This is a genomic window from Erwinia artemisiae (assembly GCF_051400835.1).
Classification (GTDB): domain Bacteria; phylum Pseudomonadota; class Gammaproteobacteria; order Enterobacterales; family Enterobacteriaceae; genus Erwinia; species Erwinia aeris.
Genome location: NZ_JBLFFM010000001.1, coordinates 786,544 through 843,369 on the forward strand (window position 1 = coordinate 786,544; position 56,826 = coordinate 843,369).

The window sequence follows — 56,826 nt, forward strand, 5'->3', positions numbered from 1 at the left end:
GCGTTCTTAGCTCAGTTGGTTAGAGCACCACCTTGACATGGTGGGGGTCGGAGGTTCGAGTCCTCTAGAACGCACCATCTTCTGCTTTCTCCCGTCACGTCTTTCCACGCCGCTGTTTTGTGTAATCACTTGTTTCAACGTGCTATTTATCTTCCATAATGTTTCGCTTCGGTCTGCTGCTTTTTCCCGTAACGCTTTACTTCACCGCGCTGCCCTTTCTCGCGCCCGAATGGCTCTTTCTGCGCCCGGCCACCGCCTTTTTTTGCGCAACAATCTGATCTGGTGCAAGCTTTCCCCCGTTCCGGCCTACTTTTTAATTGGTTTTCAATGGGCTGAGTAGCTATAATACGAAACGTTGTTTCACTTGAATGGTTTCAGCGTATGGTTGGCCCTTTAGCAAAAACGATAGCTGGTTGCGCAACCGATCTTTGCGCCTGCGCCAAAACCGCGTTTAAACTTCCTCTGCACGCTTTTTTTCTGTCACCTATCCTTAAGCTGTATCGCAGTTCGCCGCTCGGGCGGTCGCACCCCCAATCACCGGGATTACGCTTTATTTCATCCATCACAACTTAACAGATGACTCGTCATGAAAAAGACCAAGATTGTTTGTACTATCGGTCCAAAAACCGAATCGGAAGAAATGTTGACCAACCTGCTGGACGCGGGCATGAACGTTATGCGTCTGAATTTCTCTCACGGCGATTACGATGAGCACGGTAAGCGTATCGCTAACCTGCGCGCGGTGATGAGCAAAACCGGCAAGCAGGCCGCTATTCTGCTGGACACCAAAGGGCCAGAAATTCGTACCATGAAGCTGGAAGGCGGCGCGGACGTGTCGTTGAAAGCCGGTCAGACCTTTACCTTCACCACCGACCAGTCCGTTATCGGCAACAGCGAGCGCGTGGCGGTGACCTATTCCGGCTTCACTTCCGATCTCTCTATCGGCAACACCGTCCTGGTGGACGATGGCCTGATCGGCATGGAAGTCACCGAAGTGACCGAAAACCACGTGGTTTGTAAGGTACTGAACAACGGCGATCTGGGCGAAAACAAAGGCGTTAACCTGCCTGGCGTTTCTATCCAGCTGCCAGCGCTGGCCGAAAAAGACAAGCGTGACCTGATTTTTGGTTGCGAACAGGGCGTGGATTTTGTTGCCGCTTCCTTTATCCGCAAGCGTTCTGACGTGCTGGAAATTCGCGAGCACCTGAAGCAGAACGGCGGCGAGCATATTCAGATCATCTCTAAAATTGAAAATCAGGAAGGCCTGAACAATTTTGATGAGATCCTGGACGCTTCCGACGGCATCATGGTAGCGCGCGGCGACCTGGGTGTGGAAATCCCGGTTGAAGAGGTGATTTTCGCGCAGAAGATGATGATCAAGAAATGTAACCGCGCACGCAAAGTGGTGATTACCGCTACGCAGATGCTGGACTCAATGATCAAAAACCCACGCCCTACCCGTGCAGAAGCGGGCGACGTGGCTAACGCCATCCTCGACGGCACCGATGCGGTTATGCTCTCTGGCGAAAGCGCCAAGGGTAAATACCCGCTGGAATCCGTCACCATTATGGCTACCATCTGCGAACGTACCGATCGCGTGATGAAAAGCCGTATCGACTCTCAGCATGACAGCCGCAAAATGCGCATCACGGAAGCCGTGTGCCGTGGCGCAGTAGAAACTGCCGAGAAGCTGGAAGCGCCGCTGATCGTGGTGGCAACCGAAGGCGGTAAGTCAGCCAAGTCCGTACGCAAATATTTCCCGAACGCGACTATCCTGGCGTTAACCACCAACGAACAGACCGCGCGTCAGCTGATCCTGAGCAAAGGCATTGTGGCGTCCGTGGTGAAAGAAATTGCTTCTACCGATGATTTTTACCGTATCGGTAAAGAAGCGGCCATCGCCAGCGGCTACGGTCGTAAAGGCGATGTCGTGGTGATGGTTTCTGGCGCGCTGGTGCCGAGCGGAACCACGAATACCGCGTCTGTGCACGTTCTGTAATCAAAGATTACGCCTTGTAGTGAAAAAGCGCCCTGAGTGGCGCTTTTTTTACAGCTTAGCTCAAAGTTTTTTCTAAAAATTCCAATCGAGATTAACTATTCAATTGCGCTGTAAGGCGAGATAAGTCCGATTGAAATCGTCTGTTTTCGCTAAATTTTTTGGGCTTTTTCGTAAAGACGGTGCTTCTTTGAGCGAACGATCAAATTTAAGCACGTTCTAACCAAAAATTTATTCTCATTGGAAAAAACTTTGTGTAATACTTGTAACGCTACATGGAGATTAACTCAATCTAGAGGGTATAAATAATGAATCGTACTAAACTGGTACTGGGCGCGGTAATCCTGGGTTCTACTCTGCTGGCCGGTTGCTCAAGCAACGCTAAAATCGACCAGCTGTCTACCGACGTTCAGACTCTGAACGCTAAAGTTGACCAGCTGAGCAACGACGTGAACGCAATCCGTTCTGACGTTCAGGCTGCTAAAGACGACGCAGCACGCGCTAACCAGCGTCTGGACAACCAGGCTCACTCTTACCGTAAGTAAGAGTTCTGGTTTAAAAATGGCGCACATTGTGCGCCATTTTTTTTGCCTGTCGCCTTCACGGCTGCAGAAAGCGTTCCGGGCCGTTTATAACTGTTCCCCGTCCAGCCTCGCTTCGCGGCTGCAGAACACGTTCCCGCCCATTTTTAACTGCCCCCCATTCCAGCCCCGCTTTGCGGCTGCAGAGTGCGTTACGGGCCCTGCCCCCAGCTCTGGCCATCGCTTTGCGTTAGCGCTGAAAGCGCGAAGGCTTCAGAAAGCGTTCCAGCCCTTTTATGGCTTTCTGCCCACTTCCGCCCTCGCTTCACAAAGATAATCGCTTAAAGCGCTTCTGGGACGCTCTCAGACGCCGACGTTTCGCCCTTATTCACCAGCACCGGCAATCCCGCACGTCTTTTTAATGCTTCCTTAATAACCTGACTATCGCTCAGCGCGCTGCCTACAAATTTTTTGGTTTGCGCGGTCAGCGCAATCGGCATCGTTTGTGGATCGTCCTTCTCGCTGTGGGACAGCGGCTGATGGACTTCGATATAGCGCTTGCCGTCCGGCTCTGTGGCGTACTTAACGGGCTGATTGATAATCTGCACGCGGGTGCCTTCAGGCACGCTGTTAAACAGGTTTTCGATATCGTCAGGCCGCAGGCGGATACAGCCGGAGCTGACCCGCATCCCAATGCCGAAATCCGCGTTGGTGCCGTGGATCAGATAGTGGCCTTTGCCGTAAGCCAGGCGCAGCGCATACAGCCCCATTGGGTTATCCGGCCCGGCGGGTATGGTCGTTGGCAAGGTTTTGCCTTCCGCCGCGTAGCGCTTGCGGATATTCGGCGTGGGCGTCCAGCTGGGGTTAGGGATCTTCTGACTGATGCGCGTCACCATCGCAGGCGTGTTGGCGCCAAGCTGGCCAATGCCTATCGGGTAAACGACCACCTTATTTTCATCTTTTGGATAATAGTAGAGCCGTAGCTCGGCCACGTTGACCACGATCCCTTCCCTTTTGGTATCGGGCAGCAGCATCTGCGTAGGGATAACCAGTTTCGATCCCGCTTTCGGCAGCCAGGGATCGGTGCCGGGGTTGGCTTCCAGCATCCCTAACAGGCCCGTCTGAAAGTGCGCGGCAATGCTTTCCAGCGAGCGCCCGTCATCCGGCACGGTATAAAGCTGGTTTTCGCCAATTAAACGGCTGTCGGCGGCGGGAAGCGGATAATCGGCCGCACGCGCCAGAGAGAAGAAAAAAAATAACGAAGAGAGGAGTAGAGTTTTCATTTTTATTTCTCGCCAGGTAAACAACACTTCCCGTCATCATGACGGGAAGCCTGTCGAGAAGTGTAGCAACTTAGCGGCTAATACTGTCCTGCGCTTTCTGGCGAATAGCACGGATCATCGCTTCCAGACCCTGCGAGCGCGACGGCGTCAGGTGCTGGGTAAGCGCCAGCTCGCTGAACCATGGCCGCACGTCAAAATCGAGAATTTCCGCCGGGGTCATCTGCTGGTAAAGCACAAACACCAGGGCAATCAACCCTTTAACGATAGCGGCGTCGCTGTCGCCCTGCAGCAGCACGCGGCCCTGCTCGTCCAGTTCCATCACGATCCAGACCTGGCTCTGGCAGCCGGAAATGGTATTCTCCGGCTGGTGCAGCGAGTCCGGCAGCGCAGGCAGTTTCGCGCCCAGTTCAATCACATAGAGATACTTCTCTTCCCAGTTGGCGCAGCGGGAAAAGTTGCGAACCAGTCTCTCTTTATCGGGCAGTGTTGCCATGCAGTTCTCCTTTGCCTGGGCGGTTTAACCGCCCAGCAGCATATGTATACGTGTCAGGCCTGCCGCCAGGCGGTCGACCTCTTCCTCGCTATTATACAAAACAAAGGAAGCACGACACATCGCCGGGACGTCGTAGTGATGCATCAGCGGCATGGCGCAGTGGTGACCGGTACGAATGGCAATACCGTAGCGATCCAGAAAGCTGCCCACGTCATAGGCGTGATGCTTGCCCAGATTAAAGGCGATCACGCCTGCGCGATGCTGCGGGCCGTAAATGACCAGATCCGGCACGGAGGCCAGCTTGTCCATCGCGTAGCGCATCAGCGCCTGCTCGCGCTGCGCAATGTTATCCAGCCCCAGCGCTTCCACCCATTTCAGCGCCGCGCCAAGGCCCATGATGCCGCCGGTATTCGGCGAGCCTGCCTCAAAGCGCCACGGCGCGGCGGCGTAGGTGGTGCCGGCAGTCAGGCTGACGGTGGCGATCATCGATCCGCCCCCTTCCCACGGCGGCATTTGATCCAGCATGGCTTTACGCCCGTACAGGATGCCGATGCCGGAAGGCCCGTATATTTTATGGCCGGAGAACAGATAAAAGTCGCAGTCCAGATCCTGCACGTCGACTTTTGCATGCATCACGGCCTGTGCGCCGTCAATCAGCGTAGCGACGCCTGCGGCTTTCGCCTGCACCACCAGTTCTTTGACCGGATTGATGGTGCCCAGCACGTTGGAAACGTGCGTAACGGCCAGCATACGGGTGCGGCTATCCATCAGTTTTGGCAGCGCGGCCAGATCCAGCTCGCCGTCGGCCGTCAGAGGGATAAAGCGCACTTCCGCGCCGGTGCGCTCGGCCACCATCTGCCACGGCACGATATTGGCGTGGTGTTCCATCTCGGTAATGATGATGTTGTCGCCGGGCTGCAGCTGGCTGCCGCCCCAGCTGCTGGCAACGAGGTTAATCCCCTCGGTTGTGCCCTTAACAAACACGATTTCCTCTGGCGAAGCGGCGTTAAGGAAACGCGCGGCGTGCGCGCGAACCTCTTCCATCTCCGTGGTCGCTTCGGCGCTCAGGGTGTGAATACCCCGATGCACCGCCGCATAGCCGTGCTCGTAGAAATGGCTTTCCGCATCGATCACCGCCTGCGGTTTCTGCGCGCTGGCGGCGCTGTCAAGGTAGGCCAGCGGCTGGCCATTCACTTCTCGCGCCAGAACAGGAAAATCGGCCCTGACGCGCGTCAGGTCAAAACTCATTTGATGCCTCCGGGGAAGCGCTGTGCGATACGCTGCATCACCGCCTCCTTGAGTACCTCGTCCGTGATGGCTTCGGTAAGCTCGGCGGCAAAGGCGTAGATAATCATGCGCTGAGCAGATTCTTCGCTGATGCCGCGAGCGCGCAGATAGAACATCTGTTCGTCGTCGATACGGCCAATGGTCGCGCCGTGGCTGCACTTCACGTCGTCAGCATAGATTTCCAGCTGCGGCTTGGTGTCTACTTCCGCCAGGCGTCCCAACAGCAGGTTGTTGTTGGTCATCTGGCCATCGGTTTTCAGCGCGTGCTTCGCCACTTCGATCTTGCCATTGAACACCGCACGGGCTTTGTCACGCACGATGGTTTTATGCAGCTGACGGCTCTGGCAGTAGCCTTTGTTGTGCTCCAGATAGGTTCGGCTGTCGCACACTTCTTTCTCTACCGGCAGCATCAGGCTATTGATCGACAGCTCGGTACCCTCGCCGTTCAGCTGCGTGCTGGTATTGTGGCGGGCCAGCCCGCTGCCCAGCAGGAAGCTGTGGCTCTGCACGCGCGCATCACGTTCGATCAGCAGATCGTTATGCGCAAAATGGTTGGTGCTTGCGTGCTCGAAAGCCAGCTTGTAGTGCGTCAGTCGCGCATTATTGCCTACGGTCGCGGTAAAGCGAGCGCCGGTAAAGTGCGTGCTTTCATTCAGGCTGACGTAATGCTCGATAATCGTCGCCTCTGCGCCGTCGTCCAGCTGCAGATGGTGACGATAATGCGAGGTGTTCATCTCGTCCTGCGCGCTGCCGCTGCTGATATGCAGCAGGTAAACGGCACGTTCGGCCGATTTGCCGCGCGGCAGATGGATAGTGGTCACCTCTTCCGCCAGGCTTTCCGTCAGGTGCAGGAAAACTTCAGGCTGGATCGGTGCGCTCAGCTCGCGGCGGCCTGCGGCAATCTGAATATCAAACTGATCCCAGCTGCTGTCGCTCAGCTGCGCGTTGAACCGGCCATCGACGAAAACCAGTTTAATCGCGTCGATATTCAGCGCCAGCGCGGCAACGTCCGCTGCGCTCAGCTCGGCGGCCGTCGGCAGCACGAAGTTGTGCGCCAGCAGGCCATCCAGCGGCGTATATTTCCAGTTCTCATGCTTGCGCGTCGGCAGTCCTAAACGCAGCACCTGCTGCCAGTGCTGTTGAGCCTGCAAAGAACGCTGCTCGCCCTGGGTCTCGAACAGGTGATGCCACTGCTGCAGGGCGTTTTCACTATTCCTGTTCGGTAAGCCAGCCATAGCCTTGCTCCTCCAGTTGTTTCACCAGCGAGAAATCGCCTGATTTCACGATTTTTCCCTGATAGAGCACGTGCACAAAGTCAGGCTTGATGTAGTCCAGGATACGCTGGTAGTGCGTGACGATAATAAAAGCGCGCTTGCCGTCACGCAGCGTGTTCACGCCGTTTGAAACGATTTTCAGCGCATCGATATCCAGACCGGAGTCGGTTTCGTCAAGGATGCAAAGCTCCGGCTCCAGCGCCGCCATTTGCAAAATGTCGTTGCGTTTTTTCTCGCCGCCGGAGAAGCCGACGTTGACTGAACGGGTCAGCAGATCTTCCGGCATTTTCAGCAGGTGAATTTTGTCTTCGATAAAGTCCTGGAAGTCGAAACGATCCAGCGATTCCTGGTCGCGATATTTACGCACGGCGTTGACTGCCGTTTGCAGGAAAAACTGGTTGCTGACGCCAGGGATTTCCACAGGGTACTGGAAAGCCATAAAGATGCCTTCGCCCGCGCGATCTTCCGGCGACAGCTCCAGCAGATCTTTGCCTTTGAACTCAATGGAGCCGCCGGTGATTTCATACTCTTCGCGGCCCGCCAGCGTCGCGGAAAGCGTACTTTTCCCTGAGCCGTTCGGCCCCATAATCGCGTGGACTTCGCCCGGCTTCACCTCAAGGTTCAGGCCGCGCAGGATCTCTTTGTCTTCGATACTTACCTGTAAATCTTTAATGCTTAACATAATCTTTCCTGGGCAATACCTCTCGGCATTGCGCAAAATGAATAAGCAGCGGGGATCAGCCCACGCTGTGTTCGAGGCTGATCGCCAGCAGTTTTTGCGCTTCCACCGCAAATTCCAGCGGCAGCTCGGAGAAAACGTCCTTGCAGAAGCCGTTGACGATCATGGAGATCGCATCGTCTTCGCTGATGCCGCGCTGCAGGCAGTAGAACAGCTGATCTTCGCCAATGCGCGAGGTCGTCGCCTCGTGTTCCAGCTGCGCGGTGTTGTTGCGCGCTTCCACATATGGGAAGGTGTGCGCGCCACACTCGGCGCCAATCAGCATGGAGTCGCACTGCGTAAAGTTACGGGCATTGGTCGCCGTCGGCATAATTTTTACCAGGCCACGATAGGTGTTCTGGCTTTTACCCGCCGAAATCCCCTTGGAGATAATGGTGGATTTGGTGTTTTTGCCGATATGGATCATCTTGGTGCCGGTATCGGCCTGCTGATGTCCGCTGGTCAGCGCCACCGAGAAGAACTCGCCCACGGAGTTATCGCCGCGCAGGATCACGCTTGGATATTTCCAGGTGATCGCCGAGCCGGTTTCCGACTGCGTCCAGGACATCTTGCTGTTTTCGCCTTCGCACAGCGCGCGCTTGGTCACGAAGTTCAGGATGCCGCCTTCCGCTTCGCCGCCGGCGAACCAGTTCTGCACGGTAGAATATTTTACTTCCGCATCTTTATGGATGATGACTTCCACCACCGCCGCGTGCAGCTGATAGCTGTCGCGCACCGGCGCGGAGCAGCCTTCGATATAGCTGACGTAGCTGCCTTCATCGGCAATCAGAATGGTGCGCTCGAACTGGCCGGTTTTCGCCGCGTTGATGCGGAAATAGGTGGACAGCTCCATTGGGCAGCGCACCCCTTTCGGGATGTAAACGAAGGTGCCGTCTGACGCTACCGCCGAGTTCAGCGCCGCGAAGAAGTTATCGTTGGCCGGCACCACGGTGCCCAGATACTGTTTTACCAGCTCAGGGTGATCGTGGATCGCTTCGCCAAAGGAACAGAAAATAATGCCCTGCTCCGCCAGCTTGCCGCGATAGGTGGTTGACACCGACACGGAGTCGAAAATGGCGTCTACGGCCACTTCCTGCCCTTCGCGTACCGGCACGCCCAGCTGTTTAAAGGCGTTTTCCACTTCTTCCGTCAGGTAGTTCGGCGCCGCGGCGCCGGAAGTCTGCTGTGCGCCAGGCTCTGAGGCGCAGCTGTCATCGCAGCTGCCGCAGGACGGTGCGGAATAGTAGCTGTAATCCTGATAGTTCAGTGACTTATAGTTAGCTTTCAGCCAGTGTGGCTCTTCCATCTCCAGCCAGGCCGCGTAGGCTTTCAGGCGGAAATCAAGCATCCACTCCGGCTCATTGCGTTTAGCAGAGATCGCACGCACCACATCCTCATTGATGCCGTTGGCGAACTCCTCGGTTTGCAGCTGAGTGAAGAATCCTTCCTTGTACTTCTGGCGGCTTCCTTCCCAGACCTGCACGTCGTCTGATGTATCAGTATTTCGGGACATAAAATTTACTCAACGCCAAAGCTCTCACCACAGCCACAGGCGTGTTGAGCTTTAGGATTATTAAATTTGAAAATCTGGTTCAGGCCTTCACGAACGAAATCGACTTCGGTTCCGTCGATAAAAGGCATAGCCTGCAGCGGCACATAAAGATTCGCGCCGTTATGGGTAAACACTAAATCATCTGACGCAGGCTCTTTAATCAAATCCATGGTGTAGCCGAATCCGGCGCAGCCGGACGTCTTAACGCCCAGCTTTAAACCCTTAACGTGCGGGTCGCTGGCGGACAGCGCGATGATTTGCTGTGCGGCGCTGTCGGTAAGCGTCAGTCCTTTCCAGACGAAATCGTCCGGCGAAAAAGAAGCGGTCGTTGCTGATGGCATAACATTACCTCGCGAGTCGGTAGCCCTGCGGGCTGATACCCCTATGTTAGTGATAATGATTGTCTCTTCAACCTCTTGTTTTGCAGGGATTAAGGCCAACCGGGCTTTTTTGGGCCTCTTTATTCAGTTTAGACCCTGTGAAGAGGTTTGCGATGTGTGTCACGCAGTGATTTAACGAAATGGTAACACATTGAAAAGCAGCCAGTAAATATCAGCCGCGCTGCGCTAAGCAGGAATAATAGTTATTTTACCCCTTTCATCCTTAACGCGTATTGTTATTACCAATTTATCTGAGAGGCAGCATAAATCGATAAAAATTTTTTGCGCCAGCGTTGAATAATGCGCCAGTTATAATATGATAATGATTATCATTAGCGTGAATGGGTCCCGGAATGAATCTGACGATGAGTGCCTGGCTGCAACATAAAATTGATGAATACAAGTTTTCCATCCGGGATATCACCGTTGATTACACTATGGCGCAGGCCAAAGTGAATCGGCCTGAATGCACCCTGGAACAGCTGCGTAAGTTTAACGATACCTGTCTTGATATGGCCGAGCTCTGCCAGCTAAACGGCGATGACCAGAGCTATCTGCACGCGCTCGGCAGGCTGCATCAACGTCTGTTGCAGGAATTGGGCAATCCCGAGCGGGAACGCCTCTTCCGTATGCAAGCCTGGCAGCTGGCGCGCCACTCGCTTACCCGTCTGTGCCATCAGCTCGCGCTGAGCGGCGAATGGGATAAGGCGACCGCGCTGCAAAATGAGTTTGTGCGCAAAGCCTCGCGAATTATGTAGCTCGCCGCCAGAACAGACCATTATACCCTGGCGGCGTGAAGATATCTGCTCTGGCATTACCGAACGCTGCTTAAAGCAGCTCCAGCAGCGCCTGTAAAGGATGCCGCATGCCGTTACCCTCGAGGCGTTTCACCTGGCTGCGGCACGAATAGCCGGTCGCCAGGCAGCGCTGGCGCGGCAGTTTTTGCAGCGCCTGATGCCATGACAGCTCATAAATACCCAGCGAGTTAGCCAGATTTTTTGTTTCATGCCCGTACGTGCCCGCCATACCGCAGCAGCCTACGCTGACGCTTTCCAGTTTTGCGCCAAAGCGCGCGAATATTCCTGCCCACTGCTGGCTGGATGCGGGTAGCGCAGTGACTTCCGTACAGTGGCCGAACAAGTACCAGGCTTCGCCGCTTTGCGGGACGGGCTGGCGCGCCGGCAGCGCATTTTGCAGCCATTCATGCACCAGCTGCACGTGGAAGTCGCCGCGTTTTTCGCCAAGGATCTCTTTGTATTCGTCACGGTAGCAAAGCACCAGCGCCGGATCGACGCCGACCATCGGCAGCTGGAGTTTCGCCACGCGATTAAGAAAATCCGCCGTTTTCTGCGCGGTTCTGGCGAAGCGCTGTAAAAAGCCTTTGATATGTTGCGCCTTGCCGTTGGGCGAGAAAGGCAGCACCACCGGCCGATAGCCAAGCTTCTCCACCAGCGTCACAAAATCGCTGACCAGCCTGGCTTCGTAATAGCTGGTAAACGGATCCTGCACGATCAGCACATGCTGCGCGCGCTGCGTTTCGCTCATTGCCTCAAGCTGCTCCAGGGTGGTGGTCACCGCCCGCTGCCCGGCCAGCTGCTGCTTCAGATTGGGCGAGGAAAGCAGCGGCAGATCGACCATGCCGATATGATCCTTACTCAGCTTGCGCACCAGCGGCTGGCGTAAAAAGAAGTTAAAGAACGTGGGCGCTTTTGCCATCAGCGGCGCGTAGCTTTCCACGCCGGCGACCAGGTGATCGCTGACCGGACGCAGATAGCGGGTGTGGTAAAGCTGCAGGAAACGGGAACGGAAGCCGGGCACGTCGATTTTTATCGGACACTGGGTGGAACAGGCTTTACAGGCCAGACAGCCCGACATCGCCTCTTTCACCTCGTGCGAGAAATCATATTCGCCGCGCTTCGCGTGCCAGCTGTTGCGGGTGCGCTCGATCATGCCGCGCAGGCTGACTTTCGCCTGGGGCAGCGAGCGTTCCAGCGCCAGCGGATCGACGCCCTGCTCCGCCAGCAGCCGCAGCCATTCGCGGGTCAGCGTGGCGCGGCCTTTCGGCGAGTGAATACGATTGCCGGTGATTTTCATCGACGGACACATCGGGCTGCGCACGTCAAAATTAAAACACAGACCGTTGCCGTTGCACTCCATCGCGCCGCGCCAGTCGCTGCGCACGTTGACCGGAATTTGACGATCGAAGGTGCCGCGCTTTACCGCATCCACTTTCATCATCGGCTCGTCAACGCCCAAGGGCGCACAAATTTTCCCCGGATTAAGCCGGTTATCGGCATCGAAGGCCGCCTTGATGCGGCGCAGGTCGTTGTATAACGCTTCGCCAAAAAACGCCGGGCTGTATTCGGCACGGAAGCCTTTGCCGTGTTCACCCCACAGCAGGCCGCCGTAGCGCGCCGTCAGCGCCACCACCTCGTCGGAGATTTGCTTCATCAGCATTTCCTGCTGTGGATCGCACATATCCAGCGCGGGGCGCACGTGCAGCACGCCCGCATCGACATGGCCAAACATGCCGTAGCTCAGGTTGTGGCTGTCCAGCAGCTGGCGGAACTCGACGATATAGTCCGCCAGATGCTGCGGCGGCACACAGGTATCTTCGACGAAAGGGATCGGTTTGGCGCGGCCTTTGGCGTTGCCGAGCAGCCCGACCGCTTTTTTACGCATGGCGTAAATGCGCTCAATACCGCCAATATCGTTGCACAGCTGATAGCCGATAATGCCCGCCTCGCCGGCCGCCATCAGGCTTTCCAGCCGCTGGCAAAGTGAGGCGACCTGACCGTCGATCAGCGCCTTATCGTCTCCGGCGAACTCAACAATATTCAGCCCCAGCATTTCCTGGTCCGGCACGTTGGCGATCAGCTCGCTGACCGAATGCCAGACGATATCTTCCCGTGCCAGGTTCAGCACCTTTGAATCAACTGTTTCTACCGACAGCGCCTGCGCCTCCACCATAAAAGGTGCGCTGCGCAGCGCCGAGTCGAAGGAATCATATTTGATATTGACCAGCCGTCGCACTTTGGGGATCGGCATGATGTTCAGGCGGGCTTCGGTAATAAAAGCCAGCGTGCCTTCTGCGCCGCATAGCAGACGGGTTAAATCCACCTGCTGCAAATCGTCGCTGATGGCGTGGCGCAGATCGTAGCCGGTCAAAAAGCGGTTGAGCTTTGGAAACTTCTCAACAATAAGGTCACGGCGATCGCGGCAGCATTCCAGTACCGTGCGATAGATTTCGCCCTCGCGCGTTTGCTCCGCCGCCAGCTGCTCCGCCACGCCTGTCGGGATCGCCCGCGTATCCAGCAAGTCGCCGCCCAGCAGCACCGCGCGCAGCCCTAAAACGTGATCGGAGGTTTTGCCATAAACCAGCGAGCCTTGCCCTGACGCATCGGTATTGATCATGCCGCCAAGCGTGGCGCGGTTGCTGGTGGAGAGTTCCGGCGAGAAGAAGTAGCCCAGCGGTTTCAGGGCGGCGTTGAGCTGGTCTTTGATCACCCCCGCCTCTACTTTTACCCATCCCTGCTCCACATTAATGTCCAGAATGCGGTTCATATAGCGGGACATATCGACCACGATGCCCTGATTCAGCGCCTGGCCGTTGGTGCCGGTGCCGCCGCCGCGCGGCGTAAAGACCAGGCTTCGATAGCGCTCTTCGCCCGCCAGACGAGCAATCAGCGCAACATCAGCTGTGGATCGGGGGAACAGCGCCGCATCGGGCAACAGCTGATAGATGCTGTTATCGGTGGACAGGGTAAGACGGTCGGCATAGCTGGTAGCGGTATCACCGGTAAAACCCTGCTGCTCTAACGCCTGCAAAAAATTCAGCACCAGTTGAACGAGGCCCGGCGCCTGAGAAATCTGTGGGATCATTATCGTGTGACCAGGTTGTGTTTGAGGTGTAACGTTTGCTCTTTCTTATGGTTTTATCACATTTTTTTATGACCTGTCGCCCTTTCAAAACCCCAGCGAAAAGAATAACGTGCCGTTTGTGTGGAAAATGCGTTTAATACATCAGGAGCGGAATGTCCGCTCCTGCTTTCCGGCCTTTCTGACGACTTTATTACTTGAGGTTAATGGTCATACATGAAGAACACGCAAAACGGATGGGATATGCTGCAAATCATCTTCTCCATCCTGTTTATTACGCTGCTGATCGTCGCCTGTCTGTGGGTGGTTCAACCCTTTGTGCTGGGATTCGCCTGGGCGAGCATGGTGGTGATCGCCACCTGGCCTTTGATGCTAAAAATCCAGGGCTGGCTGTGGGGGCGCCGTTCACTGGCGGTGATCGCCATGACGCTGCTGCTGGTGCTGCTGTTTGTTATCCCCGTCGCGCTGCTGGTTAACAGCCTGATTGAGAACAGCGGGCCGGTAATCGCCTGGGCGACCTCGGGGCATGTGATGCTGCCGCAGATGCTGTGGCTACACGACATTCCGCTGGTGGGCAAAAAGCTCTATTCCGCCTGGCGTCATCTGGTGGCGGGCGGCGGCACGGCGATGGTGGCCAGCGTTCAGCCCTATATCGGGCGCACCAGCATCTTTTTATTCGCGCAGGCCGGACACTTTGGTCGCTTTATGCTGCATCTGGGACTGATGCTGCTGTTCAGCGTGCTGCTTTACTGGCGCGGTGAGCAGGTGGGTAACGGCATTCGCCACTTTGCCTATCGGCTGGCCCATCGTCGCGGCGACGCGGCGGTGCTGCTTGCCGGTCAGGCCATCCGCGCCGTGGCGCTTGGCGTGGTGGTTACCGCGCTGGTGCAGGGCGTATTAGGCGGTATCGGCCTGGCCATTTCCGGCATTCCTTACGCTACGGTACTGACGGTAGTGATGATCCTCTCCTGCCTGGTGCAGCTGGGGCCGTTGGTCGTGCTGATCCCCGCTATCATCTGGCTCTACTGGAGCGGCGACACCACCTGGGGCACCGTCCTGCTGATCTGGAGCTGCGTGGTGGGCACGCTGGATAACGTGCTGCGGCCAGTGCTTATCAGAATGGGTGCCGATTTGCCGATGATTTTGATCCTTTCCGGCGTGATCGGCGGGCTGGTGGCGTTCGGCATGATCGGCCTCTTTATTGGCCCGGTAGTGCTGGCAGTCTCTTATCGACTGGTATCGGTCTGGATGCATGAAGAACCCGCGCCCAGAGACGATCCTGAAGAGGTCGTTGAAGAACTTGCTGAAATAGAACAGGAAAATTCAGTTAAGCAATAACTTTAAGGCGGTTAGCATGCCTGACCGCCTTAATGCTTTAAAACCACCTATTACTTTAAAAGGCGCATTTGTTAAGCAACTTTTACCATTATCCGCCGGTTTTTCGCCCTTCCCGTCTCACTTACCGGCAATTGATTAATATAAGTACACATATCGCCCCTTACGCCTGCAATTTCAGTGATTAAATATTATCGTCTTTAAACTAATAAGAGGATTCTTAAAGACTCACTTCAGCGGGGGGAATAGTATATCGGTTATGTTTAGCAGCAACGCGCTGATTTATAAACAACCTTTTTCCCCAAACACCCTAAAGAATTGCTGTGTGTAGTCTTTGCCCATCCCATGTGATGGGCTTTTTTTTATCCATAGCAAAGCAAAAAGGCCGAACAAGTCGGCCTTTCACTGCATCTGGTAATGAATCGCTACGCTTTAGGCAGTTCTGCCAGGCTTAACCAGGTCTGAACTACCGTGTCCGGATTGAGCGACAGGCTGTCGATGCCCTCTGCCATCAGCCAGGCGGCAAAATCTTCGTGATCGGATGGCCCCTGGCCGCAAATGCCCACGTATTTTCCGGCTTTTTTCGCCGAACGGATCGCCATCGACAGCAGCGCCTTCACCGCATCGTTACGCTCATCGAACAGTTCTGATACCACGCCGGAATCCCTGTCCAGCCCCAGCGTCAGCTGCGTCATATCATTTGAGCCGATGGAAAACCCGTCGAAGTATTGCAGGAACTCGTCCGCCAGCAGCGCGTTAGAAGGGATTTCGCACATCATAATGATTTTTAATCCGTTCTCGCCACGCTTCAGGCCCTGACGCCCCAGCTCTTCCACCACCGCTTTCGCCTGCGCGACAGTACGCACGAACGGCACCATCACTTCGACGTTGGTCAGCCCCATTTCGTTGCGAACGCGCTTGACGGCCTCGCACTCAAGCGCAAAGCAGTCGCGGAAGCTGTCGGCCACGTAGCGGCCAGCGCCACGGAAGCCCAGCATCGGGTTTTCCTCTTCCGGCTCATAGTGCTCGCCGCCGACCAGGTTAGCGTACTCATTGGTTTTAAAATCCGACAGGCGCACAATCACCCTTTTCGGCGAGAAAGCGGCGCCCAGCGTGGCGATGCCTTCCGTCAGGCGGGCAATATAGAACTCTACCGGATCGTCAAAGCCTTTCATCATGCTGCGGATCTGCTGCTGCAATTCCGGCGTCTGACGGTCGAATTCAAGCAGCGCCTTAGGATGCACGCCGATCATGCGGTTAATGATAAATTCCAGTCTCGCCAGCCCCACGCCCTCATTAGGCAGGCAGGCGAAGTCGAAGGCGCGATCGGGATTGCCGACGTTCATCATGATTTTCAGCGGCAGCGCGGGCATTTCATCAACCTGTGAGCTTTTTACCTCAAAGTCGAGCAGATCGTCGTAAACATAGCCGGTATCGCCTTCTGCGCAGGAGACGGTGACCTTATGGCCATCCTTCAGAAGCTCGGTAGCGTTACCGCAGCCGACCACGGCAGGAATACCCAGCTCGCGGGCGATAATGGCGGCATGACAGGTACGCCCGCCACGGTTGGTAACGATGGCCGACGCTTTCTTCATAATCGGCTCCCAGTCGGGATCGGTCATATCAGTGACCAGCACGTCGCCTTTTTCGATGCGGTTCATCTCGCTGATATCGTGGATCACTTTGACCTCGCCCGCACCGATACGATGGCCGATAGCGCGCCCCTCCACCACTACGGCACCTTTCCCCTGTAGCGTATAACGCTCCATCACCTGGCCATTGGAGCGCACGGTTTCCGGACGCGCCTGCACGATAAACAGCTTGCCGGTATGGCCATCCTTCGCCCATTCAATATCCATTGGCCGCTGATAATGTTTTTCAATCTGCACCGCCTGTGCCGCCAGCGCTTCCACTTCTTCGCTGCTGAGGCTGAAACGGTCACGCTCCGCTTCCGGCACGTCTTCGATTTTGACCTGCTCGCCGTGCGCCTGCGAATCGGCGTAGACCATACGGATTTTTTTCGAGCCCATGTTGCGACGCACGATAGCGGGACGACCCGCCGCCAGCGTCGGCTTATGCACATAAAATTCGTCCGGGTTAACCGCGCCCTGAACCACCATCTCGCCTAAACCATAAGCAGAGGTAATAAACACCACCTGATCGAAGCCCGATTCGGTATCAATGGTAAACATTACGCCAGCGGCGCCGGCATCGGAGCGTACCATCCGCTGTACGCCAGCCGACAGGGCGACGCCGCGATGATCGTAGCCCTGATGCACGCGATAAGAGATCGCCCTGTCGTTAAACAGCGAGGCGTAAACATGCTTCACCGCCACCAGCACGGCGTCGAAGCCCTGTACGTTCAGGAAAGTTTCCTGCTGGCCGGCGAAAGAGGCATCCGGCATATCTTCGGCCGTAGCGGACGAGCGCACGGCGAACGAAGCCTCGGCGTCGTCAGCGGAAAGCTGCTGGTAGGCTTCACGGATAGCCTGTTCCAGCTCTGGCTGAAAAGGCGTCTCTACAATCCACTCGCGGATCTGTTTACCCGCTTTTGCCAGTTCGTCCACGTCATCAATATCGGTTTTGTCCAACAGCGTATGGATGCGCTCACTGACGCCGCTCTGATCGAGGAACTGATTGAATGCATCGGCCGTAGTGGCAAAACCGTTGGGAACGGAAACGCCAAGCGATGACAAATTAGTGATCATTTCACCCAGAGAGGCATTTTTGCCGCCCACCCGATCAACATCGTTCATGCCAAGCTGGTTATACCAGAGCACAAACGGCAGTGCGCCTTGATTGGACATTGAAGCAATCCTTTTATGAATGAATTAATGGAAATAGCATCGTGCGTTTTTGAGCCTGGCACATTCCGTGTATGGAAAGAAACTGTTGAATCGTTCAAGCTGACTAAAAGGAAAACTTTAAGACTATTCCGCGAACAGCAATCTTATTTCGGGCGATAAAAATATGTTTAAAATTATGATATATAAGATTATTTTAATTAAAATGGCTATTTAGAAAAGGAAGAGATGTGGCGAGCTATTTTGATTCCCTTTTAGCATGCTTTTCCGGAAAATAGCGCTTTTTACGCATGACAAACAGGAACGTTATTTCATTAATCCCCTTTTTCAGCCCCGTCTTTCTTTTTATAAAAACAAAAAGTTCATTACAATGAGAAGTGAAATTTTAATTTAATTTCGTCAGCTGGCGCTAATTGCTATAAGACTGTAGTTTAATTTACTCTGCCACTCAGTTTCTTAGGGATCGAAAAATGGACAGCAACGAACGCAGCGTATTTTATATTTCTGACGGAACGGCCATTACCGCTGAAGTGCTCGGCCACGCGGTGCTTTCGCAGTTTCCTGTCAACATTAACAGCGTGACGCTGCCCTTTGTGGAAAACGTGCAGCGGGCGCAGGCGGTCAAAGCGCAGATTAACGCTATCTGGCAGAAAAGCGGCCTGCGCCCGCTGGTGTTTATTTCTGTGGTTACGCCGGAAATCCGGGAAATTATTCTGCAAAGCGAAGGCTTTTGTCAGGACATCGTCCAGTCGCTGGTGGCGCCGCTTCAGCAGGAGCTGGGCATAGCGCCCGCACCGGTCGCCAACCGCACGCACGGTCTGACGGCCAACAACCTGGGCAAGTACGATGCGCGCATCGCCGCCATCGACTACACCCTGGCACACGACGACGGTATCTCGCTGCGCGGGCTGGAGGAGGCGCAGGTGATCCTGCTGGGCGTTTCGCGCTGCGGCAAGACGCCGACCAGCCTCTATCTGGCCATGCAGTTTGGCATTCGCGCCGCCAATTATCCTTTTATCGCCGACGATATGGATAACCTGAAGCTGCCGCCCGCGCTGCGGCCTTTCCAGAACAAGCTGTTTGGCTTAACTATCGATCCCGAGCGGCTGGCCGCGATCCGCCAGGAGCGGGCGGAAAATACCCGCTACGCGTCCATGCGGCAATGTCGGCTGGAAGTCGGCGAGGTGGAAGCCCTGTTTCGTACCCATCAGATCCGTTACCTCAACAGTACCAATTACTCCGTTGAGGAAATCGCCACGAAAATTTTAGATATCATGGGCCTGACGCGTCGAATGTACTGAGGCGCAGCCGTTTTTTGATTCCGCGCCAGAAAAAGTGATATTTATCCCGTTGCGCCGTTCTGTCCGGCGTTTCGGGTTGAAATCCACGCCGTGTCGGGTTTATTGTGATCGCCATCACTTCCCGGTATTTCCGCCGCTGCGAAGAAAAAAATTTTTGGACAACTATGAACAAGACAGATGAACTGCGGACCGCGCGCATCGAGAGCCTGATTACGCCTGACGAACTGGCGCAGCGTTTCCCGATCACGCCTGATATCGCCGCGAACGTGACCGCTTCCCGCCAGCGTATTGCCCGGATTTTGTCCGGCGAAGATCGCCGCCTGCTGGTGGTGATCGGCCCCTGCTCGCTCCACGATCCCGACGCCGCGCTGGCCTATGCGGCGAAGCTTAACGCGCTGCGCCAGCGCCATGCCGCCGAGCTGGAAATCGTGATGCGCGCCTATTTTGAGAAACCGCGCACCGTGGTGGGCTGGAAAGGGCTGATTTCCGATCCCGATCTTGACGGCAGTTTCCGGGTGAATCACGGCCTGGCCGTAGCGCGCGAGCTGCTGCTGGAGATCAACCGGTTGGGCATGCCTACGGCCACCGAATTCCTGGATATGGTGGTGGGTCAGTTCCTGGCAGATCTCATCAGCTGGGGAGCCATCGGCGCCCGTACCACAGAAAGCCAAATCCACCGCGAAATGGCTTCCGCGCTTTCCTGTCCCGTTGGCTTTAAAAACGGCACGGACGGTAATATTCAGATTGCGGTCGATGCGATACGCGCTGCCCGCGCCAGCCACATGTTCCTGTCGCCGGACAAGCATGGACAGATGACCATTTATCAGACCAGCGGCAACCCGTCCGGCCACATCATTATGCGCGGCGGCAAGCGGCCAAACTATCATGCGGAAGACGTCGCCGCCGCTGCCGCCAGCCTGCGCGAACACAGGCTGCCGGAACGGCTGGTTATTGATTTCAGCCACGGCAACTGTCTGAAACAGCACCGCCTGCAAAAAGAGGTCGCCGCGTCCGTAGCGCAGCAGATCCGTGACGGTTCGTCGTCGATTGCCGGCGTAATGATTGAAAGTTTCCTGAAGGAAGGCACCCAGAAAGTGCAGGCCGGTACGCCGCTGGTATACGGCCAGTCGATTACCGACCCCTGCCTGGGCTGGGATGACAGCGAAGAGGTGTTAGCGCAGCTGGCCGAGGCGATTAAAGCGAGGCGCTAAGACAGGCCTGAAAGCAGGCAGGACACCGTGCGCATGGACGCGCTGGCGTACCCTGCCTGCCGCTTTATCATCTTTGTTGAAGCCTGCATCGCGCCCGCTTTAGCTCGAACAGCTGACCTCCAGCTTTTTACCCCAGTCTGGCGGACGCCGCATCAAATCGGCAAACTCCGGCGCGTCATCAAAAGGCCTGATCAGCGCCTGGTGTAGCCTGGCCAGCACGCTGACGTCATCCTGCTCGGCCTGTTCAATCGCCTGCTGGGCCAGATAGTTCCTTAACACCACGGCCGGATTGACCTGCTTCATCTTTTGCTGACGCGTAGCGTCGTCGCTCTCTTCCTGCAGTAACCGCTGACGGTAAATGTTGTACCAGCTGTCAAAGGCTTCACGATCGATAAACTCATCCCGCAGCGGCGAACGCGACTGCTGCTGCTCGGTATCGCACAGCATGCGGAAAGTCAGCGTATAGTCGCTGCCCTCTTTAGTCATCAGCGACAACAGCCCGGTCAGAATGTTGTTATCGTCTTTATCCTGCGTCAGCAGCCCCAGCTTCGCGCGCATCCTGTCGCCCCAACACTGCATCAGCTCCGGCTCGTATTCCGCCAGCGCCTGCTTCAGCTGGGCGGTATCCAGCAGCCCGGAAAGCGCGTGCGCCAGCCTGTTCAGGTTCCACAGCCCCACCACCGGTTGATTATCGAAGCTGTAGCGCCCCTGATAGTCAGAATGATTGCAGATAAAATCCGGTTTGTAGTCGTCCAGGAAACCGTACGGGCCGTAATCCAGCGTTATCCCTAATACCGACATATTATCGGTATTCATTACGCCATGCGCAAAACCGACGCTCTGCCACTGGGCGATTAGCCTGGCCGTGCGCCTGACCACATCACGGAACCAGAGCAGATAGCGATCCTGCTCCTCCTGCAAATGCGGCCAGTGATGACGGATTAAATAGTCAGCCAGCTGGCGGACTTTTTCCGGCTGCTGCGCGTAAAAGAAATGCTCGAAGTGGCCGAAACGGGCGTGGCTTTCCGCAACGCGCAACAGCATGGCGCCGCGCTCGGTGGTCTCCCGCTGCACAGGCTCGTCGCTGGTGACAACCGTCAGCGCGCGGGATGTGGGAATACCGAGGTGATGCATCGCTTCGGAGGCAAGAAATTCGCGCAGTGAAGAGCGCAGCACGGCGCGTCCGTCGCCCATACGTGAATAGGGCGTCAGGCCCGCGCCTTTCAGGTGCCAGTCAATTTTACGGCCGTCGTCCAGCTGCTGTTCGCCCAGCAGGATGCCGCGCCCGTCGCCCAGCTGTCCCGCCCAGACGCCAAACTGATGTCCGCTGTACACCTGCGCCAGCGGCTGCATGCCCGGTAGCAGCTGCGCGCCGCTCCAGATAGCGGTTTTATCGGCGGTGAACCAGCTTTCGTCCAGCCCCAGCTCCCGCGCAAGCGGCGCGCTATGATAAAGCAGACGTGGGTTTTTCAGCGGCGTAGGATTGAGGGCGGTATAAAATCCCGCCAGCTCGTCATGCCAGCTATTGTTAAAATGCATACGCTCCCCTTACTGTTTACCGACGCCCTGATGCGCTTTCGGTACCGGCTTTAAGTGTAAACCTCATACGCTGCGGTAAACACAGAGAGAGTAAAGGGATATTACATCGCTTCGCCTGTCAGCTCTTTCGGCGGCACAATCAGCGAGGAAAGCGACTCTCCCGTTACCGGAGAAAACAGCGCGCTTTGAATACCGTCGAACTGATAGCGGCTGACTTTTTCCAGGCCGGTAATATCGTCCACGCCCTGGACAATAACCTGCTGGCAATGGGGCTTAATATGCTCCAGCAGCGTACTGATAAACGGCTGAAAAGAGATCCGATTAATATTATGCTGAATAAAGCCTTTATCGAGCTTAATACGGGAAAAGAGATTGTCGTATACTGCTTTTGACGGCGCTTTTCCTGCGCCGTAATTCGCCAGGCTTAAATCAAACCTTTCACTGAGCGCCATCAGGCCGGGGTGATCTTTCCCCAACTTTAAGTCGGTGAAACTTTCGCTAATTTCCAGCTCCAGCCACGCCAGCGCGTCCAGTTTGCGGCTCAGAAACTCGCTATCAAGGATGGTTTGTGCCAGCAGTTCGTCTATTTTCAGCGTGACCTTCACTCTTTCCTGACTAAAAAAATCGGCGTGTCGTTCAATGCAGTTGATCTGATTCTGTAATAAAAGAATACGCTGATCTGTATTGAGCTGTGGTAGAAAAAGTTCCTGAGGGATGGCGACGTTAGCGGTACTGTGGGAAAAATGCGTGAGCAATTCGACGGCGATAAGCTGCCCGCCGAAACGGTAGATCGGGTTAAAAGCTGTGTGACTTTTATAATCCGCTTCCAGATGGATATTCATTTTTATTCAGCCATGATGCAGCCGCCGTACGGCGCATTAATACGCCTGTTGTACACCGACCAGGATAAAAACCCATAGCGGGTTAAGCTATCACATATTCAGCAAGAAAAAATGCTTTACTATTAAAGCATAGTTTCGTGCTGAGATATCCCCGTGGCGCATTTCTTTAAACTATCTTTACAAAATCCGACGCGGGAAATCACTTTTAACGGGCTGGTTAAAGCCTGATGCAATAAGCTGCTAAACCGACCCGCCGGGTTTATTATAGCCACAAAAGTTAACCGGCGGATAGATAAGCCTTTTCTGAAATTCGTTAGCAGGCTATATTAATTAAATACGCCTCGCCTGCCAGAAAACTTTTTTCCAGTATACGTTATTCAGCGACGATCGGATTACGCCCTGGCTGGTAGAAGCATGGATAAACTGGTCGTCAGTATCATAAATGCCGACGTGCAAACCGTTTTCTCCCTCGCCGGTTTTAAAAAACAGTAAATCGCCAGGCAACAGATCCTTTTTACCGATGCGCGTTCCCGTTTTCGTTTGCGCAAGCGTCGTACGCGGCAGCTGCAAATCAAAGCGATCGCGAAAGGTCAGATAAACGAACCCGGAGCAGTCAACGCCTCTGCGTCCCATGCCGCCGTAGCGATAGGGCGTGCCGCGCCACTCGCTGAGCTGTTCGTTCAGCCGGGCGATAACCATAATGGAATCGGAAAGATGGCCGTTCGGCGGCGCATGGCTGCTACAGCCCGCCAGCAGGATAGCCAGTAATAAGACCAGGTAGCGCATAACAGATTCCCTTTATTCTTTGCCGCTGGTTTAAAACAGCGTGGTCAACAGCGATTGTCCTTCTACATCTATTTTTCTGAAAGGCACGTGATACACCGCCGACAGCGTTTCCGGCCGTAACACCTCTTCCGTGGCGCCCTGCCTCACTAAAACCCCCTCTTGCAGCAGCCAGATGCGCCGGGCGTGATGCAATGAATGATTGATGTCGTGTCCGCTCATGATAATCGTCAGGCCTTCTGCGACCCTGGCGGCCACACAGCGATCGAACGCGGCCTGCTGTGCCAGATCCAAACCGGTTAACGGCTCATCCAGCAGCAGCAGCTGCCCTTCCGGCTGCGCAGTCTGACAGAGCACCGCCACCAGACGCACCCGCTGCCATTCCCCGCCGGAGAGGCGGTTAAGCGAGCGAGCCAGTTTATCCGCCAGCTGAAAAGTTTCGCAAAGGGTTATCAGTATCCGATCGCCCTCGTCCACCAGCTGATGCTGCTTAAGGTAATGCCAGACCGGCATACTGCCAGGTGGTCGCTGCTGCTGGGCCAGATAAGCGCGATGGCGGGCCAGCGCATAGCCGTTCCAGGCCGACAGCGGCGTGCCGTTGAAAACGATACGCCCTTCCGCCGGCAACAATCCCGCCAGCGCCGCCAGTAAGGCGCTTTTACCTGCCCCGTTAGGGCCAAGCAAATGGATCAGCTCGCCCTTATCAACGCTGGCGGTAAAGGGCGCGAGGCGCTGCGCGACCGCAACGCCCTCACACTGCAACAGCATCTATTTTGCCAGCGCCGCTTTGATACTTTCCATCACAATAGGATCTTCCGGCGTCATATCTGGCGAGAAGCGCTGTACCACCGTGCCGTCGCGACCAACCAGGAACTTTTCGAAGTTCCATAAAATGTCGCCCGGCTCTTTTGGCGCGCGTCCTTTACTGCTCATACGCGCCAGGAAACCGCTATTTTCCGGCGCTACCGCTTCCGGTCTTGCCGCAATCAGCTGGCGATAGAGCGGATGCCGATGCGGGCCGTTGACCTCGATTTTACTGAACATCGGGAAGGTTACGCCATAGGTGGTGCTGCAAAACGTTTTAATCTCTTCGTTGCTGCCCGGCTCCTGCTCCAGAAACGCGTTGCAGGGGAAGCCAAGCACGGCAAAACCCCGATCCTGCCAGGCTTTGTGAATATTTTCCAACTGCTCATACTGCGGCGTCAGGCCGCACTTAGAGGCGACATTAACGATCAGCAGTACGTTGCCCTGCCACTGCGCCAGCGTCGTCGGTTCGCCATCCAGCGTCACCAGTTCTGTATCGTAAATACTCATTGGTTTTTCCTGTTTCAGTAGAGAAAAAAGCGGGCCGCAGGTCAGGCCCGGTTACGTAACAACAGCCAGATAAAAACCGGCGCGCCCAGCGTGGCCGTCACCACGCCGATCGGCAGCTCCGCCGAAGCGATGGCGATACGGGCCAGGATATCGGCCGCCAGCAGTACGCCGCCGCCCGCCAGCGCGCAGGCCGGCAACAGCATACGATGATCGCTCAGGTTGTTCAGCCGCAAAATATGCGGAATGACCAGGCCGACAAAGCCGATCGCCCCGGCCAGCGCCACGCTGACGCCAATCAGCCAGCCTGTCGCCAGCACCAGCAAATTGCGCCACAGCAGCAGCGGCAGGCCGAGCTGGCGGGCGGAAACCTCGCCCAGCGCCAGCAAATTCAGCACGCGCCACTGGCGGCATAGCCACAGCAGCACCGGCAGCAGCGCCAGCATCAGCCCGCCGTAGCGCCAGTCCACGCCGCTAAAGCCGCCCATCATCCAGTACATTAGCTGGCGCAGATCCAGGCTGGCGCTGAAATAGACCAGCCACGTCATGCCCGCGCTACAGATAATGCCTAAGGCCACGCCCGCCAGCAACAGGCGGCTGGTGGAAAGCGAGCGGCGGGAAAAACGCAGCAGGATAAAGGTAATCAACAGCGCGCCTGCAATGGCGAAAAAGCTTAGCGGCCACAGCCCGGTTACGCCGCTAAAAATCCCCAGCACCAGCCCAAGGCCTGAGCCGTTGGCGACGCCAAGCAGGCCCGGCTCCGCCAGCGGATTTTCAAACAGCGCCTGCATCACCGCGCCGGACACGGCCAGCGCCGCGCCGACAAGCAGCACCGCCAGCGAACGCGGCAGCCGCAGCTGCCAGACAAACAGTCGGTTTTCACCGCTGAACCAGCTTTGCGGAAAAAGCCAGCGGTCGCCGGCGCAGAGGCTAAGCAGAAAAACCAACACGCAGAAAATGCTCAGGATGCAGAGCCAGCGTCGCTGATGCCGACGGGCCAGCGCGATCCGTTGAGAAAGCAGAGTCATAAATCCAGGCCTGGCTAATGGAAACGGGCAGGGTTAGCGGAAATTCAGCGATAAAAAAGGCCGCGTAAGCGGCCTTTTGCAGAGCACTGGTCAGTCTTCTTTCGGCGTAGCGTTCTCAACCCGGCTTTTGAGCTTCTGCCCCGGCCGGAAAGTCACCACGCGACGCGCCGTAATCGGAATATCCTCGCCCGTTTTAGGATTACGTCCCGGACGTTGATTTTTGTCGCGAAGGTCGAAGTTACCAAATCCTGACAGTTTTACCTGCTCGCCGTTTTCTAAAGCGCGACGTACCTCTTCAAAAAACAGCTCTACCAGCTCTTTGGCATCCCGTTTGCTAAGCCCCAGCTTTTCAAACAGGTATTCAGACATCTCAGCTTTTGTAAGCGCCATAGGTTCAATCCCTCAAGGTTGCCTGGAATCGCTCTTTTAACGCCGCAACACATTTGGCGACGGTTGCAGCGATCTCCTCTTCTTCGAGTGTCCGGCCGGTATCTTGCAAAATCAGGCTGATAGCAAGGCTCTTAAAACCTTCATTAACACCCTTACCGCGGTACACATCAAACAAGTTTACGCCAACTACCTGATTTACGCCAACTTTCTTACATTCGGCGATAATATCTGCTGCGGGCACGTTTTCCGCCACCAGAACGGCGATATCACGACGGTTTGCCGGGAAACGTGAAATCTCGCTCGCCTCAGGCAGGACGCGGTCTGACACCTTATCCCACTCCAGTTCGAAGACCACGGTACGGCCGTTAAGATCCAGTTTCCGCTCAAGTTCCGGATGAACCACGCCCAGATAACCGATGCGCTGTTCCTGCAAATAAATGCCGGCGCTCTGTCCCGGGTGCAGGGCCGGATGCGCTTCGGCCCGGAACTGGATGTCGGCCAGTTTACCGGTCAAATCGAGGACGGACTCCAAATCACCTTTTAAATCATAGAAGTCAACTGCCTGACGCGCCAGATCCCAGTGTTCTTCATAACGCGCGCCGCTGATAACGCCCGCCAGCATAACGTCCTGCCGGATCCCCAGGTTTGCCTGTGTATCAGGCACAAAGCGCAGGCCGCTTTCAAACAGGCGTACGCGGCTCTGCTGGCGATTCTGGTTGTAGACCACGGCAGAGAGCAGGCCCGTCCACAGCGAGAGCCGCATTGCCGACATCTCAACTGAAATCGGGCTTGGCAGTACCAGGTTTTCCTCGCCCGGATGCAGCAACGCCTGCACTTTAGGATCGACAAAGCTGTAGGTAATCGCTTCCTGATAGCCTTTATCCACCAGCATCGCTTTTACCCGCTTCAGCGACAGGTTCGCTTCACGGTGCGAGGTCATTACCAGACCCGCCTGCACCGGCACGTCAGGAATATTGTTGTAGCCGTAAACGCGCGCCACTTCTTCGACCAGATCTTCCTCAATCTGCATATCGAAACGCCAGCCCGGCGCCACGGCCTGCCAGACGCCTTCGCCTTCCGTGACGTCACAGCCTAAACGACGCAGAATATCGCTGACCTCGTTGTCGGCAATCACGTGACCAATCAGGCGATCCAGCTTTTCACGGCGCAGCGTGATAGTCGCGCGCGCAGGCAGCGTCGCCTCGTTGGTTTGATCGATAACCGGCCCGGCCTCGCCGCCGCAAATATCGAGCAGCAGACGCGTTGCGCGCTCCAGCGCTTTATATTGCAACTGCGGATCGACGCCGCGCTCGTAGCGATGGGAAGCATCGGTGTGCAGTCCATGACGACGCGCACGGCCGGTGACAGAAAGCGGGCTGAAGAAAGCGCACTCGAACAGAACGTTAGTGGTTTCTTCGTTCACGCCGGAGTGTTCGCCGCCAAAGATACCGCCCATCGCCAGCGCTTTGTGGTGATCGGCAATAACTAACGTATCCGCGCTTAGCTTCACTTCCGCGCCGTCCAGCAGCGTCAGCGCTTCGCCCTCTTCCGCCATGCGCACCACAATCCCGCCGTCTACGCGGTCAAGATCGAAAGCGTGCATCGGCTGGCCCAGCTCAAGCAGCACATAGTTGGTGATATCCACCACCGGATCGATAGAGCGAATGCCGCAGCGACGCAGCTTTTCTTTCATCCATAGCGGCGTGGCGGCCTTGACGTTGATGCCCTTGATCACGCGTCCCAGATAGCGCGGACAGGCGTCAACCGCATCCACGCGGATCGGGAAGGTTTCTGCAATCGTAGCGGCAACCGGCTCAATAGCTGGCTCGTTTAACGGCAGCTTGTTCAGCACGGCAACGTCGCGCGCAATGCCGATAATGCCCAGGCAGTCCGCACGGTTTGGCGTCACGCTGATTTCAATGGTGTTGTCGTCAAGCTTGAGGTAGTCACGAATATCGGTGCCGACGGTCGCGTCCAGCGGCAGTTCGATAATGCCGTTGTGATCGTCGGAAATTCCCAGTTCGGAATAAGAGCAGAGCATCCCTTCCGACGGCTCGCCGCGCAGTTTGGCCGCTTTGATTTTAAAATCGCCCGGCAGCACCGCGCCCACCGTTGCCACAGCCACCTTCAGACCCTGACGGCAGTTTGGCGCGCCGCAGACGATATCCAGCAGGCGGTCGCCGCCCACATTAATTTTGGTAACGCGCAGTTTGTCGGCGTTCGGGTGCTGTCCGCACTCTACTACTTCGCCCACCACCACGCCGTGAAAAGCACCGGCTACCGCTTCCACGCCGTCCACTTCCAGACCGGCCATGGTGATCTGTTCGCTGAGCGCTGCGCTGTCGATGGCTGGGTTAACCCACTCACGTAACCAGAGTTCGCTGAATTTCATAGGTTTTACCCGCTCTTATTTAAACTGTTTGAGGAAACGTAAATCATTTTCGAAGAAGGCACGCAGATCGGTCACGCCATAGCGCAACATGGTCAGACGCTCCATACCCATCCCGAAGGCGAAGCCGGAATAGACTTCCGGATCGATGCCAACGTTGCGCAATACGTTCGGATGCACCATGCCGCAGCCCAGCACTTCCAGCCACTTGCCGTTTTTGCCCATTACGTCCACTTCCGCAGAAGGCTCGGTAAACGGGAAGTAGGAAGGACGGAAGCGGATCTGGAGATCTTCTTCAAAGAAGTTGCGCAGGAAATCGTGCAGCGTGCCTTTCAGGTTGGTAAAGCTGATGTTTTTATCCACGATCAGGCCTTCCATCTGGTGGAACATCGGCGTATGGGTCTGATCGTAATCGTTACGGTAGACGCGGCCCGGTGCGATAACGCGGATCGGTGGCTGCTGGTTTTTCATGGTGCGGATCTGCACGCCGGAAGTCTGGGTACGCAGCAGGCGCGTGGCGTCGAACCAGAAGGTGTCGTGATCGGCGCGCGCCGGGTGGTGTCCCGGAATATTCAGCGCGTCAAAGTTATGGTAGTCATCTTCGATCTCCGGGCCGGTTTCCACGGCAAAACCCAGCTCGCCAAAGAATGTCTCGATACGATCGATCGTGCGGGTCACCGGATGCAGACCGCCGTTTTCGATGCGGCGTCCCGGCAGCGAAACATCAATGGTCTCCTGCGCCAGGCGAGCGTTCAGCTCTGCCGACTCCAGCTCGTTTTTACGCGCGGTCAGCGCTTCCTGCACCTGCTGTTTGGCCTCGTTGATCACCGCGCCCGCTGCCGGACGATCTTCGGCAGGCAGGTCGCGCAGCGTGGTCATCTGCAGCGTCAGCTGCCCTTTTTTGCCCAGATATTCAACGCGTACCGTATCTAACGCGGCAACATCGTGTGCATTCTTAATGGCCGCTTGCGCGTTCGCCACCAGTTCTGCGAGATGTGACATGCTTTCCTCTTCTTCCAGCCGCCGTGGCCGGTCTGTTTTTTTATGGGGACGACAAGGCGCCCTGGATCTGCCGCGCCAGAAACAAAAAAGCCTCCACGAGGGAGGCTTTCAGCGCGATTTTTCGTTTCTTTTCTTTGCGCACAAGCCCCCGATGTTCAGGTGCTAAAGTAAAAAAAGAAACGGAAATTCGCGGTCATAATGCGTTGCCTGGTCGTCAAAAGAGGCTCTATTGAAAAACGCATGGACAAAAATGTCAATCTTTTGCTGCGGTTACAAAATAAAAGAGGGAGCAAGCTCCCTCTTTCACCTGACTTACGCCAGAGCTGATTTCGCTTTTTCGACCAGGGCAGTAAATGCCACTTTGTCGAATACGGCGATGTCAGCCAGGATCTTACGGTCGATTTCAATCGAAGCCTTTTTCAGGCCATTGATGAAACGGCTGTAAGAAATACCGTTAGTGCGTGCCGCTGCGTTGATACGCGCGATCCACAGCTGACGGAACTGACGCTTACGCTGACGACGGTCACGGTAAGCATACTGACCAGCTTTGATAACAGCCTGGAAAGCAACGCGGTAAACACGTGAACGTGCACCGTAGTAGCCTTTAGCTTGTTTTAAGATTTTTTTGTGACGTGCGCGAGCAACTACACCACGTTTTACACGAGCCATTTAGCTCTCCTGTTTAATATTCTGAATTAAAAAAAATAGACTTATGCGTACGGCAGGCAGGCAATAACCAGACCCAGATCGCCTTTAGACACCAGGCCTTTCGGACGCAGGTGACGCTTACGCTTAGTAGATTTTTTGGTCAGAATATGACGCAGGTTTGCGTGCTTACGCTTGAAGCCGCCAGAGGCGGTCTTCTTGAAGCGCTTAGCCGCGCCACGTACAGTTTTAATCTTTGGCATTTAAAAACATCCACTTCGCATTGTTAATAAAATAAAACAGGCAGGCGAACAGCGATCGGCGGCGAACCGCCGAACCGCTGCTACTTTATGGCCTACTGTTTCTTCTTAGGAGCGAGCACCATGATCATCTGACGACCTTCGATCTTCGAAGGGAAGGATTCGACAATCGCCAGATCCATGTCTTCACACAGATCTTTACGGACGCGGTTAAGCATTTCCATACCGATCTGCTGGTGCGCCATCTCACGACCGCGGAAACGCAGCGTGATTTTAGCTTTATCACCCTCTTCCAGAAAGCGAATCAGGTTGCGTAGTTTTACCTGATAGTCGCCATCATCGGTGCCAGGACGGAATTTAATTTCCTTAACCTGGATAATCTTTTGCTTTTTCTTCTGTTCTTTAGAAGATTTGCTTTTCTCGTAAAGGAATTTGCCGTAATCCATGATACGGCAAACGGGCGGCTCGGCGTTAGGGCTGATTTCTACTAAATCAACGCCTGCTTCCTCTGCTTTTTCTAAAGCCTCATTCAGACTGACAATACCAATCTGCTCGCCATCGACGCCAGTCAGACGAACCTCGGTGGCGCGGATTTCTTTGTTAATGCGATTAGGACGCGCCGGTTGAACTCGTTTTCCGCCTTTAATACCTTATTCCTCCAGTTGATGAAGATTGCGACTGCGGATTTCATCCTGCAGCTTCGCGATCGCTTCGTTTACGTCCATGCTGCCCAGGTCTTTACCACGGCGGGTGCGAACGGCAACCTTGCCTGCTTCCACCTCTTTATCACCACAGACCAACATATAGGGGACACGACGTAACGTGTGCTCGCGGATTTTAAAGCCAATCTTCTCGTTTCTCAAGTCCGCTTTTACACGAATGCCCGCATTCTGAAGTTTTTGGGTCAATTCTGCAACATATTCGGACTGGCCATCGGTGATATTCATCACCACTACTTGTACAGGAGCCAGCCAGGTCGGGAAGAAACCGGCGTACTCTTCGGTCAAAATACCGATAAAGCGCTCCACAGAACCCAGGATAGCGCGGTGGATCATCACCGGCACCTGACGTTCATTATTTTCACCCACGTAGGAGGCGCTCAGGCGGCCCGGCAGCGAGAAGTCCAGCTGAACGGTGCCACACTGCCATGCGCGATCCAGACAGTCATGCAGGGTGAACTCAATTTTAGGGCCGTAAAATGCGCCCTCGCCCGGCTGATACTCGAACGGAATAGCGTTCTCTTTCAGCGCGGCAGCCAGATCGGCCTCTGCACGATCCCACTGTTCGTCACTACCGATGCGCTTAACCGGACGGGTTGACAGTTTCACCACGATTTTTTCAAAACCGAAGGTGCTGTACATGTCGTACACCATACGGATGCAGCTATTCACTTCAGCGCGCACCTGCTCTTCCGTACAGAAGATATGGGCGTCGTCCTGAGTGAAGCCGCGTACGCGCATCAGGCCATGCAGCGCGCCAGACGGCTCGTTGCGATGGCAGCTACCAAATTCCGCCATACGTAGCGGCAGGTCGCGGTAAGATTTTAGACCCTGATTGAAAATTTGCACGTGACCAGGGCAATTCATTGGCTTGATGCAGTATTCACGGTTCTCCGAAGAGGTCGTGAACATCGCTTCTTTATAGTTTTCCCAGTGGCCGGTTTTCTCCCACAGCACGCGGTCCATCATCAGCGGACCTTTCACTTCCTGATAGTCATACTCAGTTAGTTTGCTGCGGACAAAAACTTCCAGCTCGCGGAAAATTGTCCAGCCGTCATTGTGCCAGAACACCATGCCCGGCGCTTCTTCCTGCATATGATACAGGTCAAGCTGTTTACCGATTTTACGGTGGTCACGCTTGGCCGCTTCTTCCAGGCGTTGCAGATAGGCAGACAGCTGCTTTTTATCCGCCCAGGCGGTACCGTAGATACGCTGCAGCATTTTGTTGTTGCTGTCGCCGCGCCAGTAAGCGCCGGAAATTTTCTGCAGCTTAAAGTGATGGCAGAAGCGCATGTTAGGCACGTGCGGGCCACGGCACATATCCACGTACTCTTCGTGATGATAGAGGCCCGGACGGTCGTCGTGACTGATATTTTCGTCAAGAATAGTCATTTTATAGGTTTCGCCACGGGCAGCAAAAGCGTCACGCGCCTCCTGCCAGCTTACCTTTTTCTTGACGACGTCATAATTCGTTTCGGCCAGCTGGTGCATACGCTTTTCCAGCAGCTCGATATCTTCCTGGGTCAGGGTATGATCCATATCGACATCGTAGTAAAAACCGTTGTCGATAACCGGGCCGATTGCCATTTTGGTATCTGGCCACAGCTGCTTGATCGCGTGTCCCAACAGGTGCGCGCAGGAGTGGCGAATAATTTCCAGTCCGGCTTCATCTTTAGCGGTAATGATGGCGACGTTCGCGTCTTCCGCGATCGGATCGACCGCATCCACCAGCTCGCCGTTTACGCGGCCTGCGATACAGGCTTTCGCCAGGCCCGGACCGATGTCCTGGGCAATCTCCATCACGCTAACGGCGTGATCGAAGGTACGCTGACTTCCATCAGGAAGTGTAATTACGGGCATGATACATCCTTAGCTGCAGTGGTAACCCATACGCAAGGCTACATACAAAATTCAGGTTTAGTATATATATCAGGCTGGTGTCTCTTAAAATCAACTCACAGTTGTCAATTTGGAACAGCGCCTGATACACAGAGTCAAAAGCCTGCCGTCGGCAAAAACCTTTGAAGGAGTAATATCTTACACGTCATAGCGCCGAAATGCACGGCGGGATGCAGAATCAGGAATCCGCGCCGCAAAATCCGCTGCCGATGGCTTTACGTTAAACGGGATATCTGACCGCAAGCTGTAAGGTGGTTTTCCCCTATAGCCACAGCGCCGCTGAGGAGCGCCATAAGCTTGTGGCGAGAGTATCGTGCCGGGGCGGCTTTAAAAATGGTGAAAAGCAAGCATGAAGCGCTGGACGGAACAACCAGGCGGGCCACAGAAACGTGGCCCGGCAGGCTTTTTACATGGCGTAAGAAAGCTGAATAGTGGTTTTGGTATCGGTTTTATCCGGTGCGGATGACGGTGGATTCTGGTTCCAGGTCACGTTATAGGCCATCTTCAGCGAGAAGTGGGCGTTAATCGCCACCTGTAAACCGGTTTCGGAGTTCACCGTGGTGTCATCGCTACCCAGCACGGAAACGCCCTGGACAAATTTAGTGGTGTCAGTCAGCTGCCACTGATAGCTGGCCGCGCCGTAAGCCAGCGCCTGCGTCTCATGACCGCCATCGTGGTAATCGTCATAGCGTACGCCAGGACCGGCTTCCAGACGCAGCGAGTGCACCGGACCGTTCAGGATCTGGCGACCGTAACCGGCAGCCAGAATAGAGCGGCCGTCGTAGCCGTTGAAACGATCGCTTAACCAGCTGGCCTGACCAAACAGGTAATCGGAAGGGTTCAGGTTATAACGTGAACGGCCGCCAACCTGATAGGTTTCAGAAGAACGCTCATCGTTGGAAGAAGTGTTGCTGGCGTTGCCCCACAGGCTGTAGGCCATCTGGTTCTGATACCAGGTCATGTTGGTGCTGGCCGTCAGCGAGGAGCTGGTGGTGTTGCCGGTCTGAGCCAGGTAACCCGCCGCCGCATTGCCTTCAAAGTTCTTTTTGGCCGTAGAAGGATCGTCCATGACGGTAAAGACATTATTGTCCGCCAGTGCCTGGTGACAAAAAACTCCGCCGGAAAGTAAAAGAACTGCCGACAACTTGTTAAGCGCTTTCATTAAATAAGATCCATACCACTGAGAATTGAAAAGAGGTGAGTCTGAAGAGTTTTACCGGGCGTTCAATCTCTTTTATTGAAAGAATAGTAACATTTTGTTAAATGCTTCCGGATGCTTATGAATCAGGCTCACCCTACTCTAAATGGGACTATTCTTATCAGCGCGACCCGGCGCAGCCTGCTTTTCCTCGTATGTTCTTCGGCAATCTGGCTTTCGGCAGACATAAATATGTCAAAGCATTGCCTGTTACGTAATAATGTAACTTCACTGATTTACTTCTGAATATAAAATTCTGTCGGGATTTTTCGACCGCCTGAAGCTTTGCCCCCTTGCTATAACGGCTTCCACAGGCGTTAAGCCCGATAGCTGGCTGATAAAAGGCGATGATGAACTATGCTAAAAAAAGAAGAAGGTAAACAAAGGAGTTCATCATGGTTTCGTCTGATATTGAGCAATTTGTCGTCACTTTCCGTTTTAAAGATGAAGGGCTTAGCGATGTCCTTGAGCTGAACAGCACCCTGACCAACGGCGGATTTACCACCTCGCTGCACGACAAGGAAGGCCACCCGCACGAGCTGGGCACAAACAGTTTCGGCATCGTCAGCGCGCTGAGCGCAGAGCAGATACGCGAACAGGCAATCAACCTGGGTGAAATCGTGCTGGGCGAAAAGCCGGAGGTGGAGGTGGAGCGCTGGCAAGCATTTCAGCAGAAAAGCGAAAACTGACGTTTTGTAAAAATGTGTTGTTCACTACGTAAACACTGGTTTTGTCTATTATTTAAGCGTTAGTATCAGCATGTCCCGCAGCAAGTCACAGCGAAAAAGAGGAAACCGCTATGTGGTCAGCCATTGGTCGTCTGTTGAGTGAGCAGTCAGGTGATGCTGAAATCAGCCAGCGTACAGCGTTGCCAGGAGGCGATGTGCATCCGGCGTGGCGCCTCCGCTACGGCGATCGCGACGTTTTTGTTAAATGTAACGGCCGTGAAATGCTCGATCTTTTTACCTGGGAAGCCGATCAGCTGCAGCTTTTGAAGCGCACCGGCACCATCCGCGTGCCGGATGTCTACGGAGTAGGTTACGATCGGGACGTCAGCTTTTTACTGCTGGAGTATCTTCCCCTTTCGCCGCTCCATGCGCAAAGCGCCCATCAGCTTGGCCAACAGCTGGCGCGCCTTCACCAGTGGAGCGATCAGCCGCAGTTCGGCCTGGATTTCGATAACAATATCAAAACGTCGCCGCAGCCTAACAGCTGGCTCAAGCGCTGGTCGGTCTTTTTTGCCGAGCAGCGTATCGGCTGGCAGCTTCAGCTCGCGGCGGAAAAAGGCGTGCAGTATGGCGATATCGATCTGATTGTGCGCTGCGCCAGGGAGCTGCTCGACTCGCATCACCCTCAGCCTTCGCTGCTGCACGGCGATCTCTGGCCGGCAAACTGCGCGACGGCGGCTGAAGGGCCCTGCGTGTTTGATCCGGCCTGTTACTGGGGCGACAGAGAGTGCGATCTGGCGATGCTTCCGTGGTTTCCGGCGCTGCCGCAGGAGATTATGGAAGGCTATGAGTCGGTATGGCCGCTGCCTCGCGATTACCAGCAGCGCCAGCCGGTTTATCAGCTCTACTATCTGCTTAATCGGGCAAACGTCTTCGGCGGCGAATGGCTGAAGGAAGCCCAGCGGGCGGTCGGCGCCCTGCTGGACCAGGCGGAGGCGGGCAAACAATTTGCCCGTCCGGCGTAGGGCCGTCAGCTGATAAAGCCTGCCAGCTTAAGCACAAAATAGCCCGCAACGGCTATCAGGATGGGCAACACGTACAGCGGAAAAAACTGCAGAAAAATGGTGTGGCGCGGCACCACGATTTTTTCTTCCAGCTGCTGGCGGCTGCGCCCTTCTTCACCTTTCGCTTTTTCCAGGATCATCTGATCCTCAATGCCTTCACGCAGATGCCGGGACTGTCGCCACATTCTGGCGCCGGAGGCCTGTAGCGCCAGCCCGACGAAAATCAGTATATAGATTAGCCAGAACAGCCAGTTGCCGCCCTGGTTAAAATCCGGCACCGGTGAATTATGCCAAAAGGCGTTTAAAAAGCCGGTATTGAAGCGGATCATATCGATCATCACGTGAGAAAAATCCTGCATTACCGCATTGATCCCTTCGCGCTTTTCACGACTCACTTCCAAAAAACGCATCAGTGAAACCAGCGTGGAAATCAGCGCCGGAATAAAGATAATCCAGCCGGCGATCCGCTTTAGTATCGCGACTCTTCCAGCCTGTTGATAAGTCATGCTTTCTCCTGTCCTTATGCTGTGAGGGCTGTAAGTTTACCCTCGCCCGGCAAAATGTGCCTGAAAAAAGTGTGCCCGTAAGCGGAAAGGCAAATTAACGCGCGCAATGCTCTGGCTGTTAACTTCATGTTAAGGTGTCAGAAAACTGCTAACGGAGCCGCATTATGTCTTATTCACGTCCAGTGCTAGCCGCAATTTTTGATATGGATGGATTACTAATTGATTCCGAGCCGCTATGGGAACGCGCGGAGCTGGACGTTTTCGCTACGCTGGATGTCGATCTTTCCCGCAGAAGCGAGATGCCGGATACGGTAGGCCTGCGCATCGATCAGGTTGTGCGCATGTGGTATGAAACGCTGCCCTGGATCGGGCCATCGCAGGAGGAAGTAACGCAGCGTATACTTACCCGCGCGCTGACGTTAATCGAGGAGACGCGGCCGCTGCTGCCCGGCGTGGAGCTGGCGCTGAAACTGTGCCAGGCGGAAGGGCTGAAAATTGGGCTGGCTTCCGCCTCGCCGCTTTTTATGCAGGAAAAGGTGCTGGCGATGTTCGGCCTGCGTCACTATTTTGAAGTGCTGGCCTCGGCAGAATCGCTGCCGTACAGCAAACCGCATCCGCAGGTCTATCTGGACGCGGCCACCCGTCTCGGCATCGATCCGCTTAACTGCGTTACGCTGGAAGACTCCGTTAACGGTATGATTGCGACCAAAGCCGCAAGGATGCGCTCAATCGTGGTGCCTGCGGCCGTTTATGCCGACGATGCGCGCTGGGCGCTGGCCGACGTCAAACTGGCCTCGCTCACCGAGCTGGGCAGCAGGCATCTGCTTGGCAAGTAACATCAGTGTCCGCTTTCCGCCCTGCCGTAAACTGGCCGGGCGGTACGGCTTCTTTAAGCAGAATGAAATGCTGACCCTGCTGCTTCCCGTCAGCTGAATGTTAACAGGCAGATACAGCCTTTCGCTATTTTCTACCGGGCAATGAAATCTGTAATCGGTGGAAGACCTTTGCGCGTCCAGCCCCTTAATCAAGAGTATTGATGCCATTACGGCGCTTAACCGCTTATACTAACTGGAACCGCTACGTTTTTTTACCCATGCTCAACGCACAGACGTAAAGAAAATATTAACCTTTCGTTACAGCGTCACATATTTATTCTACTGTATATATCCCCTATACTGGATGCATTGACAGTTCAGTTACCGAGCGTTTTCCATGACGGCCGAAGGCCACGTTATTTTTGCTATCGCCAGCGCGATTTTTGCCAAGCGCGCCGACCTGACGCCCGTTCTTGGTGATGGCGACTGGTGGCACGTTATTCCCGCCACGCTGCTTACCTGCCTGCTGCCGGATATCGATCACCCGCGCTCTACCCTTGGTCAGCGTTTTCGCTGGCTGTCGCAGCCCATTGCGCGCGCCTTTGGGCATCGGGGCTTTACCCACAGCCTGCTGGCCGTAATCGGTGGCGTGGCGCTGCTTCAGCTAAAACTGCCGCAGGAATGGGTGCTGCCTGCCGATGTCTTTCAGGGCATGGTGCTGGGCTACCTCAGCCATATTGTCGCCGATATGCTTACGCCTGCCGGCGTGCCGCTGCTGTGGCCCTGCCGCTGGCGTTTTCGCCTGCCGCTGCTGCACAGCCGCAACGGCAACCAGATGGAGCGAATGCTCTGCCTGACGCTGGTTGCGCTGGCGCTATGGTTCCCGACCGGGTCGCCCTCTTTTGGTGCGGCAAGCTGGCCCCTGCAGATGATCGATCAGGTGCAAAACAGCGTTACGCGTTTTATAAATCACCAGGTAGCGCAATAAGTCACCGATATCGTTCAATAAATTATAAACTATTCCTTTTGATTATATGGGCGTCTCTCCGCGAGCTGCTACCATCGCCCCCAACGCGTATCCGATGCGCAATAAAAATAGCTCACTGACGAGGCCGCTGATGCCTCGTCAAAAAAGGAGATCTGGGGATGAATTTTCCATTAATTGCAAACCTGGCGGCGTTTATTCTGCTGCTGGGGCTACTGGCTAAAAGCGGCAACGCCAGCTGGAGCCTGGCGAAAAAAGTGCTGCTGGGCCTGGTTGTAGGCGTGCTGTTTGGGCTGATCCTGCACACTATTTACGGTGCCGATAACCCGGTGTTGAAAGAATCCATTAGCTGGTTCAACGTTGTCGGCAACGGCTACGTACAGCTGTTGCAGATGATCGTCATGCCGCTGGTGTTCGCTTCGATTCTCAGCGCCGTCGCCCGTCTGCATAACGCGTCGTCGCTGGGCAAAATCAGCGTGCTGACTATCGGCGTGCTGCTGTTCACTACGGCGATTTCCGCGCTGGTGGGCGTTTTTGTTACCTGGCTGTTTGGGCTCAACGCCAGCGGTCTGGTGCAGGGCGTGCAGGAAACCGCGCGCCTGTCTGCGCTACAGTCTAACTATATCGGTAAAGTGGCCGACCTTTCCGCGCCGCAGCTGCTGCTCTCTTTCGTGCCGAAAAATCCTTTCGCCGATCTGACCGGGGCCAATCCGACCTCTATTATCAGCGTGGTGATTTTTGCCGCTTTCCTGGGCGTCGCCGCCCTGCATTTACTGCGTGACGACAAACCGAAAGGCGAGCGTGTGCTGGCCGCCATCGACGTGCTTCAGGCATGGGTGATGAAGCTGGTGCGTCTGATTATGAAGCTGACGCCTTACGGCGTAATGGCGCTGATGACCAAAGTGGTCGCCAGCTCTAACCTGGCGGATATCGTTAAGCTGGGCAGTTTTGTCATTGCATCTTATCTGGGCCTGGCGATTATGTTTGCGGTGCACGCGCTGCTGCTTTCCGTTAACGGCGTCAATCCCAGGCGTTTCTTCCGCAAGGTCTGGCCGGTTATCACTTTTGCTTTTACCAGCCGCTCCAGCGCGGCGACCATTCCGCTGAGCGTGGAAGCGCAAACCCGCCGCCTTGGCATTCCGGAATCGATCGCCAGCTTCTCAGCCTCTTTCGGCGCCACTATCGGCCAGAACGGCTGTGCCGGGCTGTACCCCACCATGCTGGCGGTGATGGTTGCGCCAACGGTAGGCATTAACCCGTTCGATCCGGTCTGGATCGCCACGCTGGTTGGCATCGTTACGCTAAGCTCTGCCGGCGTAGCGGGCGTGGGCGGCGGCGCGACCTTTGCCGCGCTGATCGTTCTGCCAACGCTGGGCCTGCCGGTCACGCTGGTGGCGCTGCTGATTTCGATCGAACCGCTGATCGATATGGGCCGCACCGCGCTTAACGTTAACGGTTCGATGACGGCAGGAATGCTGACCAGCCAGTGGCTGAAACAAACCGATAAATCTCTGCTGGACGCGGAAGCGGACAGCGAAGCCGAACTGGCGCATCGTTAAGCAAAACGTTGTTTATGCAACCTGTTCAGGGGCCGCTCAGCGGCCCTTTTTATTGTCTGCTAAACATAACCCTTCGGTTTCCGGGCGTACCTCGCGCACTGTTCTATAGTTAATGGTTAGAAACACACATCACAGGAGCAAGTGAGCATGTCGAAAGAAACCGATAACAAGGAAATCACCCATAATGCCCCGTTAACCGGGCCTGATTCCGCAAAGCCGGGAATGGATTCGCTGGCACCCGCCGATGGCTCGCATAAGCCGCTTTCTGAGCCAACGCCGCCCGGCAAGCAGCCTACTGCGCCCGGCAGCCTGAAAGCGCCCGAGACCAGTAACGCCAAGCTGGACGCGCTGGAAACCTTCCGTAAAGGCGGCGAGAATTTCCCGCTGACAACCAATCAGGGTACGCGCATCGCTGACGACCAGAACTCGCTGCGCGCCGGTACTCGTGGCCCAACGCTGCTGGAAGATTTTATCCTGCGCGAAAAGATCACCCATTTTGACCACGAGCGCATTCCTGAACGTATTGTCCATGCCCGTGGTTCAGCGGCGCACGGCTATTTCCAGCCCTATCGCGATATGAGCGATATCACCAAGGCGGATTTCCTGCGCGATCCTGAAAAGCAGACGCCGGTTTTCGTGCGTTTCTCTACCGTTCAGGGCGGCGCAGGCTCGGCGGATACCGTACGCGATATTCGCGGCTGGGCCACCAAGTTCTATACCGATGAAGGCGTTTTCGATTTAGTCGGCAACAATACGCCGGTGTTCTTTATTCAGGACGCGCATAAATTCCCGGACTTCGTGCATGCGGTAAAACCTGAGCCGCACAATGAAATTCCACAGGGCCAGAGCGCGCACGATACTTTCTGGGATTACGTCTCGCTACAGCCGGAAACGCTGCATAACGTGATTTGGGCAATGTCCGATCGCGGCATTCCGCGCAGCTACCGCACGATGGAAGGCTTCGGCATTCACACCTTCCGCTTTATTAACGCCGAGGGCAAAGCGACCTTTGTGCGCTTCCACTGGAAACCGGTCGCGGGCAAAGCTTCGCTGCTGTGGGACGAATCACAAAAACTCACCGGCCGCGATCCCGATTTCCATCGCCGCGATCTGTGGGAAGCCATTGAGGCGGGCGACTATCCGGAATATGAGCTGGGCGTACAGCTGATCCCGGAAGAAGATGAATTCAAATTCGATTTTGACCTGCTGGATGCCACCAAGCTGATCCCGGAAGAGCTGGTGCCGGTGCAGCTGGTCGGTAAGATGGTGCTGAACCGCAATCCGGACAACTTCTTTGCCGAAACCGAGCAGGTTGCTTTCCATCCCGGCCACATCGTTCCCGGCCTGGATTTCACCAACGATCCGCTGTTACAGGGCCGTCTGTTCTCCTATACCGATACGCAGATCAGCCGTCTTGGCGGGCCTAACTTCCATGAAATTCCGATTAACCGTCCGACCTGCCCTTACCATAATTTCCAGCGTCAGGGGATGCACCGTACGGATATCGATACCAACCCGGCCAACTACGAGCCGAATTCCATCAACGATAACTGGCCGCGCGAAACGCCGCCGGCTCCGCATCGCGGTGGATTTGAAAGCTATCAGGAGCGTATTGAAGGCCACAAGGTGCGCGAGCGCAGCCCTTCCTTCGGCGAATACTACTCGCAGCCGCGCCTGTTCTGGAACAGCCAGACGCCTGTTGAGCAGCAGCACATTATTGACGCCTTCTCTTTTGAGCTGAGCAAGGTGGCTCGCGCCTATATCCGCGAGCGCGTCGTGGATCATCTGGTGCGTATCGACGTGTCGCTGGCTAACGGCGTGGCGGAGAACCTGGGCATTGCGCTGTCCGATGAGAAGATGCATACCGCGCCGCCGAAAGACGTTAACGGCCTGAAAAAAGATGCCAGCCTGAGCCTTTATGCCGTGCCAAGTGGCTCGATCAAAGGCCGCCAGGTGGCGCTGCTGGTAAGCGACGGCGTGGTAGCGGCAGACGTGCTGGCAATTTTGCAGGAGCTGAAGGCGCAGGGCGTGCACGCCAAGCTGCTGGCGCGCCATATGGGCCAGGTTCGTGCCGACGACGGTTCTAATCTGCCGATTGACGCTACCTTTAGCGGCCTGCCGTCGCTGACCTTTGATGCGGTGATCGTGCCGGACGGCAACATCGACGCGCTGCTGCTCAGCGGCGACGCCCGTTACTTCCTGCTGGAAGCCTACAAGCATCTGAAGGTGATTGGCCTGAGCGGCGACGCCCGCCGCTTCAAATCGCAGTTCGGTCTGGGCGACAGCGAGCGTGAGGAAGGCGTCATCGAAGATGATAAAGCCGAAGGCGTGCTGATGAGCGAGTTCCTGGCCGCGATGGCCGCGCACCGCGTCTGGTCGCGCAGCCAGAAGGCGCTAAGCGTTCCGGCTTAATCCGCCGTTCGTTTGTTCACTGAAGGTGCAGCCGGTAGCGGCTGCGCCTTTTTATTTGGCATCTCCTGCCGATTAGCGCGCATAGAGCGCCTTTCGCCCGCGCCTTATCCGATCTCTACACTGTGGCACTGAACTTGCTTCTTCCTGATACCACTCGTTGTTCAGGAGAAGATCCATGAGAGTTGACACCCGCTATCGTTACCGCATTTTCGCCATGCTGTTTTTTATCGCGCTGATCAACTATATCGATCGCGGCGCCCTCTCCTTCGCGGCAAACGCCATTTCTGCGGAATTTCATTTCAGCAAAACGGAGCTGGGCGTGGTGCTGAGCTATTTCGGCTTTGGCTATCTGTTCGGCTCGCTCTGCGGCGGGTTTCTGGCCGATCGGCTGGGCACAAAAAAAGTCTGGCTGCTGGCGGGCGTGCTCTGGTCGCTGTTGGAGATCGCTACCGCCTGGGCGGGAGAGCTGGGCGTGGCGCTGTTTGGCGGCTCGGCCATTATGGGCTTTGCCGTAATGCGCATCCTGTTCGGCTTTGCCGAAGGCCCGGCCTATGCGCTGATGAACAAAGCTATCGCGCACTGGGCGCCCGATAACGAGCGCGGCATGGCGCTGGGCATCGGCTTACTCAGCACCCAGGTAGGCGCGCTGCTGACGGCACCGATCGCCGTGGGCCTGCTGCTGTTGACCAACGACTGGCGGCTGATGTTTATCCTGCTCGGCGTTTTCTCGCTGATCGCTATGGTGATTTTCGCGCGAATTTTCACCGACAGCCCGATGCAGCAGCCGCGCGCCAGCCAGGCGGAGCGCGAGTTGATTATGCAGGGCCAGCAGCAAAGCACCGCCGGGCCGCGCCTGCCGTGGTGGCGCTTTTTCACCAGCCGCACGCTGGTCTGCAACGCGCTGGGCTATTTTTCTTTCCTGTATGTCACCTTTACCCTGGTCACCTGGGGGCCGAAATATTTGCAGGACAGCTTTCACTACGATCTGCACTCGCTCTGGTATGTGGCGATGATCCCGTGGAGCGGCGCCTGTATTACCGTGCTACTCGGCGGCAAGATTGCCGACACGCTGCTGAAGCGCTCCGGTAATCTGCGGCTGGCGCGCAATCTCTTTGCTGCCGTCGGGCTGCTTTGCACCGGACTCTGCTTTATGGCGATCCCGTGGATGGCTTCCGCCGCCGGGATTATCCTGCTGATGACGCTGGGCAACGCCCTGAACGCGCTGGTAAATAACGTTTACTGGTCGGTGGTGATTGACGTCACGCCGAAATCCACGGTCGGCACCTATAGCGGGATGACGCTGGCCATCGCCAACCTGGCATCGATCCTGTCGCCAATGCTGAGCGGCTGGCTGGCTGAGCATTTCGGCTACAACGCCATGTTCAGCGCGACGGCGGCCATTGCCTTCGGCAGCATGCTGGCGATGACGCTGCTGCAACCGGAGAAAAAGCTGACGGCAACGCCCCCTGTCAGTCCCGATCTGGCAGCCAACATGGAGGCGGAGTTAAGAATACGTTAAGCAGTGTAAGCAACCCGCAATAGCCGCAGCCGCCGCTTGCGTTTTCACTGGCCCGGAGTAATGTTAGCGGCAGTGAGGACCAGGAGAAACTGTATGAAAAAGGTGATAAGCGCTCTGTTCGCCTTAACGCTGTTGTCGCCAACGCTGGTGGCAGCGCATCCTGGCGGCTGGGGACCGGGGCCAGGCTGGGATCGCGGTCCGGGTTGGGATCGCGGTCACGGCTGGGATCGCGGCCACGGTTGGGATCGCGGCCGTGGGCCGGGCAGGCTCTCTTTTTTACCGGGAGCGGCAGCGGCGGTGATTATCGGCGGTCTGACCTATTACGCGCTCAACGGCAACTACTACCAGCGCCAGCACGATAACACCTATGTAGTGGTGCAGCCGCCGGTAGAGCGCTTCAGCAGCGATATGCGCGCGCTTGATTACAACGGCGAACGCTTCTACGTGCAGGAAGGCCACTACTATCGCCGCGATATCGACGGACGCTATCTGGAAGTGCCGCGACCGCCAGGCCTGTAGGCAACAGGCATAAAAAAACCGGCTAAGGCCGGTTTTTTCTTTACTCCGTCAGGCGATTACTGATTAACCTGCGGATCGGTATCGTACTCTTTGCAGCTCTGGAAGCCGTAGTTCATTACGCGGCCTGTGTCGCTGTAGCTGACAAAGTAGGTCTGCTGCTTGCCGTCACGCTGGCCCAGCACATAGGTCTGGCAGGTGCCGCGAGCGTGAACCATGGTGATTTCAGTTGAAGGCGGACCGGCGATATCGCGAACCTGCTGGCGGGTCATGCCTTTTTTCACGTCCTGTACCACAGGCTTAGTGACATAGCTTTCCGCGCGGTCATAAGCTGAACAGCCGGATAATACAGCAAGCGCCACTGCCGCACCGATAAGTCCTGTTACCTTGTTCATGTTTTTTATTCCTCATTTATTGTCCATGTCGCTTTAAGCCTGGAACATAAATGCAGAGTTATCAACTTTATGGCAGAAAAAAACGCTTACCCCGGCCGGATAAAGACGCTTATAATGCCGCCCCCGAGAATGAACGTTCATTCTCAAACGGCGCCTGCGCCTTTTGTCATTGCCCAGCGCGAGGGAGTATGAGCCAACCCAATCCAACCCGCGACGCCCGCCATCGGCAGCGTCAGGACGAAATTATCGCTGCCGGTCGTCGCTGCTTCCGCCAGTCCGGCTTTCACGGGGCCAGCATGGCGCAGCTGGCCGCCGAGGCGCGGCTTAGCGTAGGCCAGATCTATCGCTATTTTGCCAGCAAAGACGCGATTATCGAGGAGATGGTCAGGCGCATTATCGATGCCCGCCTGCAACATATCAAAGAGACCGCTACCGCCGATCTGCCTCGCCTGCTTGCCTGGCGTCACGCGCTTAACGAAGACGACGAGGCGCTGATGAAGGAAGTTGCAGCGGAAGCGACCCGCAATCCGGTCGTGGCCCGCATGATGGCGGAGGCCGACCACCGCATGTTTACCCAGGCCTGCCTTAACGTAAAGCGCGACCATCCCGCTATGAGCGATGAACAGGTGCGCGCCTGCGTAGAGGTCATGGCCGTCCTGACGGAAGGCACGGCCTGGCGACGCCTGACGCCGCAGAAAGCGTCGGCGGAGCGCCTTTACCAGCTTTACCAACACATCAACGCACTACTTTTCACCACAGAGGATCCATGATATCTGCACACCCCAACCGGTTTGGCTATGCCATTACGCTCGGCCTGCTGGCAGCGCTCGGGCCGCTTTGTATCGACCTGTATTTACCTGCCCTGCCCGCGCTTGCCCGCGACCTGGCCGCGCCTACCGCCACCGCCCAGCTTAGTCTGACCGCCGGCCTGATTGGCCTCGGCGCCGGCCAGCTGATATTCGGCCCGATGAGCGATAAATATGGCCGCATCAAGCCGCTGCTGCTGTCGCTGGCGCTGCTGCTGATCGCCTCCGTCGGCTGCGCGATGGCACAGACTATCCACCAGCTGCTGCTGGCGCGCCTGTTTGAAGGGCTTTCCGGCGCAGGCGGCGCGGTGCTTTCCCGCGCTATCGCCAGAGATATGTACAGCGGCCACGACCTGACGCGTTTCTTTGCTTTGCTGATGCTGGTCAACGGCCTGGCGCCCGTCGCCGCGCCAGTGCTGGGCGGCGCGCTGATGACGCTGCTGAGCTGGCGCGGCCTGTTTATGGTGATTGCCGTTATCGCGCTGCTGCTGTTTATCCTGGCACGCGTAAAACTGCGCGAAACCTTAACGCCGGAACGCCGTAGCCAGGGCAGCCTGTTTTCCGCGTGGGCCGCGCTGGGTCAGGTGGTTATCCACCGTCCCTTTATGGGTTTTTGCCTGACCCAGGGCTTTATGATGGCCGGGATGTTTGCCTATATCGGCGCTTCGCCTTTTGTTTTACAGCAGATTTATGGCCTCTCGCCGCAGGCGTTCAGCTTCTGCTTCGCCGCCAACGGTATCGGCCTGATTATCGCTTCGCAAACCAGCGCGCGCCTCAGCCCGCTGTGGGGTGAGTATCGCGTGGTGAAAGGCGCGCTGGTGCTGGCCTTCGTCTCCTCCGCCAGCCTGCTGCTCGCCGGTCTGAGCGGAGCGGCGCTGCCTTTCGTGCTGGTCGCCCTGTTCTTCAGCGTGGCGAGCAACGGCGCGGTCGGCGTGGCTGCTGCCTCGCTGGCGATGCAGAGTCAGGGCCATCGCGCAGGCAGCGCTTCCGCCGTGCTGGGCGTAGTGATGTTTACCCTGGGCGGCATCGCCGTGCCGGTGACGGGTATCGGCGGCACCTCGGTGTTGACCATGACCGCCACCATCTTCGGCTGCTATATGCTGGCCATCGCCATGTTCGTTTTGGTGGCGCAAAAACCGAAAAAGCCTGATTAATCAATAAAAGGCGCGTAAATAGCGGGTTCAACCTTGTTGTTTCGCGCCTGGCACGTTAATTTTAAGACAAAGGTTTTCGGCAACTGCCCTGACACTAAATCTGAGGAGAGGTAAATGGCTCTGCAACAGGAAATTATCGAAGCGCTGGGGGTTAAACCCACTATTGATGCACAGCAGGAAATTCGCACCAGCGTCGACTTTCTGAAAGCGTACCTGAAGGCTTACCCGTTTATTAAGTCGCTGGTACTGGGTATCAGCGGCGGTCAGGACTCCACGCTGGCCGGCAAGCTCAGTCAGCTCGCCATCAGCGAGCTGCGTGAAGAGACCGGCAATCAGGACTATCAGTTTATCGCCGTGCGTCTGCCCTATGGCAATCAGACAGATGAACAGGACTGCCAGGACGCGCTGCAGTTTATTCAGGCCGATCGCGTGTTGACGGTTAACATCAAAGAAGCGGTGCTGGCCAGCGAAAAAGCGCTGCGCGATACGGGTATCAACCTCTCTGATTTCGTGCGCGGCAATGAAAAAGCGCGTGAAAGGATGAAGGCGCAGTACAGCATCGCCGGTATGACCTCTGGCGTAGTGGTGGGAACGGATCACGCCGCGGAAGCGGTGACGGGCTTCTTTACCAAATACGGCGACGGCGGCACGGATATCAACCCGCTGTTCCGCCTGAACAAAGGCCAGGGCAAACAGCTGCTGAAAACGCTGGGCTGCCCGGAGCACCTCTACCTTAAACAGCCGACCGCCGATCTGGAGGACGATCGTCCCGGTTTGCAGGATGAAGTGGCGCTGGGCGTGACCTATGAGATGATCGACCAGTATCTGGAAGGCAAGAAGATTGCCGACGACGCGGCGAAGATCATTGAGGGCTGGTATCTGAAAACCGAGCACAAACGCCGTCCGCCGATTACCGTATTTGATGACTTCTGGAAAAAATAAACCCGCCGGGCGGCTTTCCGGTCGCCCGCTTTTTTACGTTATTTTCCCTCTTTTCGTCGCTTGCCGTCAGCGGCGTGTTGATTACCAGCGCGATCCGACTCTTTTTTATCCAGCAAACGCCTGATACACTGTATAAGCAAACAGTAAGCGGAGTGCAATGTGGTCAGACGTCAAGCCAGCCATCGCCTGTCTTTTGAACCGGCGGCAATTTATCAGTATCCCGAACACCTGCGGCCTTCGCTGGAAGGTCTGCCTTCCCTGCCCGGCGTGTATACCTTTCATGGCGACAGCGAATCCCTGCCGCTCTATATCGGTAAAAGCGTCAATTTGCGCAGCCGGGTAATGTCCCATTTTCGTACGCCGGATGAGGCGAAAATGCTGCGCCAGGCGCGTTACGTCAGCTATATCACCACGGCTGGCGAACTGGGCGCGCTGTTACTGGAAGCGCAGATGATCAAGGTGCAGCAGCCTTTGTTCAATAAGCGCCTGCGCAAAAACCGCCAGCTTTGCTCGCTGCTGATAAGCGATCTGAAGCCCAGCGTGGTTTACGCCAAAGAAGTCGATTTTTCCCATACTTCCGATCTGTTTGGCCTTTACTCCAGCCGCCGATCGGCGCTGGAAACGCTACAGAAAATCGCCGACGAACAGCGGCTTTGCCTGGGCCTGCTGGGGCTGGAGAACGTCAGCAAAGGCCGCGCCTGTTTTCGCGCCAGCCTGGGCCGCTGTGCGGGCGCCTGCTGCGGTAAAGAGACGCCGGAAGCCCATCACGAGAGGCTGCTGGCCGCGCTGGAACGCGTGCGCGTGCAGTGCTGGCCCTGGGAGGGCGCGGTCGGCGTGGTGGAGGAAGGCCCGCTGAAAACGCAGATCCACGTGATCAATAACTGGTTTTACCTTGGCTCGGTGGATGATATCAGCGAGGCGGGCAAGCTGACCTCCACGCCACAGGGTTTCGACAGCGACGGCTATAAAATCCTCTGCAAGCCCATCGTCAGCGGCAAGTTCCCGATCGTTCCGCTTGGCTGACGCCACGTCAGCGCCGACAGCCAGATAAACGAAACCGCCGACGCTGCTCCCTGGTTCAGGAAACAACGTCGGCGGTCTCAGGCGTGGCCTGCCGGGCGATCGCACCCGGCGGCTAAGGCTTATTCAGCGGCCGGTGCGGCTGGCGCAGGCTCGCCGTGGTGCGGCTTCTCGGTCAGACGTTTTTCAAAGTTCGCATTGAACTGTTTTTTCTGCTCCGGCGTCAGCACGTTATACATTTTGTTCTGCGTTTCCAGCATGGAAAGCGCACGGGCTTTGCCGTTAGCCGACATTTTCTCCGCCTGCGCTTCCGCTTTGGCCTTGTCGAAGCTGTCAGCCGCGATGATGCTGTGCAGCGTGCGGCGCTCTTCCAGGGAAGGACGCGGCATCTCTTTATGCGCCTCTTTCATGATGCTGCGCATCTGCTCTTTCTGCGCGTCCGTCAGATTCAGGCCTTTGAACATCTCGTGCGGCCCACCGTGGCGAGGCGGCTTGTGCATCATTGGTTTATCTGCGCCAGCCGGTGCCGGCGTGATGTTATCTGCTGCGGCATGAACAATATTCGCCGCGCCCATTGCCAGTGTCATAGCTACAACCAGAGAAGTTAATTTACGCATACTATTTTCCTTTTGCATTTCTGTGACGACAGCGTTGTCGTAATGTCGGGATTCAGTTTATTGCGCTGAACGTCAAGTAGTCAGAACGTGGGTAAAGCCTTGAAAGCATAAAAGATAAAAAAGCGGCAATCATGGAGAGAATGCGAAGATTATGGTGAGGAATTGCAAAAGGATATGTATTTAGCGCGTTTAATGCAGAAATTGTGGAGGAGTGTAATACAGCCGACAGGAACGAGAAAGGAAAAAGTAAGGCGGGACGACCACCGACGGGCTGGCATGAAGCGTCCCGGTCGGCGTCGTTGCGTTATCAGCTGCTGCCGCTGGTTTCATTATGGGCGTTATCTTCCACCAGCATCAATCCGGCGCGCTGCCCTTTCGCCACGTCGGGATTGGGAAAAAGAACATATTCCCGCGCCTGCTGCACGTAGCAGCGTTTGTCACCATCCTCCGCCAGCAGCGTGCCCTGCGGGAAAGCGGTAAAGTTCAGCGTTTCCGCGCCCATATGCAGCACGAAAGCCTCGGTAAAACGGGTGATCTGCTGCGAAACCCGATAGCGCTGCGGCGGCTCGCCCACGGGCGGTAAAGGTTCACCGGAGAGCAAAGCGGCCAGCGCGTCGCGCGCGGCGCTAAAAAGCGTTAAATCGTTGCGGCCAAAAGGCAGCGCTTTACCTAACTCCAGCGTGCAGCTGGCGGCGTTAAAGTGCTGCGAACTGTAATGCGTAAAGGTGCCGCCCGGCGAGCGATGGAACACCAGCGCCTCAAGTCCGGCCGCGCTCAGCCAGTGCAGGAAGGCGTCCGGCCAGGGCGTTTCACGCAGCGGCATGACGCCGAAGCGGCTGTGCCAGGAGCCGCGAATGGCGGTATGCAAATCCAGATGCCAGCGGCTCTCCTCGGTGCAGCTCACCTGCCAGAACGTCTCCAGCGCCTGCTCCAGACGCCAGGCGCGCCGCGCTTCGGGATGGTCATCGTACTGCTGCCAGCGGCCGCCGAACAGCCGGTTGAGATCGCAATGGCGATAGCGTTTGCCGCTGGCGATCGCTTCCGGGTTGCCCAGAATAACCAGCACGCGCGCCTTGAGCGGCCGCTTGCCCGCCAGCAGCTCGCCGACCAGCTGGTTCAGGATTTCAATGGGCGCGGTTTCATTGCCGTGGATCCCGGCGGAGATCACCAGCGCCTGCGTACAGGGCTGATGCGGATTAAGTTCAAGAATGCCATGGTCCAGCCACTGCCAGCTTAGCTGGTCGTTGCGGCCGGAAACTTGTGCAGGCGGCTCTGTGCTTAACGTCTGCTGAAGAAAGTCCTGCATAGGTTCTCCTTATTATAGTTCTCCCTGCGACTGCCAGCGCGCGCCCGGGGTCAGCCCGACGCGCCCTGTTCCTCCCTGATTAGCGTTGGAAAGAGTAGATACTTCCTAAGTCTAGCATCTTAGTCAGCTCATCCAGCGCTTCGCGGTTTTCCGTGAGCAGCTGCGGGTCAGCCAGATCCGCCTGGCAAAGCCTGTCGCGGTAGTGGCGATCCACCCACGCATTGAGCAAGGTAAACAGCGTATCGGTCAGCATCACCGCCGGATTGACCGCCGCCAGCTCCGCCTCGTTCATCACCACGCGCAGCCGCAGGCAGGCTGGCCCACCGCCGTTGCCCATGCTTTCCCGCAGGTCGAAGACGTGCAGCTCGTCGATCGCGCCGCCTTCCGTGAGTTCGTTCAGCCAGCGCCAGACGCCGTCGTGCCGACGCGCCTCTTCCGGCAGCGCCAGCAGCATTTTGCCGTCCGGCTTGCTTAACAGCTGGCTGTTAAACAGATAGGTGGCGACGGCGTCGCTGACGCTGACCCGCGCATCCGGCACCACCACCGGCGTAAAGCCCGGCAGCCTTTCACGCAGCCGATCGAACAGCGCCTGCTGCTCCAGAAAAGCCAGCTCGTGACAGAACAGCACCTGCTGATTGCTGACGGCGATCACATCGTTGTGGAATACGCCCTGGTCAATCACCGCCGGATTCTGCTGCGCAAACAGCGTCCGGTTCGGATCAAGCTGATGCAGCCGCGCCACCGCCTGGCTTGCCTCCAGCGTTTGCCGCGCCGGATAGCGTGCCGGGATTAGGCCGCCGCCGCCCTCTTCGCGTCCATAAACGAACAGCTGTACGCCCGGCTCGCCGTAGCCCGCGCTGAAACGATTATGGTTGGCCGCGCCTTCATCGCCAAACATCGCAACCTGCGGCAAAGCGTCATGGACGCAGAAGTGGCGCACGTCGCGGAACATCGCGCGCAGTATCGCGCCCGTGGTGGGCGCTTCCAGCGAGCGGTGAAATTTGTTGTTCAGGTTCGCCACGGTCAAATGCACGCGGCTGTCGGCGCTGTCGGCGGAAGGCGAGACGGTAGCGGCGTTAGCGACCCACATTGCCGAAGCGGAACTGACCGCCGACAGCAGCATCGGCGCCTGCGCGGCCGCTTTCGCCAGCACCTGCGGCTCGGTGCCGCTGAAGCCCAGCTGGCGCAGTGCCGCGATGTTCGGCCTTTCGTGCGGTGGGATCACGCCCTGCGCAAAGCCCCTGTCGGCCAGCGCCTTCATTTTCAACAGGCCCTGCTTTGCCGCCAGTTTGGGGTCAGAGAGCTGATGCTGATGCCGGGAGGAGGCCTCGTTGCCAAACGACAGCCCGGCATAGTGATGGGTTAAACCGGGCAGGCCGTCAAAATTGACTTCGCGGGCGCTCATGATGCTTCTCCTGTGGGGCTGAAATCCAGGCCGGGCGACAGCGCGGCGGGCAGCGAAAGATCGGCCGAGGCCAGCGAAGCCAGCGGCCACGCACAGTAGTCCGCCGCGTAAAACGCACCGGGACGATGGTTGCCGGACGCGCCGATGCCGCCGAAAGGTGCGGTGCTGGCCGCGCCGGTCAGCGGTTTGTTCCAGTTGACGATCCCGGCTCGCGCCTCGATCAGCAGCCGATCAAACAGCTCGCGATGCGGCGAAATCAACCCGCAGGAAAGACCGTAGCGGGTGGCGTTGGCAATGCGGATCGCCTGGCTGAAGTCGTCATAGCGGATCACCGCCAGCAGCGGCCCGAACACTTCTTCGTCCGGCAGCGTCAACGCCGTCACGTCGATGATGCCCGGCGTCAGGATAGCGCTCGTTTTCGACGGCCAGCGCATCGGCAGTAGCACTTCGCCGCCCGCCGCCACGCGCGATTGCCATTCCCCGTATATGTGCTCTGCCGCCTGCGGCGAAATCACGCTGCCCATAAAAGGCTGCGGATCGGCGTCCCAGCGTCCCGGCTCGATTTTTGCCGCAACCGCCGCCAGGCGGGCAAGAAACGCATCGCCCTGCGCGCCACGCTTGACCAGCAGCCGACGCGCGCAGGTGCAGCGCTGTCCCGCCGTGATAAAGGCCGACTGAATAGTAAGATGAACAGCGGCGTCGATCGACTGCGGATCCTCGACGATCAGCGCGTTGTTGCCGCCCATCTCCAGCGCCAGCATTTTTTCCGGCTGGCCGGCGAACTGCCTGTGCAGCTGATAGCCGGTCGCCGCGCTGCCGGTAAAAAGCACGCCGTCCAGCGAGGACTGCGTCAGCGTCCTGCCACAGTCGCCGCCGCCCTGCAGCAGATTCAGCACGCCGTCCGGCAGCCCCGCCTGCTGCCAAAGCCTGACCGTCTGCTCGGCGGTCATCGGCGTCAGCTCGCTGGGTTTAAACACCAGCGTATTTCCGGCCAGCAGCGCGGGCACGATATGCCCGTTCGGCAGATGGCCGGGGAAGTTATACGGGCCTAAAACCGCCAGCACGCCGTGCGGCCGGTGCCGCAGCTCGCTGTCGCCCTGCTGCGCTTCCCCGCTGCGGGCGTGATAAGCGCTGACGGAGATGGCGATTTTATTGATCATCGCCTGCACTTCTGTGGCGGCTTCCCAGCGCGGCTTGCCGGTTTCCCGGGCGATAGTGGCGGCCAGCTCTGCCTGATGTTGCAAAAGCAGCGTGGCAAAGCGTTCCGCCAGCGCGACGCGTTCCGCAAAGGGACGTTTCGCCCAGCCGGGAAAGGCGGCGCGGGCCGCCTCGACCGCCGTCGTTATTTGTGCCTGACTGGCGGCCCGGCCCTGCCACAGCGGCCGCGCGTCGATCGGATCCTGCTTGCTGAGCGCTTCGCCGTCGCCGGTCAACCACGCTCCGTTAATAAAATGGGTCATGCTTTTTTCTCCTCGCAGCCCAGAGTGACCACGCGCAGGCTGTCGCCCTGCCCGCAACGTAAAACAGCCGCCTGTTCCGGCGTCAGCGCCAGCGTGTCCGCATGCGGGTCGGCGTTGAGCAACACGACGCGAAAATCTTCGTAGCGCTCGTTACCCACCAGGCAAAGCGGCAGCCTGTCGCTCCCTGCCGGCCCGATCGCCGCGCGCAGCTGCCGACTTTTGCGGATCGCCCGCACGCGATCGATATCGCATTCCAGCGTTGGGCCGCCGTCAAAAATGTCCACATAGTTTTGATAGCGAAACCCTTCCGCCTCCAGCACCGCGCGCGCCGGTGCGGTTTGCGGATGGGTCTGCCCGATGGTGGCCTGCGCTTCGGCAGAGAGATAGTCGATATAAAGCGGATGCTTGGGCATCAGCTCGGCAATAAAGGTTTTTTTGCCGGTGCCGCTCAGGTAGTCGGCGGTGGTAAAAGAGATGGAAAAAAAGCGGCTGCCTACGCTCTCCCAGAAAGGCGAATGCCCGTTTTCATCGCTGACGCCGCGCATCTCCGCCACAACTTTTTGCATAAAGCGGTGGCGGAAGGCGGCCATAAACAGAAAGCGGGATTTCGAGAGCAGATAGCCGTTTTTACCGCTGCGGTAATCGGGATCGAGAAACAGCGTGCAGAGTTCGCTGCTGCCGGTGTGATCGTTACTGAGTGACAGCGTAGGCAGCACTTTGTAGACGTTCAGTTCGCGCGAGGCGTGCACCTGCGTGCCGACGCGAAAGTTATACCAGGGATCCTGCATACCAACCGCCACCTCGATGGCGCAAATCCCGATTACGCGGCGCGTCGCCAGCTCTTCCAGCACAAAGACATAGCCCTGATCGGCCTGCGGCAGCTGGCCGCGCCAGGTTTGTATTGAGCGCTCAATCCTTGCGCTCAGCGTGGCGCTGTCGGCAGGCAGCGACGTCAGCCCGCCGCCGGTTTTACCGGCCAGCGTCATTAACTGCGCCAGGTCGTCGTGCTCTACGGGACGGATGACCATCATAATAACGCTCCTCGCGCGCGGCAGGTAAATTAAAGGTTTCAATAATGTTAATTTGGTGTACCACACTGTATGTTGCAGACTTTATGCCAGCCAGTACAAAAATGAATAAAAAAAGTGATAAAAAGAAAAATCAAAGAGATAGGATATGCCGCTATTCACTTTAATTGCATATAAAGTGAATAATGCTCAGACGGTGCGGGCTGGCGAGACGGTAAAACAGCACGGTTATGCAACTGAACCAGTAAATAATGTTTTTGTGATCGCGAACGTCAATTATCAATCGCCCGGCACAAAGCGCGCACCTTGGGCGTGCAGTACGCACCAGAAAACAGCGCGGCTGAATGCCTGCGTCAGGTAACAGAAAATAGCGCGGCTGGACGCCTGCGTCAGGTAACAGAAAATAGCGTGGGCCTGGTGCCTGTAGCAAACATGCAGCACGCATCAGAAAACAGCGTGGGTCAGGTGCCTATGTCAGGCGATAGTACCGATCGGGAACCGGCGCTTCGGGGAGTTCGCGCTGGTTGTTCATCTCCAGCAGATTGATTTCTATATTAGTGCACATCGCATCCATCGGCAGATGGTTGTTGGCGTAGCCGAAAGGCATTTCCAGCTCCTCCGCCAGCGTATCCAGCGAAAGAAAGCTATAGGCGATAAAAACCGACACCAGCGGCGTCATATAGTGCAGATCCGGCACCAGCGCGAAAGGCAGCAGCGTACAGAACAGGTAAACGGTGCGGTGCAGCAGCAGGCCATAGGCGAACGGCACCGGCACGCTGGCCAGCCGCTCGCAGCCGCCCAGCACCAGCGAAAGCTGATGAATGCTGTTATCCAGCTGCGCGTAAACGATATCCGAGATCGCTCCGCTGCGGCGCTGGTCGGCCAGCCACTGGGATATTTTCAGTTCAATCGCATTGGTACGCGCGCGTCGCCGCAGGATGTCTTCGGCTTCGTCGCCCAGAAAACGGTTGAGATCCTCCCGCGCATCGGTGCGCCTGAGCTGGTGCTTGAGGCTATAGCAAAAGGCCATCAGCAAAGCGGCGATACGCGGCGCATCGGCCGGCGAGATCGCCAGCACCTGGCGCTGAATATCGCGGCAGGTAATCAGCAGGCTGCCCCAGAGCTGCCGCGCCTCGGAAAAGCGCGCATAGCAGACGCTGTTGCGAAAACCCAGGAAGATAGCGATGGAGACGCCGAGCAGGCTGAAAGGCGCCAGCGTCAGCTTTACGCCCAGGGTTTCGTACCAGTCCAGGCAGAAAATGGCGATAATCGACATCAGCAGGTTCAGGCCAAGCCGGAACAGGATGCCGGGCAGCACGGAGCCGTGCCAGGAAAAAAGGCGAACAAACCAGTGGCGATGAGGACGGACGATCATAATAAGCAGCCGTAATTTTTTTAGAAAGAGTGGCAAATTCCGGCCGCTCTGCCCAGCTATTTCTGTGATAACTGTCACATCAGGTGCTGGTCAGGGTGCCATCAAATTGAACGAGTCCGCGCCGGAAGACTGTAAGGTTACCGGCGGCGTCAGCTTCAGGGTGATCCAGTTCGAGGTCACCCGCTGCTGCCTGCTGTCCTCGACGGTCACCGACAGATGGTATTCGTTGGTCGCTTCCGGCGAGCTGTCCCAGGCCGGAACAATGATGCTCCAGCCGTCCGGGCTGACGTTGTTGGCAGGCGGCGTCAGGCTCAGCGCCTGGGTGTCGCCCTGCCAGCTAATCGCCTTCAGCGGATTCGCCTGGCGAATCTGTAGCTTCAGGGGCAGCGTTTCGCCCGGCTGCACCTGCCACGGCGGCGTTGCCAGAAACACCGACAGCGTTTTCCGCTGGCGGAACTCCATCACCGGCAGATTACTGCGCGTTACCGCGTCGTAGCGGCTGCCGCTGAGCGAACGCGCGGCGGCCACGTTATCCGCCGACAGCTGCTTGCTCAGCGCCACACCGATCTGATAGTTCATTTTTAGCCCGAGCTGATCCTGCGTTTCGCCGCTGTCCGCCGTCTTATGCGAGGCGGTCAGCGTAAACAGCGGCACCGGCGTATAGCTAACGCCCACTTTAATTGCGGCAGGGTTGCTGCTCTGCGTGCCGCTGTTGAACAGATCGACATTGTCGCCCAGATAGCGTTCGTAGCTGAGCGAGACGCCGAGCTGCTGATAGAAAGGCAAATAGCCCTGCGTGGTGATGTCGTAGCCGCGCGCCATCCGCATCTCCTGCGTTGTCGAACGCTGCCGCCAGCCGGAAAGCGGCTGATAGTAGTTGGCGGAAAAGCGCAGATAGTGGCTCCAGGCCTCTGCGCCCAGCGATCCGCGCCGCTGGTTTTCGGTAAACAGCTCGTCGACAAAGGCGTTATAGCCCAGTCGCCAGCTACCGGTCAGCCAGCGCTGGCCAAGCCCCGCGTTGCCGACCAGCCCGTCATCCGTCTGCTCAACGCCCAGCTGGCTGAACGTCAGATACTGATAGTTATCCTGCCACGGCGTAAGCAGCTGCGCGGACGAGCCGTCGAAATTGCCGTTGCTGTCCACCAGCAGCGATAAGTTGGCCTGACCGTAGGGAGAAAGAAGCTGTTGCCCTTCGTTTTCAACGCGCTTTGCCGCCTCGTCGCGGAAATGATTAA

Annotated in this window: 51 protein-coding genes, 1 tRNA gene and 1 other annotated feature (1 of these 53 only partly in view); of the genes, 20 read left to right on the forward strand and 32 right to left on the reverse strand. The window is 56.7% G+C overall.

Going from position 1 to position 56,826, the window contains the following annotated elements; genetic code table 11:
* From ACMGEE_RS03765 to ACMGEE_RS03775, 3 genes are all read left to right on the forward strand, one after another.
* A tRNA-Val gene (locus ACMGEE_RS03765) sits at positions 1–77 on the forward strand.
* A 509-nt stretch (positions 78–586) separates the two neighbouring features.
* Positions 587–1,999, forward strand: a complete 1,413-nt coding sequence (pykF, locus tag ACMGEE_RS03770; RefSeq protein WP_125289780.1) for a pyruvate kinase PykF — start codon at positions 587–589, stop codon at positions 1,997–1,999.
* A gap of 305 nt (positions 2,000–2,304) precedes the next feature.
* The gene (locus ACMGEE_RS03775; protein WP_016169824.1) at positions 2,305–2,541 is read left to right on the forward strand and encodes a major outer membrane lipoprotein; all 237 of its coding nucleotides are present in this window, start codon (positions 2,305–2,307) and stop codon (positions 2,539–2,541) included.
* Positions 2,542–2,858: 317 nt separating this feature from the next.
* Here ACMGEE_RS03775 and ACMGEE_RS03780 read toward each other — a convergent pair whose 3' ends face one another.
* The 7 genes from ACMGEE_RS03780 to sufA form a co-directional block, all read right to left on the reverse strand.
* Positions 2,859–3,800, reverse strand: a complete 942-nt coding sequence (locus ACMGEE_RS03780; RefSeq protein WP_301251806.1) for a L,D-transpeptidase family protein — start codon at positions 3,798–3,800, stop codon at positions 2,859–2,861.
* A gap of 70 nt (positions 3,801–3,870) precedes the next feature.
* On the reverse strand, positions 3,871–4,293 hold the full coding sequence (gene sufE, locus ACMGEE_RS03785; RefSeq protein WP_253454447.1) for a cysteine desulfuration protein SufE: 423 nt from the start codon (positions 4,291–4,293) through the stop codon (positions 3,871–3,873).
* Positions 4,294–4,317: 24 nt separating this feature from the next.
* The gene (gene sufS / locus ACMGEE_RS03790; protein ID WP_436829699.1) at positions 4,318–5,541 is read right to left on the reverse strand and encodes a cysteine desulfurase SufS; all 1,224 of its coding nucleotides are present in this window, start codon (positions 5,539–5,541) and stop codon (positions 4,318–4,320) included.
* Positions 5,538–6,815, reverse strand: coding sequence for a Fe-S cluster assembly protein SufD (gene sufD / locus ACMGEE_RS03795; protein ID WP_436829700.1), 1,278 nt, complete (start codon positions 6,813–6,815; stop codon positions 5,538–5,540). Before sufD ends, sufS begins: the two co-directional genes overlap by 4 nt.
* Complete coding sequence (gene sufC / locus ACMGEE_RS03800; RefSeq protein ID WP_125289775.1) at positions 6,790–7,536, reverse strand: Fe-S cluster assembly ATPase SufC; 747 nt, start codon at positions 7,534–7,536, stop codon at positions 6,790–6,792. The genes sufD and sufC overlap by 26 nt, the downstream gene beginning before the upstream one ends.
* Positions 7,537–7,591: 55 nt before the next feature.
* Positions 7,592–9,085 (reverse strand): Fe-S cluster assembly protein SufB, encoded by a 1,494-nt coding sequence (sufB, locus tag ACMGEE_RS03805; protein ID WP_125289774.1) that lies wholly within the window; start codon positions 9,083–9,085, stop codon positions 7,592–7,594.
* Between the two features lie 5 nt (positions 9,086–9,090).
* Positions 9,091–9,465 carry a Fe-S cluster assembly scaffold SufA gene (sufA, locus tag ACMGEE_RS03810; RefSeq protein ID WP_125289773.1) on the reverse strand — a complete coding sequence of 125 codons (375 nt, stop codon included), beginning with the start codon at positions 9,463–9,465 and terminating at the stop codon, positions 9,091–9,093.
* A gap of 392 nt (positions 9,466–9,857) precedes the next feature.
* On the opposite strand from sufA, the gene ACMGEE_RS03815 reads away from it, so the two are divergent.
* On the forward strand, positions 9,858–10,262 hold the full coding sequence (locus ACMGEE_RS03815; protein ID WP_253454450.1) for a hypothetical protein: 405 nt from the start codon (positions 9,858–9,860) through the stop codon (positions 10,260–10,262).
* Positions 10,263–10,332: 70 nt separating this feature from the next.
* Here the strand turns inward: ACMGEE_RS03815 and ydiJ are convergent, their stop codons facing one another.
* The gene (ydiJ, locus tag ACMGEE_RS03820) at positions 10,333–13,386 is read right to left on the reverse strand and encodes a D-2-hydroxyglutarate dehydrogenase YdiJ (RefSeq protein ID WP_436829701.1); all 3,054 of its coding nucleotides are present in this window, start codon (positions 13,384–13,386) and stop codon (positions 10,333–10,335) included.
* Positions 13,387–13,599: 213 nt separating this feature from the next.
* Here ydiJ and ydiK point away from each other — a divergent pair, with 213 nt between their 5' ends.
* Positions 13,600–14,721: an AI-2E family transporter YdiK gene (ydiK, locus tag ACMGEE_RS03825; RefSeq protein ID WP_253454452.1), complete on the forward strand. Its 1,122-nt coding sequence runs from the start codon at positions 13,600–13,602 to the stop codon at positions 14,719–14,721.
* A 422-nt stretch (positions 14,722–15,143) separates the two neighbouring features.
* Here ydiK and ppsA read toward each other — a convergent pair whose 3' ends face one another.
* Positions 15,144–17,525, reverse strand: coding sequence for a phosphoenolpyruvate synthase (gene ppsA / locus ACMGEE_RS03830; RefSeq protein WP_301251801.1), 2,382 nt, complete (start codon positions 17,523–17,525; stop codon positions 15,144–15,146).
* 467 nt (positions 17,526–17,992) lie between these two features.
* On the opposite strand from ppsA, the gene ppsR reads away from it, so the two are divergent.
* Positions 17,993–18,823 carry a posphoenolpyruvate synthetase regulatory kinase/phosphorylase PpsR gene (gene ppsR / locus ACMGEE_RS03835; RefSeq protein WP_125289768.1) on the forward strand — a complete coding sequence of 277 codons (831 nt, stop codon included), beginning with the start codon at positions 17,993–17,995 and terminating at the stop codon, positions 18,821–18,823.
* A gap of 164 nt (positions 18,824–18,987) precedes the next feature.
* Positions 18,988–20,034, forward strand: a complete 1,047-nt coding sequence (locus ACMGEE_RS03840; protein ID WP_436829702.1) for a 3-deoxy-7-phosphoheptulonate synthase — start codon at positions 18,988–18,990, stop codon at positions 20,032–20,034.
* Between the two features lie 99 nt (positions 20,035–20,133).
* Here ACMGEE_RS03840 and ACMGEE_RS03845 read toward each other — a convergent pair whose 3' ends face one another.
* The 14 genes from ACMGEE_RS03845 to ACMGEE_RS03910 all read right to left on the reverse strand — a co-directional run bounded on the left by ACMGEE_RS03845 (position 20,134) and on the right by ACMGEE_RS03910 (position 34,003).
* On the reverse strand, positions 20,134–21,573 hold the full coding sequence (locus ACMGEE_RS03845; RefSeq protein WP_436829703.1) for a protein adenylyltransferase SelO: 1,440 nt from the start codon (positions 21,571–21,573) through the stop codon (positions 20,134–20,136).
* A gap of 101 nt (positions 21,574–21,674) precedes the next feature.
* Positions 21,675–22,415 (reverse strand): EAL domain-containing protein, encoded by a 741-nt coding sequence (locus ACMGEE_RS03850; protein WP_436829704.1) that lies wholly within the window; start codon positions 22,413–22,415, stop codon positions 21,675–21,677.
* A 330-nt stretch (positions 22,416–22,745) separates the two neighbouring features.
* Positions 22,746–23,201 carry a C40 family peptidase gene (locus ACMGEE_RS03855; protein WP_436829705.1) on the reverse strand — a complete coding sequence of 152 codons (456 nt, stop codon included), beginning with the start codon at positions 23,199–23,201 and terminating at the stop codon, positions 22,746–22,748.
* 30 nt (positions 23,202–23,231) lie between these two features.
* Positions 23,232–23,966, reverse strand: coding sequence for a vitamin B12 ABC transporter ATP-binding protein BtuD (gene btuD, locus ACMGEE_RS03860; protein ID WP_394149167.1), 735 nt, complete (start codon positions 23,964–23,966; stop codon positions 23,232–23,234).
* Positions 23,967–24,512: a glutathione peroxidase gene (locus tag ACMGEE_RS03865; RefSeq protein ID WP_253454459.1), complete on the reverse strand. Its 546-nt coding sequence runs from the start codon at positions 24,510–24,512 to the stop codon at positions 23,967–23,969.
* A gap of 41 nt (positions 24,513–24,553) precedes the next feature.
* The gene (btuC, locus tag ACMGEE_RS03870; protein ID WP_301251794.1) at positions 24,554–25,537 is read right to left on the reverse strand and encodes a vitamin B12 ABC transporter permease BtuC; all 984 of its coding nucleotides are present in this window, start codon (positions 25,535–25,537) and stop codon (positions 24,554–24,556) included.
* Between the two features lie 90 nt (positions 25,538–25,627).
* Positions 25,628–25,927 carry an integration host factor subunit alpha gene (gene ihfA / locus ACMGEE_RS03875; RefSeq protein WP_004157378.1) on the reverse strand — a complete coding sequence of 100 codons (300 nt, stop codon included), beginning with the start codon at positions 25,925–25,927 and terminating at the stop codon, positions 25,628–25,630.
* Positions 25,928–25,931: 4 nt separating this feature from the next.
* Positions 25,932–28,319, reverse strand: a complete 2,388-nt coding sequence (gene pheT / locus ACMGEE_RS03880) for a phenylalanine--tRNA ligase subunit beta (protein WP_253454461.1) — start codon at positions 28,317–28,319, stop codon at positions 25,932–25,934.
* A gap of 15 nt (positions 28,320–28,334) precedes the next feature.
* Entirely contained in the window at positions 28,335–29,318 is a 984-nt protein-coding gene (pheS, locus tag ACMGEE_RS03885; RefSeq protein WP_125289759.1) for a phenylalanine--tRNA ligase subunit alpha, read from the reverse strand.
* A gap of 80 nt (positions 29,319–29,398) precedes the next feature.
* Positions 29,399–29,524 (reverse strand) — a sequence feature (Phe leader region).
* A 106-nt stretch (positions 29,525–29,630) separates the two neighbouring features.
* The gene (gene rplT, locus ACMGEE_RS03890) at positions 29,631–29,987 is read right to left on the reverse strand and encodes a 50S ribosomal protein L20 (protein WP_016169860.1); all 357 of its coding nucleotides are present in this window, start codon (positions 29,985–29,987) and stop codon (positions 29,631–29,633) included.
* 41 nt (positions 29,988–30,028) lie between these two features.
* Positions 30,029–30,226 (reverse strand): 50S ribosomal protein L35, encoded by a 198-nt coding sequence (gene rpmI, locus ACMGEE_RS03895; protein ID WP_010275699.1) that lies wholly within the window; start codon positions 30,224–30,226, stop codon positions 30,029–30,031.
* Between the two features lie 92 nt (positions 30,227–30,318).
* Positions 30,319–30,870 (reverse strand): translation initiation factor IF-3, encoded by a 552-nt coding sequence (gene infC / locus ACMGEE_RS03900; protein ID WP_125289758.1) that lies wholly within the window; start codon positions 30,868–30,870, stop codon positions 30,319–30,321.
* A gap of 3 nt (positions 30,871–30,873) precedes the next feature.
* The gene (gene thrS, locus ACMGEE_RS03905; RefSeq protein WP_301251790.1) at positions 30,874–32,802 is read right to left on the reverse strand and encodes a threonine--tRNA ligase; all 1,929 of its coding nucleotides are present in this window, start codon (positions 32,800–32,802) and stop codon (positions 30,874–30,876) included.
* Positions 32,803–33,247: 445 nt separating this feature from the next.
* The gene (locus ACMGEE_RS03910; RefSeq protein ID WP_253454464.1) at positions 33,248–34,003 is read right to left on the reverse strand and encodes a DUF481 domain-containing protein; all 756 of its coding nucleotides are present in this window, start codon (positions 34,001–34,003) and stop codon (positions 33,248–33,250) included.
* A gap of 431 nt (positions 34,004–34,434) precedes the next feature.
* On the opposite strand from ACMGEE_RS03910, the gene ghoS reads away from it, so the two are divergent.
* Together ghoS and ACMGEE_RS03920 are read left to right on the forward strand one after the other, a co-directional pair.
* Complete coding sequence (gene ghoS, locus ACMGEE_RS03915; RefSeq protein ID WP_436829706.1) at positions 34,435–34,728, forward strand: type V toxin-antitoxin system endoribonuclease antitoxin GhoS; 294 nt, start codon at positions 34,435–34,437, stop codon at positions 34,726–34,728.
* 110 nt (positions 34,729–34,838) lie between these two features.
* Positions 34,839–35,732 carry a fructosamine kinase family protein gene (locus ACMGEE_RS03920; protein WP_253454466.1) on the forward strand — a complete coding sequence of 298 codons (894 nt, stop codon included), beginning with the start codon at positions 34,839–34,841 and terminating at the stop codon, positions 35,730–35,732.
* 5 nt (positions 35,733–35,737) lie between these two features.
* On the opposite strand, the gene ACMGEE_RS03925 is transcribed toward ACMGEE_RS03920, so the two are convergent.
* Positions 35,738–36,277, reverse strand: coding sequence for a YniB family protein (locus tag ACMGEE_RS03925; protein ID WP_253454467.1), 540 nt, complete (start codon positions 36,275–36,277; stop codon positions 35,738–35,740).
* Between the two features lie 164 nt (positions 36,278–36,441).
* On the opposite strand from ACMGEE_RS03925, the gene hxpB reads away from it, so the two are divergent.
* From hxpB to ACMGEE_RS03955, 6 genes are all read left to right on the forward strand, one after another.
* The gene (hxpB, locus tag ACMGEE_RS03930; RefSeq protein WP_253454468.1) at positions 36,442–37,113 is read left to right on the forward strand and encodes a hexitol phosphatase HxpB; all 672 of its coding nucleotides are present in this window, start codon (positions 36,442–36,444) and stop codon (positions 37,111–37,113) included.
* A 376-nt stretch (positions 37,114–37,489) separates the two neighbouring features.
* Positions 37,490–38,080, forward strand: a complete 591-nt coding sequence (locus tag ACMGEE_RS03935) for a metal-dependent hydrolase (protein WP_253454469.1) — start codon at positions 37,490–37,492, stop codon at positions 38,078–38,080.
* Positions 38,081–38,238: 158 nt separating this feature from the next.
* Positions 38,239–39,636, forward strand: coding sequence for an L-cystine transporter (locus ACMGEE_RS03940; RefSeq protein WP_253454470.1), 1,398 nt, complete (start codon positions 38,239–38,241; stop codon positions 39,634–39,636).
* A gap of 147 nt (positions 39,637–39,783) precedes the next feature.
* Complete coding sequence (gene katE, locus ACMGEE_RS03945) at positions 39,784–42,048, forward strand: catalase HPII (protein ID WP_436829707.1); 2,265 nt, start codon at positions 39,784–39,786, stop codon at positions 42,046–42,048.
* A gap of 175 nt (positions 42,049–42,223) precedes the next feature.
* Positions 42,224–43,567: an MFS transporter gene (locus tag ACMGEE_RS03950; RefSeq protein ID WP_253454472.1), complete on the forward strand. Its 1,344-nt coding sequence runs from the start codon at positions 42,224–42,226 to the stop codon at positions 43,565–43,567.
* Between the two features lie 93 nt (positions 43,568–43,660).
* Positions 43,661–44,086: a DUF6515 family protein gene (locus ACMGEE_RS03955; RefSeq protein ID WP_253454473.1), complete on the forward strand. Its 426-nt coding sequence runs from the start codon at positions 43,661–43,663 to the stop codon at positions 44,084–44,086.
* A gap of 56 nt (positions 44,087–44,142) precedes the next feature.
* On the opposite strand, the gene osmE is transcribed toward ACMGEE_RS03955, so the two are convergent.
* Positions 44,143–44,478, reverse strand: a complete 336-nt coding sequence (gene osmE, locus ACMGEE_RS03960; protein WP_125289739.1) for an osmotically-inducible lipoprotein OsmE — start codon at positions 44,476–44,478, stop codon at positions 44,143–44,145.
* Between the two features lie 188 nt (positions 44,479–44,666).
* Between osmE and ACMGEE_RS03965 the strand changes: the two genes are divergently transcribed.
* The 4 genes from ACMGEE_RS03965 (at position 44,667) to cho (ending at position 48,403) form a co-directional block, all read left to right on the forward strand.
* Complete coding sequence (locus tag ACMGEE_RS03965; protein WP_253454474.1) at positions 44,667–45,248, forward strand: TetR/AcrR family transcriptional regulator; 582 nt, start codon at positions 44,667–44,669, stop codon at positions 45,246–45,248.
* Positions 45,245–46,438: a multidrug effflux MFS transporter gene (locus tag ACMGEE_RS03970; RefSeq protein WP_301729677.1), complete on the forward strand. Its 1,194-nt coding sequence runs from the start codon at positions 45,245–45,247 to the stop codon at positions 46,436–46,438. Before ACMGEE_RS03965 ends, ACMGEE_RS03970 begins: the two co-directional genes overlap by 4 nt.
* Positions 46,439–46,552: 114 nt before the next feature.
* A complete protein-coding gene (nadE, locus tag ACMGEE_RS03975; RefSeq protein ID WP_436829708.1) occupies positions 46,553–47,380 on the forward strand; it encodes an NAD(+) synthase in 828 nt (275 codons plus the stop codon).
* 159 nt (positions 47,381–47,539) lie between these two features.
* A complete protein-coding gene (gene cho / locus ACMGEE_RS03980; RefSeq protein WP_253454477.1) occupies positions 47,540–48,403 on the forward strand; it encodes an excinuclease Cho in 864 nt (287 codons plus the stop codon).
* Positions 48,404–48,522: 119 nt separating this feature from the next.
* Here cho and spy read toward each other — a convergent pair whose 3' ends face one another.
* The 5 genes from spy to astA all read right to left on the reverse strand — a co-directional run bounded on the left by spy (position 48,523) and on the right by astA (position 54,219).
* On the reverse strand, positions 48,523–49,017 hold the full coding sequence (gene spy / locus ACMGEE_RS03985) for an ATP-independent periplasmic protein-refolding chaperone Spy (protein ID WP_253454478.1): 495 nt from the start codon (positions 49,015–49,017) through the stop codon (positions 48,523–48,525).
* A 307-nt stretch (positions 49,018–49,324) separates the two neighbouring features.
* Positions 49,325–50,323, reverse strand: a complete 999-nt coding sequence (astE, locus tag ACMGEE_RS03990) for a succinylglutamate desuccinylase (RefSeq protein WP_301251779.1) — start codon at positions 50,321–50,323, stop codon at positions 49,325–49,327.
* Between the two features lie 79 nt (positions 50,324–50,402).
* Entirely contained in the window at positions 50,403–51,728 is a 1,326-nt protein-coding gene (gene astB / locus ACMGEE_RS03995; protein ID WP_301251778.1) for an N-succinylarginine dihydrolase, read from the reverse strand.
* Positions 51,725–53,188 carry a succinylglutamate-semialdehyde dehydrogenase gene (astD, locus tag ACMGEE_RS04000; RefSeq protein ID WP_394149150.1) on the reverse strand — a complete coding sequence of 488 codons (1,464 nt, stop codon included), beginning with the start codon at positions 53,186–53,188 and terminating at the stop codon, positions 51,725–51,727. Before astD ends, astB begins: the two co-directional genes overlap by 4 nt.
* On the reverse strand, positions 53,185–54,219 hold the full coding sequence (astA, locus tag ACMGEE_RS04005) for an arginine N-succinyltransferase (protein ID WP_253454482.1): 1,035 nt from the start codon (positions 54,217–54,219) through the stop codon (positions 53,185–53,187). The genes astD and astA overlap by 4 nt, the downstream gene beginning before the upstream one ends.
* A gap of 145 nt (positions 54,220–54,364) precedes the next feature.
* On the opposite strand from astA, the gene ACMGEE_RS04010 reads away from it, so the two are divergent.
* Entirely contained in the window at positions 54,365–54,577 is a 213-nt protein-coding gene (locus tag ACMGEE_RS04010) for a hypothetical protein (protein ID WP_253454483.1), read from the forward strand.
* A gap of 108 nt (positions 54,578–54,685) precedes the next feature.
* Here the strand turns inward: ACMGEE_RS04010 and ACMGEE_RS04015 are convergent, their stop codons facing one another.
* Together ACMGEE_RS04015 and ACMGEE_RS04020 are read right to left on the reverse strand one after the other, a co-directional pair.
* Positions 54,686–55,591 carry a bestrophin family protein gene (locus ACMGEE_RS04015; protein ID WP_253454484.1) on the reverse strand — a complete coding sequence of 302 codons (906 nt, stop codon included), beginning with the start codon at positions 55,589–55,591 and terminating at the stop codon, positions 54,686–54,688.
* Positions 55,592–55,681: 90 nt separating this feature from the next.
* Positions 55,682–56,826, reverse strand: the 3' portion of a protein-coding gene (locus ACMGEE_RS04020) for a YchO/YchP family invasin (RefSeq protein WP_253454485.1). It continues 289 nt past the right edge of the window; 1,145 of the gene's 1,434 nt are visible here — the last part of the coding sequence; its start codon lies beyond the right edge, outside the window; the stop codon is at positions 55,682–55,684.

Coding starts and splice junctions, on each gene's coding strand:
- sufC (WP_125289775.1), bottom strand. CDS start 7,536: ATGTTAAGCATTAAAGATTTACAGGTAAGTATCGAAGACAAAGAGATC.
- ACMGEE_RS03950 (WP_253454472.1), top strand. CDS start 42,224: ATGAGAGTTGACACCCGCTATCGTTACCGCATTTTCGCCATGCTGTTT.
- ACMGEE_RS03845 (WP_436829703.1), bottom strand. CDS start 21,573: ATGCATTTTAACAATAGCTGGCATGACGAGCTGGCGGGATTTTATACC.
- pykF (WP_125289780.1), top strand. CDS start 587: ATGAAAAAGACCAAGATTGTTTGTACTATCGGTCCAAAAACCGAATCG.
- astA (WP_253454482.1), bottom strand. CDS start 54,219: ATGATGGTCATCCGTCCCGTAGAGCACGACGACCTGGCGCAGTTAATG.
- sufA (WP_125289773.1), bottom strand. CDS start 9,465: ATGCCATCAGCAACGACCGCTTCTTTTTCGCCGGACGATTTCGTCTGG.
- btuD (WP_394149167.1), bottom strand. CDS start 23,966: ATGCTGTTGCAGTGTGAGGGCGTTGCGGTCGCGCAGCGCCTCGCGCCC.
- ACMGEE_RS03965 (WP_253454474.1), top strand. CDS start 44,667: ATGAGCCAACCCAATCCAACCCGCGACGCCCGCCATCGGCAGCGTCAG.
- pheS (WP_125289759.1), bottom strand. CDS start 29,318: ATGTCACATCTCGCAGAACTGGTGGCGAACGCGCAAGCGGCCATTAAG.
- ACMGEE_RS03855 (WP_436829705.1), bottom strand. CDS start 23,201: ATGCGCTACCTGGTCTTATTACTGGCTATCCTGCTGGCGGGCTGTAGC.
- ACMGEE_RS03925 (WP_253454467.1), bottom strand. CDS start 36,277: ATGACTTATCAACAGGCTGGAAGAGTCGCGATACTAAAGCGGATCGCC.
- ACMGEE_RS03935 (WP_253454469.1), top strand. CDS start 37,490: ATGACGGCCGAAGGCCACGTTATTTTTGCTATCGCCAGCGCGATTTTT.
- sufD (WP_436829700.1), bottom strand. CDS start 6,815: ATGGCTGGCTTACCGAACAGGAATAGTGAAAACGCCCTGCAGCAGTGG.
- ghoS (WP_436829706.1), top strand. CDS start 34,435: ATGGTTTCGTCTGATATTGAGCAATTTGTCGTCACTTTCCGTTTTAAA.
- btuC (WP_301251794.1), bottom strand. CDS start 25,537: ATGACTCTGCTTTCTCAACGGATCGCGCTGGCCCGTCGGCATCAGCGA.
- sufB (WP_125289774.1), bottom strand. CDS start 9,085: ATGTCCCGAAATACTGATACATCAGACGACGTGCAGGTCTGGGAAGGA.
- ACMGEE_RS03850 (WP_436829704.1), bottom strand. CDS start 22,415: ATGAATATCCATCTGGAAGCGGATTATAAAAGTCACACAGCTTTTAAC.
- ACMGEE_RS03840 (WP_436829702.1), top strand. CDS start 18,988: ATGAACAAGACAGATGAACTGCGGACCGCGCGCATCGAGAGCCTGATT.
- astB (WP_301251778.1), bottom strand. CDS start 51,728: ATGAGCGCCCGCGAAGTCAATTTTGACGGCCTGCCCGGTTTAACCCAT.
- thrS (WP_301251790.1), bottom strand. CDS start 32,802: ATGCCCGTAATTACACTTCCTGATGGAAGTCAGCGTACCTTCGATCAC.
- osmE (WP_125289739.1), bottom strand. CDS start 44,478: ATGAACAAGGTAACAGGACTTATCGGTGCGGCAGTGGCGCTTGCTGTA.
- sufS (WP_436829699.1), bottom strand. CDS start 5,541: ATGAGTTTTGACCTGACGCGCGTCAGGGCCGATTTTCCTGTTCTGGCG.
- nadE (WP_436829708.1), top strand. CDS start 46,553: ATGGCTCTGCAACAGGAAATTATCGAAGCGCTGGGGGTTAAACCCACT.
- ACMGEE_RS04015 (WP_253454484.1), bottom strand. CDS start 55,591: ATGATCGTCCGTCCTCATCGCCACTGGTTTGTTCGCCTTTTTTCCTGG.
- ppsR (WP_125289768.1), top strand. CDS start 17,993: ATGGACAGCAACGAACGCAGCGTATTTTATATTTCTGACGGAACGGCC.
- ACMGEE_RS03775 (WP_016169824.1), top strand. CDS start 2,305: ATGAATCGTACTAAACTGGTACTGGGCGCGGTAATCCTGGGTTCTACT.
- ydiJ (WP_436829701.1), bottom strand. CDS start 13,386: ATGATCCCACAGATTTCTCAGGCGCCGGGCCTCGTTCAACTGGTGCTG.
- pheT (WP_253454461.1), bottom strand. CDS start 28,319: ATGAAATTCAGCGAACTCTGGTTACGTGAGTGGGTTAACCCAGCCATC.
- ACMGEE_RS03940 (WP_253454470.1), top strand. CDS start 38,239: ATGAATTTTCCATTAATTGCAAACCTGGCGGCGTTTATTCTGCTGCTG.
- ACMGEE_RS03780 (WP_301251806.1), bottom strand. CDS start 3,800: ATGAAAACTCTACTCCTCTCTTCGTTATTTTTTTTCTTCTCTCTGGCG.
- ydiK (WP_253454452.1), top strand. CDS start 13,600: ATGAAGAACACGCAAAACGGATGGGATATGCTGCAAATCATCTTCTCC.
- astD (WP_394149150.1), bottom strand. CDS start 53,188: ATGACCCATTTTATTAACGGAGCGTGGTTGACCGGCGACGGCGAAGCG.
- rpmI (WP_010275699.1), bottom strand. CDS start 30,226: ATGCCAAAGATTAAAACTGTACGTGGCGCGGCTAAGCGCTTCAAGAAG.
- ACMGEE_RS04010 (WP_253454483.1), top strand. CDS start 54,365: ATGCCGCTATTCACTTTAATTGCATATAAAGTGAATAATGCTCAGACG.
- spy (WP_253454478.1), bottom strand. CDS start 49,017: ATGCGTAAATTAACTTCTCTGGTTGTAGCTATGACACTGGCAATGGGC.
- ppsA (WP_301251801.1), bottom strand. CDS start 17,525: ATGTCCAATCAAGGCGCACTGCCGTTTGTGCTCTGGTATAACCAGCTT.
- sufE (WP_253454447.1), bottom strand. CDS start 4,293: ATGGCAACACTGCCCGATAAAGAGAGACTGGTTCGCAACTTTTCCCGC.
- ACMGEE_RS03920 (WP_253454466.1), top strand. CDS start 34,839: ATGTGGTCAGCCATTGGTCGTCTGTTGAGTGAGCAGTCAGGTGATGCT.
- rplT (WP_016169860.1), bottom strand. CDS start 29,987: ATGGCTCGTGTAAAACGTGGTGTAGTTGCTCGCGCACGTCACAAAAAA.
- ACMGEE_RS03815 (WP_253454450.1), top strand. CDS start 9,858: ATGAATCTGACGATGAGTGCCTGGCTGCAACATAAAATTGATGAATAC.
- ihfA (WP_004157378.1), bottom strand. CDS start 25,927: ATGGCGCTTACAAAAGCTGAGATGTCTGAATACCTGTTTGAAAAGCTG.
- ACMGEE_RS03970 (WP_301729677.1), top strand. CDS start 45,245: ATGATATCTGCACACCCCAACCGGTTTGGCTATGCCATTACGCTCGGC.
- ACMGEE_RS03955 (WP_253454473.1), top strand. CDS start 43,661: ATGAAAAAGGTGATAAGCGCTCTGTTCGCCTTAACGCTGTTGTCGCCA.
- astE (WP_301251779.1), bottom strand. CDS start 50,323: ATGCAGGACTTTCTTCAGCAGACGTTAAGCACAGAGCCGCCTGCACAA.
- ACMGEE_RS03865 (WP_253454459.1), bottom strand. CDS start 24,512: ATGAGTATTTACGATACAGAACTGGTGACGCTGGATGGCGAACCGACG.
- katE (WP_436829707.1), top strand. CDS start 39,784: ATGTCGAAAGAAACCGATAACAAGGAAATCACCCATAATGCCCCGTTA.
- ACMGEE_RS03910 (WP_253454464.1), bottom strand. CDS start 34,003: ATGAAAGCGCTTAACAAGTTGTCGGCAGTTCTTTTACTTTCCGGCGGA.
- hxpB (WP_253454468.1), top strand. CDS start 36,442: ATGTCTTATTCACGTCCAGTGCTAGCCGCAATTTTTGATATGGATGGA.